The organism is Pseudomonas sp. TNT3 (assembly GCF_010095445.2).
Taxonomy (GTDB): Bacteria; Pseudomonadota; Gammaproteobacteria; order Pseudomonadales; family Pseudomonadaceae; genus Aquipseudomonas.
Genome location: NZ_WFGV02000027.1, coordinates 1 through 55,544, shown reverse-complemented (window position 1 = coordinate 55,544; position 55,544 = coordinate 1). Strand labels below are relative to the sequence as shown.

At 57.6% G+C, this 55,544-nt stretch carries 57 protein-coding genes and 2 pseudogenes (1 of these 59 running past the window's edge); 31 read left to right on the top strand and 28 right to left on the bottom strand.

From position 1 onward, the window contains the following. The 4 genes from GBC55_RS16970 to acs all read right to left on the bottom strand — a co-directional run. Positions 1-275 carry the start of an ABC transporter permease gene (locus GBC55_RS16970; RefSeq protein ID WP_162438696.1) on the bottom strand. 424 nt of this gene lie to the left of the window's left edge, so 275 of the gene's 699 nt are visible here — the first part of the coding sequence; the start codon lies at positions 273-275; its stop codon lies off the left edge, out of view. After that, positions 272-961 carry an ABC transporter permease gene (locus GBC55_RS16965; protein ID WP_007951063.1) on the bottom strand — a complete coding sequence of 230 codons (690 nt, stop codon included), beginning with the start codon at positions 959-961 and terminating at the stop codon, positions 272-274. The genes GBC55_RS16970 and GBC55_RS16965 overlap by 4 nt, the downstream gene beginning before the upstream one ends. 91 nt (positions 962-1,052) lie before the next feature. Beyond that, positions 1,053-1,826 (bottom strand): ABC transporter substrate-binding protein, encoded by a 774-nt coding sequence (locus GBC55_RS16960; RefSeq protein WP_162438695.1) that lies wholly within the window; start codon positions 1,824-1,826, stop codon positions 1,053-1,055. 697 nt (positions 1,827-2,523) lie between these two features. Next, positions 2,524-4,479, bottom strand: a complete 1,956-nt coding sequence (acs, locus tag GBC55_RS16955; protein ID WP_162438694.1) for an acetate--CoA ligase — start codon at positions 4,477-4,479, stop codon at positions 2,524-2,526. Between the two features lie 580 nt (positions 4,480-5,059). On the opposite strand from acs, the gene GBC55_RS16950 reads away from it, so the two are divergent. The 6 genes from GBC55_RS16950 (at position 5,060) to GBC55_RS16925 (ending at position 10,669) form a co-directional block, all read left to right on the top strand. Further along, positions 5,060-5,323, top strand: coding sequence for a DUF2790 domain-containing protein (locus GBC55_RS16950; protein ID WP_162438693.1), 264 nt, complete (start codon positions 5,060-5,062; stop codon positions 5,321-5,323). Between the two features lie 188 nt (positions 5,324-5,511). After that, the gene (locus tag GBC55_RS16945) at positions 5,512-5,826 is read left to right on the top strand and encodes a hypothetical protein (protein WP_162438692.1); all 315 of its coding nucleotides are present in this window, start codon (positions 5,512-5,514) and stop codon (positions 5,824-5,826) included. Between the two features lie 517 nt (positions 5,827-6,343). Next, positions 6,344-7,594: a ribonucleotide-diphosphate reductase subunit beta gene (locus GBC55_RS16940; protein ID WP_028622416.1), complete on the top strand. Its 1,251-nt coding sequence runs from the start codon at positions 6,344-6,346 to the stop codon at positions 7,592-7,594. A 411-nt stretch (positions 7,595-8,005) separates the two neighbouring features. Further along, positions 8,006-8,539 carry a Bro-N domain-containing protein gene (locus tag GBC55_RS16935; RefSeq protein WP_162438691.1) on the top strand — a complete coding sequence of 178 codons (534 nt, stop codon included), beginning with the start codon at positions 8,006-8,008 and terminating at the stop codon, positions 8,537-8,539. Between the two features lie 110 nt (positions 8,540-8,649). After that, positions 8,650-9,363 (top strand): HNH endonuclease, encoded by a 714-nt coding sequence (locus GBC55_RS16930; protein WP_162438690.1) that lies wholly within the window; start codon positions 8,650-8,652, stop codon positions 9,361-9,363. 316 nt (positions 9,364-9,679) lie between these two features. Next, positions 9,680-10,669, top strand: a complete 990-nt coding sequence (locus GBC55_RS16925; RefSeq protein WP_162438689.1) for a hypothetical protein — start codon at positions 9,680-9,682, stop codon at positions 10,667-10,669. Between the two features lie 76 nt (positions 10,670-10,745). On the opposite strand, the gene GBC55_RS16920 is transcribed toward GBC55_RS16925, so the two are convergent. Continuing rightward, a complete protein-coding gene (locus GBC55_RS16920) occupies positions 10,746-11,561 on the bottom strand; it encodes a sulfite exporter TauE/SafE family protein (RefSeq protein ID WP_162438688.1) in 816 nt (271 codons plus the stop codon). A gap of 110 nt (positions 11,562-11,671) precedes the next feature. On the opposite strand from GBC55_RS16920, the gene GBC55_RS16915 reads away from it, so the two are divergent. From GBC55_RS16915 to GBC55_RS16905, 3 genes and pseudogenes are all read left to right on the top strand, one after another. Next, entirely contained in the window at positions 11,672-12,439 is a 768-nt protein-coding gene (locus tag GBC55_RS16915; protein WP_162438687.1) for a helix-turn-helix transcriptional regulator, read from the top strand. Between the two features lie 93 nt (positions 12,440-12,532). Further along, positions 12,533-12,850 (top strand): helix-turn-helix transcriptional regulator, encoded by a 318-nt coding sequence (locus tag GBC55_RS16910; protein WP_162438686.1) that lies wholly within the window; start codon positions 12,533-12,535, stop codon positions 12,848-12,850. Positions 12,851-12,935: 85 nt separating this feature from the next. Further along, positions 12,936-13,255: pseudogene (locus GBC55_RS16905) on the top strand (helix-turn-helix transcriptional regulator). A gap of 25 nt (positions 13,256-13,280) precedes the next feature. On the opposite strand, the gene GBC55_RS16900 reads toward GBC55_RS16905, so the two are convergent. Together GBC55_RS16900 and GBC55_RS16895 are read right to left on the bottom strand one after the other, a co-directional pair. Beyond that, positions 13,281-14,801, bottom strand: a complete 1,521-nt coding sequence (locus GBC55_RS16900) for an amidase family protein (RefSeq protein ID WP_162438685.1) — start codon at positions 14,799-14,801, stop codon at positions 13,281-13,283. Positions 14,802-14,937: 136 nt separating this feature from the next. After that, entirely contained in the window at positions 14,938-15,996 is a 1,059-nt protein-coding gene (locus GBC55_RS16895; RefSeq protein ID WP_162438684.1) for an MBL fold metallo-hydrolase, read from the bottom strand. A 214-nt stretch (positions 15,997-16,210) separates the two neighbouring features. Here GBC55_RS16895 and GBC55_RS16890 point away from each other — a divergent pair, with 214 nt between their 5' ends. Beyond that, positions 16,211-16,822: a TetR/AcrR family transcriptional regulator gene (locus GBC55_RS16890; protein WP_162438683.1), complete on the top strand. Its 612-nt coding sequence runs from the start codon at positions 16,211-16,213 to the stop codon at positions 16,820-16,822. A gap of 126 nt (positions 16,823-16,948) precedes the next feature. Further along, on the top strand, positions 16,949-17,485 hold the full coding sequence (locus GBC55_RS16885) for a DUF1003 domain-containing protein (protein WP_162438682.1): 537 nt from the start codon (positions 16,949-16,951) through the stop codon (positions 17,483-17,485). A gap of 225 nt (positions 17,486-17,710) precedes the next feature. On the opposite strand, the gene GBC55_RS16880 is transcribed toward GBC55_RS16885, so the two are convergent. Next, positions 17,711-18,037 (bottom strand): DUF2025 family protein, encoded by a 327-nt coding sequence (locus tag GBC55_RS16880; protein ID WP_162438681.1) that lies wholly within the window; start codon positions 18,035-18,037, stop codon positions 17,711-17,713. A gap of 232 nt (positions 18,038-18,269) precedes the next feature. Between GBC55_RS16880 and GBC55_RS16875 the strand changes: the two genes are divergently transcribed. Both GBC55_RS16875 and GBC55_RS16870 read left to right on the top strand, forming a co-directional pair. Beyond that, positions 18,270-19,397 (top strand): glycerophosphodiester phosphodiesterase, encoded by a 1,128-nt coding sequence (locus tag GBC55_RS16875; protein WP_162438680.1) that lies wholly within the window; start codon positions 18,270-18,272, stop codon positions 19,395-19,397. Between the two features lie 194 nt (positions 19,398-19,591). Continuing rightward, positions 19,592-19,897, top strand: coding sequence for a PepSY domain-containing protein (locus GBC55_RS16870; RefSeq protein WP_162438679.1), 306 nt, complete (start codon positions 19,592-19,594; stop codon positions 19,895-19,897). 95 nt (positions 19,898-19,992) lie between these two features. Here the strand turns inward: GBC55_RS16870 and GBC55_RS16865 are convergent, their stop codons facing one another. After that, positions 19,993-21,618 (bottom strand): methyl-accepting chemotaxis protein, encoded by a 1,626-nt coding sequence (locus GBC55_RS16865; protein ID WP_162438678.1) that lies wholly within the window; start codon positions 21,616-21,618, stop codon positions 19,993-19,995. On the opposite strand from GBC55_RS16865, the gene GBC55_RS16860 reads away from it, so the two are divergent. The 3 genes from GBC55_RS16860 (at position 21,526) to GBC55_RS16850 (ending at position 24,659) form a co-directional block, all read left to right on the top strand. Further along, the gene (locus GBC55_RS16860; RefSeq protein ID WP_162438643.1) at positions 21,526-21,855 is read left to right on the top strand and encodes a hypothetical protein; all 330 of its coding nucleotides are present in this window, start codon (positions 21,526-21,528) and stop codon (positions 21,853-21,855) included. The genes GBC55_RS16865 and GBC55_RS16860 overlap by 93 nt on opposite strands. A 35-nt stretch (positions 21,856-21,890) precedes the next feature. Beyond that, entirely contained in the window at positions 21,891-22,913 is a 1,023-nt protein-coding gene (locus GBC55_RS16855) for a transporter (protein ID WP_162438677.1), read from the top strand. 129 nt (positions 22,914-23,042) lie between these two features. After that, positions 23,043-24,659, top strand: a complete 1,617-nt coding sequence (locus GBC55_RS16850; protein ID WP_162438676.1) for an inorganic phosphate transporter — start codon at positions 23,043-23,045, stop codon at positions 24,657-24,659. A 25-nt stretch (positions 24,660-24,684) separates the two neighbouring features. On the opposite strand, the pseudogene GBC55_RS16845 reads toward GBC55_RS16850, so the two are convergent. After that, positions 24,685-25,121 (bottom strand): annotated as a pseudogene (locus tag GBC55_RS16845) (multidrug/biocide efflux PACE transporter). Between the two features lie 90 nt (positions 25,122-25,211). Between GBC55_RS16845 and GBC55_RS16840 the strand changes: the two are divergent. After that, complete coding sequence (locus GBC55_RS16840; protein WP_162438675.1) at positions 25,212-26,066, top strand: LysR family transcriptional regulator; 855 nt, start codon at positions 25,212-25,214, stop codon at positions 26,064-26,066. 50 nt (positions 26,067-26,116) lie between these two features. Here the strand turns inward: GBC55_RS16840 and GBC55_RS16835 are convergent, their stop codons facing one another. Further along, the gene (locus GBC55_RS16835; protein WP_162438674.1) at positions 26,117-26,959 is read right to left on the bottom strand and encodes a LysR family transcriptional regulator; all 843 of its coding nucleotides are present in this window, start codon (positions 26,957-26,959) and stop codon (positions 26,117-26,119) included. Positions 26,960-27,069: 110 nt separating this feature from the next. Here GBC55_RS16835 and GBC55_RS16830 point away from each other — a divergent pair, with 110 nt between their 5' ends. Further along, positions 27,070-27,795: an SDR family oxidoreductase gene (locus GBC55_RS16830; RefSeq protein ID WP_162438673.1), complete on the top strand. Its 726-nt coding sequence runs from the start codon at positions 27,070-27,072 to the stop codon at positions 27,793-27,795. Positions 27,796-27,922: 127 nt separating this feature from the next. Here the strand turns inward: GBC55_RS16830 and GBC55_RS16825 are convergent, their stop codons facing one another. From GBC55_RS16825 to GBC55_RS16810, 4 genes are all read right to left on the bottom strand, one after another. Then, entirely contained in the window at positions 27,923-29,158 is a 1,236-nt protein-coding gene (locus tag GBC55_RS16825) for an RNA polymerase sigma factor (RefSeq protein WP_162438672.1), read from the bottom strand. Continuing rightward, the gene (locus tag GBC55_RS16820) at positions 29,158-29,649 is read right to left on the bottom strand and encodes an SRPBCC family protein (RefSeq protein ID WP_162438671.1); all 492 of its coding nucleotides are present in this window, start codon (positions 29,647-29,649) and stop codon (positions 29,158-29,160) included. Before GBC55_RS16820 ends, GBC55_RS16825 begins: the two co-directional genes overlap by 1 nt. A 26-nt stretch (positions 29,650-29,675) precedes the next feature. Then, positions 29,676-30,020: a YciI family protein gene (locus GBC55_RS16815; protein ID WP_162438670.1), complete on the bottom strand. Its 345-nt coding sequence runs from the start codon at positions 30,018-30,020 to the stop codon at positions 29,676-29,678. An 80-nt stretch (positions 30,021-30,100) separates the two neighbouring features. Continuing rightward, a complete protein-coding gene (locus tag GBC55_RS16810) occupies positions 30,101-30,526 on the bottom strand; it encodes a nuclear transport factor 2 family protein (protein ID WP_162438669.1) in 426 nt (141 codons plus the stop codon). A 141-nt stretch (positions 30,527-30,667) separates the two neighbouring features. Here GBC55_RS16810 and GBC55_RS16805 point away from each other — a divergent pair, with 141 nt between their 5' ends. Together GBC55_RS16805 and GBC55_RS16800 are read left to right on the top strand one after the other, a co-directional pair. Then, entirely contained in the window at positions 30,668-31,174 is a 507-nt protein-coding gene (locus tag GBC55_RS16805; protein WP_162438668.1) for a GNAT family N-acetyltransferase, read from the top strand. Continuing rightward, positions 31,164-31,769, top strand: coding sequence for a pyridoxamine 5'-phosphate oxidase family protein (locus GBC55_RS16800; RefSeq protein WP_162438667.1), 606 nt, complete (start codon positions 31,164-31,166; stop codon positions 31,767-31,769). The genes GBC55_RS16805 and GBC55_RS16800 overlap by 11 nt, the downstream gene beginning before the upstream one ends. Positions 31,770-31,845: 76 nt before the next feature. Here GBC55_RS16800 and GBC55_RS16795 read toward each other — a convergent pair whose 3' ends face one another. The 3 genes from GBC55_RS16795 to GBC55_RS16785 all read right to left on the bottom strand — a co-directional run bounded on the left by GBC55_RS16795 (position 31,846) and on the right by GBC55_RS16785 (position 33,595). Continuing rightward, entirely contained in the window at positions 31,846-32,334 is a 489-nt protein-coding gene (locus GBC55_RS16795) for an N-acetyltransferase (protein WP_162438666.1), read from the bottom strand. Positions 32,335-32,379: 45 nt separating this feature from the next. Further along, positions 32,380-32,865 carry a GyrI-like domain-containing protein gene (locus tag GBC55_RS16790; protein ID WP_162438665.1) on the bottom strand — a complete coding sequence of 162 codons (486 nt, stop codon included), beginning with the start codon at positions 32,863-32,865 and terminating at the stop codon, positions 32,380-32,382. 67 nt (positions 32,866-32,932) lie between these two features. Beyond that, a complete protein-coding gene (locus GBC55_RS16785; protein WP_162438664.1) occupies positions 32,933-33,595 on the bottom strand; it encodes a LysE family transporter in 663 nt (220 codons plus the stop codon). A gap of 139 nt (positions 33,596-33,734) precedes the next feature. Between GBC55_RS16785 and alaC the strand changes: the two genes are divergently transcribed. Further along, on the top strand, positions 33,735-34,952 hold the full coding sequence (gene alaC / locus GBC55_RS16780; RefSeq protein ID WP_162438663.1) for an alanine transaminase: 1,218 nt from the start codon (positions 33,735-33,737) through the stop codon (positions 34,950-34,952). A 97-nt stretch (positions 34,953-35,049) separates the two neighbouring features. Here the strand turns inward: alaC and GBC55_RS16775 are convergent, their stop codons facing one another. Both GBC55_RS16775 and GBC55_RS16770 read right to left on the bottom strand, forming a co-directional pair. Beyond that, positions 35,050-36,402, bottom strand: coding sequence for a GntP family permease (locus GBC55_RS16775; RefSeq protein ID WP_162438662.1), 1,353 nt, complete (start codon positions 36,400-36,402; stop codon positions 35,050-35,052). Positions 36,403-36,484: 82 nt separating this feature from the next. Then, positions 36,485-37,018: a gluconokinase gene (locus GBC55_RS16770; protein WP_162438661.1), complete on the bottom strand. Its 534-nt coding sequence runs from the start codon at positions 37,016-37,018 to the stop codon at positions 36,485-36,487. 215 nt (positions 37,019-37,233) lie between these two features. On the opposite strand from GBC55_RS16770, the gene GBC55_RS16765 reads away from it, so the two are divergent. Then, positions 37,234-38,265, top strand: coding sequence for a LacI family DNA-binding transcriptional regulator (locus tag GBC55_RS16765; RefSeq protein WP_162438660.1), 1,032 nt, complete (start codon positions 37,234-37,236; stop codon positions 38,263-38,265). 165 nt (positions 38,266-38,430) lie between these two features. Here GBC55_RS16765 and GBC55_RS16760 read toward each other — a convergent pair whose 3' ends face one another. Then, positions 38,431-39,312: a LysR family transcriptional regulator gene (locus tag GBC55_RS16760; protein ID WP_162438659.1), complete on the bottom strand. Its 882-nt coding sequence runs from the start codon at positions 39,310-39,312 to the stop codon at positions 38,431-38,433. A gap of 130 nt (positions 39,313-39,442) precedes the next feature. On the opposite strand from GBC55_RS16760, the gene GBC55_RS16755 reads away from it, so the two are divergent. The 5 genes from GBC55_RS16755 (at position 39,443) to GBC55_RS16735 (ending at position 43,562) form a co-directional block, all read left to right on the top strand. Beyond that, the gene (locus GBC55_RS16755; RefSeq protein WP_162438658.1) at positions 39,443-39,874 is read left to right on the top strand and encodes a PACE efflux transporter; all 432 of its coding nucleotides are present in this window, start codon (positions 39,443-39,445) and stop codon (positions 39,872-39,874) included. 63 nt (positions 39,875-39,937) lie between these two features. After that, complete coding sequence (locus tag GBC55_RS16750) at positions 39,938-40,570, top strand: glutathione S-transferase (protein ID WP_162438657.1); 633 nt, start codon at positions 39,938-39,940, stop codon at positions 40,568-40,570. A gap of 44 nt (positions 40,571-40,614) precedes the next feature. After that, the gene (locus tag GBC55_RS16745) at positions 40,615-41,355 is read left to right on the top strand and encodes an NAD(P)-dependent oxidoreductase (protein WP_162438656.1); all 741 of its coding nucleotides are present in this window, start codon (positions 40,615-40,617) and stop codon (positions 41,353-41,355) included. Positions 41,356-41,480: 125 nt separating this feature from the next. Beyond that, the gene (locus tag GBC55_RS16740; protein WP_162438655.1) at positions 41,481-42,908 is read left to right on the top strand and encodes an MFS transporter; all 1,428 of its coding nucleotides are present in this window, start codon (positions 41,481-41,483) and stop codon (positions 42,906-42,908) included. 153 nt (positions 42,909-43,061) lie between these two features. After that, positions 43,062-43,562: a hypothetical protein gene (locus GBC55_RS16735; RefSeq protein WP_162438654.1), complete on the top strand. Its 501-nt coding sequence runs from the start codon at positions 43,062-43,064 to the stop codon at positions 43,560-43,562. Positions 43,563-43,788: 226 nt separating this feature from the next. On the opposite strand, the gene GBC55_RS16730 is transcribed toward GBC55_RS16735, so the two are convergent. Next, on the bottom strand, positions 43,789-45,108 hold the full coding sequence (locus GBC55_RS16730; protein WP_162438653.1) for a PAS domain-containing methyl-accepting chemotaxis protein: 1,320 nt from the start codon (positions 45,106-45,108) through the stop codon (positions 43,789-43,791). A gap of 364 nt (positions 45,109-45,472) precedes the next feature. Then, the gene (locus tag GBC55_RS16725; protein WP_162438652.1) at positions 45,473-46,135 is read right to left on the bottom strand and encodes a peptidase inhibitor family I36 protein; all 663 of its coding nucleotides are present in this window, start codon (positions 46,133-46,135) and stop codon (positions 45,473-45,475) included. 569 nt (positions 46,136-46,704) lie between these two features. Here GBC55_RS16725 and GBC55_RS16720 point away from each other — a divergent pair. Next, positions 46,705-47,142 carry a GNAT family N-acetyltransferase gene (locus GBC55_RS16720; RefSeq protein WP_162438651.1) on the top strand — a complete coding sequence of 146 codons (438 nt, stop codon included), beginning with the start codon at positions 46,705-46,707 and terminating at the stop codon, positions 47,140-47,142. A 175-nt stretch (positions 47,143-47,317) separates the two neighbouring features. Here GBC55_RS16720 and def read toward each other — a convergent pair whose 3' ends face one another. From def to GBC55_RS16705, 3 genes are all read right to left on the bottom strand, one after another. Beyond that, positions 47,318-47,857, bottom strand: coding sequence for a peptide deformylase (def, locus tag GBC55_RS16715; protein WP_162438650.1), 540 nt, complete (start codon positions 47,855-47,857; stop codon positions 47,318-47,320). Beyond that, entirely contained in the window at positions 47,857-48,810 is a 954-nt protein-coding gene (locus GBC55_RS16710; RefSeq protein ID WP_162438649.1) for a YihY/virulence factor BrkB family protein, read from the bottom strand. The genes def and GBC55_RS16710 overlap by 1 nt, the downstream gene beginning before the upstream one ends. Positions 48,811-48,982: 172 nt before the next feature. After that, complete coding sequence (locus GBC55_RS16705) at positions 48,983-49,174, bottom strand: CsbD family protein (RefSeq protein ID WP_020798093.1); 192 nt, start codon at positions 49,172-49,174, stop codon at positions 48,983-48,985. A 200-nt stretch (positions 49,175-49,374) separates the two neighbouring features. Here GBC55_RS16705 and GBC55_RS16700 point away from each other — a divergent pair, with 200 nt between their 5' ends. Continuing rightward, a complete protein-coding gene (locus GBC55_RS16700) occupies positions 49,375-49,752 on the top strand; it encodes a hypothetical protein (protein WP_162438648.1) in 378 nt (125 codons plus the stop codon). Between the two features lie 165 nt (positions 49,753-49,917). On the opposite strand, the gene fadD1 is transcribed toward GBC55_RS16700, so the two are convergent. Both fadD1 and fadD2 read right to left on the bottom strand, forming a co-directional pair. Continuing rightward, positions 49,918-51,618, bottom strand: coding sequence for a long-chain-fatty-acid--CoA ligase FadD1 (gene fadD1, locus GBC55_RS16695; protein WP_162438647.1), 1,701 nt, complete (start codon positions 51,616-51,618; stop codon positions 49,918-49,920). 371 nt (positions 51,619-51,989) lie between these two features. Continuing rightward, positions 51,990-53,678, bottom strand: a complete 1,689-nt coding sequence (gene fadD2 / locus GBC55_RS16690) for a long-chain-fatty-acid--CoA ligase FadD2 (RefSeq protein ID WP_162438646.1) — start codon at positions 53,676-53,678, stop codon at positions 51,990-51,992. Positions 53,679-53,933: 255 nt separating this feature from the next. On the opposite strand from fadD2, the gene GBC55_RS16685 reads away from it, so the two are divergent. Beyond that, a complete protein-coding gene (locus tag GBC55_RS16685; RefSeq protein WP_162438645.1) occupies positions 53,934-54,878 on the top strand; it encodes an alpha/beta hydrolase in 945 nt (314 codons plus the stop codon). A 42-nt stretch (positions 54,879-54,920) separates the two neighbouring features. Beyond that, positions 54,921-55,391, top strand: coding sequence for a MaoC family dehydratase (locus GBC55_RS16680; RefSeq protein WP_162438644.1), 471 nt, complete (start codon positions 54,921-54,923; stop codon positions 55,389-55,391). Positions 55,392-55,544 lie beyond the last annotated feature (153 nt).

The following is a 55,544-nucleotide window of genomic DNA, read 5'->3' as shown; positions in this document are numbered from 1 at the left end:
CACGGCCACAGGAAGCTTTCACGCACCGCTTCGAACTGCGCCAGCCCGTAGTAGATCAGGAACAGCTGCACCAGCATCGGCGTGCCGCGGATCACGTAGGTATAGAGCCACGCCGTCATGTTGACGGCCGCGTTCTTGGAGACGCGCATCAAGCCCAGCGGCAACGCGCACAGCAGGCCGAAAAACAGCGACAGCCCGAGCAGTTTGAGGGTGGTCACCAGGCCGCCGAGGTACAGCGGCAAGGCCTCCCAAATGACGTTGTAGTCGAAGATCATAGATCAGCCGCCCTTACGCCTACCGAGTAGCGCTTCTCAAGGTGACGCAATGCCAGCAACGAGACACTGGTGATGACCAGGTACATCGCCGCCACTGCGAGGAAGAAGGTGAAAGGCTCGCGAGTGGCATCTGCCGCCTGCTTGGCCTTGAACATCATGTCTTGCAGACCCACCACCGAAATCAGCGCGGTGGCCTTGGTCAGTACCAGCCAGTTGTTGGTGAAACCCGGAATCGCCAGACGAATCATCTGCGGGACCAACACCCGGAAGAACACTTGAAAACTGCTCATGCCGTACGCCATACCGGCTTCCGCCTGACCTTTGGGGATCGCCATGAACGCGCCGCGGAAGGTTTCCGACAGGTACGCACCGAAGATGAAGCCCAGGGTGCCGATACCGGCGGCCAACGGGTTCAGGTCGATGTAGTCGTCATAGCCGAGCATCGGCGCCACGCGGTTGAGCAGGTCCTGACCACCGTAGAAAATCAGCAGGATCAGCACCAGGTCAGGAATACCGCGGATTACCGTGGAATACAGGTCGCCCAGCCAGGCCAGCCAGCGCACCGGAGACAGACGCAACGCAACGCCGATCAGACCCAGAACGATGGCCAGGGCCATGGACGACAAGGCGAGCTGAAGCGTCAGCCATGCGCCATCGAGGATGACAGCCCCGTAGCCTTTCAACATGATTCAGGTCCTCGAAAGTTGGGATGAAAAAATGGCGCAAACCTCAGAGATCCTGTTGCTTGCGCCATTTCGGACTTGCCGCCTGGACGTGTTACTTGCCGTAGATGTCGAAGGCGAAGTATTTGTCCTGGATTTGCTTGTACTTGCCGTTCTCGCGAATGGCCGTGATCGCAGTGTTGATCTTGTCTTTCAGCGCGTCACCCTTGCGTACAGCGATGCCGACGCCGTCGCCGAAGTATTTGACGTCGGTGAAGGCCGGGCCGACAAACGCGAAACCTTTGCCAGCGTCGGTTTTCAGGAAACCGTCGTCCAGCAAGGTGGCGTCAGCCACGGTGCCGTCGAGGCGACCGGCAGCCACGTCGAGGTAGATTTCGTTCTGCGAACCGTACGGCTTGATTTCAGCACCCAGCGGGGCCAGGACTTCACGGGCGAAACGTTCGTGGATCGAACCACGTTGCACGCCGATGTTCTTGCCCTTGAGCTCGGTCAGGCCTTCGCTGACCTGAGTGCCGGCCTTCATGACCAGGCGAGCCGGAGTGTTGTAGTACTTGTTGGTGAAGTCCACAGACTTCTTGCGATCTTCAGTGATCGACATGGACGACAGGATCGCGTCGATCTTGCGTACCTTCAAGGCCGGGATCAGACCGTCGAACTCTTGCTCGACCCACACACATTTGACCTGCATCTGCTCGCAAAGAGCGTTGCCGATGTCGTAGTCGAAACCAACGATGCTGCCGTCCGGTGCTTTGGAAGCAAACGGAGGGTAAGCCGCTTCGATACCAATTTTCAGAGGCTTTTCATCGGCGAAGGTTGGCAGGGACAGCACGGACAGTGCCAGGGCGCCAAGCAGCACGAGTTTCTTCATCTTGGGACTCCATCGGTAAAGGGCTAAAAGGCAGAGTGAGCGACAGCCCAATATGCGAGTGAGTAAAACCGGAAAGCGATTGCTGCGTCTTGTGTAACACACGTTATTTTCAACGCATGCAACGACCAGCGAGTGATCGGCATTCTAACGACAGGCCCGAAGCCGATATTTCTTCAATGCGACAACAAATTACAGAAGCACCGAGAAAGCCGTTTGGGCACGTTGACAGCCCTGCATTTTCATGCAGGAGCAAAAGACAGTGAACCGATCTATGCTGCAAATTGCGGGCCTATTATTGGCAAACCCTTCTAATCCGGCAAGCGTAGCGTGGTGTCTTATTTTCAGAGGGGCTGCAGACGCCCAAGGATGGGGCTTTGCGTTTCTCAATGCCCCGTATCGGCGCGAGCGGTTACACATTTAGTTACTTGAATGGGTTCGGGTAACAGTGGGAAAAGGATGACAGGGGATGCCGATAATTATTGGCTGATGTTTATTTAGCGTCTGACAGATCGCCATCGCTAGCAGGCTAGCTCCCACAGGGGAATTGCGCTGGGCTCAAATTTTGAATCCACTGAAGAACCTTGTGGGAGCTAGCCTGCTAGCGATAAGGCCCGAACAGCCCCCACAAAACCCCAGGCAAAAAAAACCCCATCCGGCGCAACACCGGATGGGGGTTTTACTGACTCAAAGACAGCGGTTAAGCCACATTCATCGTCTTATGCGTATCAATCAAATGCTGCACCACACCCGGGTCCGCCAGGGTCGAGATATCACCCAACCCATCGTACTCAGCCGTCGCAATCTTGCGCAGAATCCGGCGCATGATCTTGCCCGAACGCGTCTTCGGCAGCCCCGGTGCCCACTGGATCACATCCGGTGAAGCAATCGGCCCGATCTCTTTACGCACCCAGTTCTTCAGCTCCAGACGCAGCTGCTCGGTCGGTTCTTCACCATTTTTCAGGGTGACGTAGACATAAATGCCCTGCCCCTTGATGTCGTGCGGCACACCGACCACGGCAGCCTCGGCAACTTTCGGGTGTGCAACCATTGCGCTCTCGATCTCGGCGGTGCCCATACGGTGGCCGGAAACGTTCAGCACGTCGTCCACGCGACCCGTGATCCAGTAGTAACCATCTTCGTCACGTCGCGCACCGTCACCGGTGAAGTACATGCCGCGGAAGGTCTTGAAGTAGGTGTCGACGAAGCGGTCGTGATCGCCATACAGCGTACGCGCCTGGCCTGGCCACGAATCGAGAATGACCAGGTTGCCCTCGGCCACGCCTTCGATGATGTTGCCCAGGTTGTCGACCAACGCTGGCACGACGCCAAAGAACGGACGCGCCGCAGAACCCGGCTTGAGGGCGTGAGCGCCGGGCAGCGGGCTCATCATGTTGCCGCCGGTTTCGGTCTGCCACCAGGTATCGACGATCGGGCAACGGGATTTGCCGACGTTCTTGTAGTACCAGTCCCAGGCTTCCGGGTTGATGGGCTCACCCACCGAACCGAGCAGACGCAGGCTGCTGCCGTCAGCGCCTTCAACCGCTGCAGTGCCAGCCGCCATCATCGCGCGAATGGCGGTCGGTGCGGTGTAGAGGATGTTGACCTTGTGCTTGTCGACGATCTTCGCCACCCGGGTGATGTCCGGGTAATTCGGCACGCCTTCGAACAGCAGCGTGGTCGCGCCGTTGGCCAATGGGCCGTAGACGATATAGCTGTGGCCAGTGACCCAGCCGACGTCAGCGGTGCACCAGTAGACTTCACCGGGACGGTAGTCGAACACGCGCTCGTGGGTCATCGCCGCGTACAACAGGTAACCGGCGGTGGTGTGCTGCACGCCCTTCGGCTTGCCCGTGGAACCGGAGGTGTAGAGGATGAACAGGGCTTCTTCGGCGCCCATCTCCTTCGGCGCGCAAACACTGCCCGCCACTTTCATCAGGTCTTCGAACCAGATGTCGCGATGCTGGTTCCACTTGATGTCGCCGCCGGTGCGCTTGCACACGATGACTTTCTGAATGCTGCTGGTTTCCGGGTTGGTCAGCGCGTCGTCGACGTTGGACTTGAGCGGGATTTTCTTGCCCGCACGAATGCCTTCGTCCGCAGTGATCACCACTTTGGAGCGGCAGTCGATGATGCGACCGGCCAGGGCTTCCGGCGAGAAACCACCGAACACCACCGAGTGAATCGCGCCGATCCGGGTGCAGGCCAGCATGGCGACCACAGCTTCAGGGATCATCGGCATATAGATAGTCACCACGTCGCCGCGGTGCACATCCTGGCCGCGCAGGGCGTTGGCGAACTTGCAGACTTGTTCGTGCAGCTCGCGGTAGGTGATGTTGCGGCTTTCGGAAGGGTCATCCCCTTCCCAAATGATCGCGATTTGATCGCCGCGCTCGGCCAGATGACGATCGAGGCAGTTGTAGGAAACGTTCAGGGTGCCATCGGCAAACCATTTGATATCAACGTGGTGATCGTCAAAGGAAGTCTGCTTCACCGTGGTGAAAGGCTTGATCCAGTCGAGGCGCTTGGCTTGCTCGCGCCAGAAGCCGTCCGGGTTGACGACCGACTGCTGGTACATGGCTTTGTAGGTTGCCTCGTCGGTCAGCGTGTTGGCTGCTACCTCGGGACGGACGGGATACAGGGAAGCCGCACTCATCTTTCTTACCTCGGTGAAATAGTTGTTTTTGTATGACCCTGTTGTAGCCGGGCCAGCCGTATAGAACCATTCGACGATGGTAGTAACAAGCCCCTACAAATTATCGTGATAAGCCTCAAACGCCCGCCACGACGCCTGTAGGAGCAGGGTTTGCCCTCGAATGCGATATCACTGAAAACTTAAACCTGAAGATCAACAACGCTCACTTTGTAGCAGCTGGCGAAGCCTGCGTCCGGCTGCGAATCAGTCGTGAAATCTGATAGCGCAGTTTCGCCTGACACACCGCATGCCCCGAAATGACGACTGCTTCGCAGCCGGACGCAGGCTTCGCCAGCTGCTACAAGTCGTGTGTTAGCGCTGGGAAACACCGATTGTTACGAAATCTGTCAAAGGTGTTTATCAAAACCCCACCTATATGAATTCACCCCCCGCGCCTAAAATCCAACTCGCCAACCAGGCAAGTGATTAACCCAGTTGCAGCCCCCACGAAGGCAGTTAATCCAAGACTCTTGTTAAAGCTCCACACGCAACCCCAAAAAGGTTGCGTGACCCCATTCGACCTCTAAAAGGTAAATTTGAAATGAAAGCTTTATTAGTTCTGGCCCTCTCCAGTCTGTGCGTAACCGCCATGGCAGACGAGGTCCCGACTGATGTCGCACAGCAAAAACCGGCCATCGAGGAATACACTTACTCCACTCACCTGGACATCGCCAAAGTTGTCTCCATGAGTGAAATCCCGAATGTGTGCGAAGTGGTTCCAATGAAAATGGAATACGACGACTCCACCGGTCAACGCCACATCCTGCGTTACAGCGTCATGGGTAACGGCTGCTCCAACGGCTGATCACCCGCTCCCCCTTTATACGGTTTGACCCGTCCGCCCGTCATTCCAGGCAGATGAAGCGCCAAACCGTATAGATCGATTTATACGATTGTTTTAAGCACTTATTTGCGCTTTTTAATCGATTTATCAGGCGTAGTATGAATTCCACACCCAAGGCACAAAACGCCAACGAACCTGGAGCCACTACCATGAAAACCAAACTGATCCTCGCCCTGACCCTGTCTGTACTGGCCGCAAACACCTTTGCCGCCGACGGTTATGACCGCACCGGCTCGGCCACTTTCACCCACGAAGCAGCCGTTGCTGCAGATGGTTACGACCATACCGGTTCAGCGTCTTTCGCTGCCGATGGTTCGGATCACGTCGGTGCAGGCAAACTGGCTTCTGATGGCTTTGATCATACGGGCGCTGCCAAAGTAGCTGCCGACGGTTTCGATCACACTGGCGCCGCGAAAGTCGCAGCCGATGGCGCCGATCACGTAGGTGCCGCTCGTTACAGCTGATCCTATAGCGTGACTTTACAGCCCGACCCCGGTCGGGCTTAGTTGTGTCTAGGGCTATGGAAAAACGCCTTTAAACACAAGATGTAGTGAAAAACGTGATTTTTTGGCTATTTTTTGAACAAAAAATCAGCACGTCAAAATTTAAGAAAAAAAATCTTCAGCCGCGATATCCAGCCAAAGCCCTGTAAAGCCTCGCTCCGACCGAAAATCCCCTCGCCTCGACCGCTCCATGCGCGGATTCGCCCCACCACGGCCGCAAAAATTTCCCTATAATGCCGGCTTAAACGGGCCTGCAATATCCCCTTACAGGGGTCAAAAGCCAGTCTGAAGCCCACGCAGAACTGTTCACGCAATCTGCGCCCGTCAGCGGCTTCGGTATACCCGTACAAAATTCTGTTTGATGCCTGCGTATAGCTGCTGCAAAAAACGATATTCCTTTAGATCCAACGCGGTCAGACCCGACCGTGTGAAAAATCATCACACGGGCATCTGGCCCTCACGCAGGAGACGACACGTCATGCTGAGCTGGGACGAATTCGACAAAGAAGACAGCGCCGAAACCGTGGTCAAAGGCGCCAACGCCGGCCACGCGACTGAAGCCAACATGGACCGCCTCGACACCGCAGGTGGTGTTGCCGCTCAAGAAGCTCGCGCTGTAACCGCGTCTGACTCCGCCGCCATCGCTCGCGCCAAGGCCGCCCTGGACAACCTCGACATCGCCGAAGGCCTCGCCGAACTCGAAGGCGCCTCCGCCCGTGTGGCCGTCGACGAAAAGCGCATGATCAACTGCCGCGCCGACCTCAACCAACTCGTACCTTTCAAGTACGACTGGGCCTGGCAGAAGTACCTGGACGGTTGCGCAAACCACTGGATGCCGCAAGAAGTCAACATGACCGCCGACATCGCCCTCTGGAAAGATCCGGAAGGCCTGACCGACGACGAGCGCCGCATCGTCATGCGCAACCTCGGCTTCTTCTCCACCGCCGACTCCCTGGTTGCCAACAACCTGGTCCTGGCCGTATACCGCCTGATCACCAACCCGGAATGCCGCCAGTACATCCTGCGCCAGGCGTTCGAAGAGGCGATCCACACCCACGCCTACCAGTACTGCATCGAATCGCTGGCCATGGATGAAGGCGAGATCTTCAACATGTACCACGAGATCCCATCGGTCGCGAAAAAAGCCACCTGGGGCCTCAAGTACACCCGTTCGATCTCCGATCCGAAGTTCGAAACCGGCACCGTCGAAACCGACAAAGAACTGCTGCGCAACCTGATCGCCTACTACTGCGTTCTGGAAGGCATCTTCTTCTACTGCGGCTTCACCCAGATCCTCTCCATGGGCCGTCGCAACAAAATGACCGGCGTCGCCGAGCAGTTCCAGTACATCCTGCGCGACGAATCCATGCACCTGAACTTCGGCATCGACGTGATCAACCAGATCAAAATCGAAAACCCGCACTTGTGGGATGCTGAAATGAAGGAAGAAGCTTCGCAGATGATTCTGCAAGGCACTCAGCTGGAAATCGAATACGCACGCGACACCATGCCTCGCGGCGTGCTGGGCATGAACGCAGCGATGATGGAGGACTACCTGAAGTTCATCGCTAACCGTCGTCTGTCGCAGATTGGATTGAAGGAAGAGTATCCAGGGACGACTAACCCGTTCCCTTGGATGAGCGAGATTATGGACTTGAAGAAAGAGAAGAATTTCTTTGAGACGCGGGTTATTGAGTATCAGACTGGTGGGGCGCTTAGCTGGGATTGATGGCTGAGTTCGCCACGATTTGATGATTTGAATCTGAATCATTAAATCAAAAATCTGAAAGCCCCGATCTTATCGGGGCTTTTTTATTGCGTAGGAAAAAGCTTACCTACGCTCTCAATTGTTGCTAAACCTCCCACAGCTATTTCAGTTTCGTCCGTATTGTCGGCCGATTAATGCGTCGTTAAGCTCTGTTACAGGTGCCTAAGAAACGCCCAACGTAGAAGCTGCTCACTGATTCAAAATCGCGCATGTCTCGAAGACACGTGTGCGACATTTTGTTTGTAGTGAGTGCTTGTTGGGATTTTCTTCAATCCTCTACGTCGGGTTTTGGCTCTATCCAAAAACAAACGTAGAGGTAATGGAAGATGCCCATATCGACTCTCCTCCGCTTCTCCATCTCGGAGATCGGTCATGCTTGATCCATTCATACCAACGGTATTCACCCGCCATCACCTTCGTCTCCACGCCCTTCTTCTGGAAAACCAACCGTGGTTTTGTGCTCGTGAACTGGGTCGGTTAATGGGCTTCCATCTCAGTGATCGTGCAGTCAACAAGTTGGACGAGGATCAGCGGCATATGCTGTTGATTAACTACAACGGCAAGCCTGAGAACCAACTGATGATTAGCGAGTCCGGTGCGTATGCCTTGTTGGTGTATCACTACGTGCCAGGGAATCGGTTGTTGCGCGAGTGGTTGACCCATCAGGTGGTGCCGGCCCTGCGCGATGCAGGGAAGTCAAACAATACTGATCGGCCCATGTTGAGTTTGCTGGATTGGCCGGAGATGTCGTTGAGCTTGTTGCATTGGCAGAATGAGGGTTGGATTCGGCTGCGGGACATGCCTTATTTGTTGTTAGGCCGCACACGTCGGCGCGCGCCAGCTGTTAAGCCTTGGTGGCGAAAGGTTTTGGGCGTGTTTCAGCTTTCAAAGCATCCGGTCGGTTAGGTTTTGTAGAATCGCGCGAAGGAAACGTCGTACTTTTCTGTAGGAATTTTCGTAGACAGCCGTGATGGCCACTCAGTATCGTCCGAGGGTTTTCAGCCCTCGGCGATTTTATGAGCGACAAGAATAAAGACACTGACTGGAGCATTCCTGAGATTGAGGCTGCAGTTGACGCCTATCTGAAGATGTTTGAGTTAGAGCGAACCGGCCAAAAATTTAGCAAGGCACATGAGAATCGCGTACTGCGTGCATCAGCCCTACCCACCCGCACCAAAGGCTCAGTTGAATTCCGGATGCAGAATATCTCTGCTGTTCTAATGAGAATGCATCGGGAGTACATAAAAGGGTACAAGCCAGCCAGAAACGTAGGGGCAAACGTTGAGCCAGCAATCCGAGCCGTATTGATTGAAAAGGGGGTCACGCCAGGAGATCCAACGGCTCCTACTGCTGATGATGAAGTGCTAGAGCGGCGAGCGGCGGCACTGGAAAAGCTGCCTCTCGAGAATGAACCTGTGGGGATTTTGAAGCCCAAGCGTGCTCCTGCCCAAGGTACAGCTTATATACGCGACCCGAAGGTTAGAGCCTGGGTTCGCAAGAAAGCCAAAGGGATATGTGAAGGGTGTGGTCAACCGGCGCCATTCACTAAAGATGACTTGCCCTACCTTGAAGTTCACCACGTTAAGCACTTGGCGAATAAGGGTTCTGATCAAGCTAGCAACGCTGTGGCGCTTTGTCCGAACTGCCATCGACGCTGTCACCACTCGAATGACAGTGAGGGATTCACTGAGTCGCTTTATCAGCAAGTGAAGCGATTGAGACGTGAGTAATTGGACTGCATAGAACCTGTGGCGAGGGGATTTATCCCCGTTGGGCAGCGAAGCAGCCCCAAAACTGCCAAATGCGGTCAATCAGAAAGATCCATTTATTCGCTTTGCGACTGCTCCGCAGCCGAACGGGGATAAATCCCCTCACCACAGATTCATGCCTAGCTTACTGTGTTCATGTTAGGAATCGCGAGCAGGCTCGCTCCCACAGGTTTGGCGTGTTGCCGTTGAAATTAAAGGGTTCTGAAAACAGTCAGTGCAACCCGCCACGCCTCCCGCTATTAATACGCCACTGTTCTCCCTCAGACCCGAGCCCACCATGAAATTCGACCTCGCCTACTGCCTAAGCCTCGACGACAAGCTGTCGATCTATGACGTGCGCGATTTGAATTTCGACGAGACCATGGCGTTCGATTCCGCGAAAGAACATTTCCAATGCCCCAATGACGCCTGCAGGGCGGCGTTCGATGCCGCAAATGTGTTGACGACGTTCAACGCCAAAAACGTGAATTACGTTCGCACCCCGCATTTCAAAAATACGCCAAGCACCCGGCATGTTGAGGATTGCCCTTATGTCAGTCTCAAATCGCCGGCGCCTGGAGTGGACGCGGATGCGGCGGAAACGGATGACAGTCGCGAGGAACATTTCCCATCGGAGTTGTTGCTGACTCGACGTGAGTATGTGCGCAAGCCTTCGAACACGACGGTGGTGGCGGATGTAGTTCGTGAGGAGGCGAAACCGTATTTAGCCGCAGGAGATGTCGAAAAACCTGCCCACGATTCCGCTCCAGACAAGACCAGCATCTTCGCCCATCCAGTGGAGTGTTTCGTCTCGAACTTCGAAGACAAAGACCTGCTCAAGCGCATGCCTTTGAAGATTGGCGAGCACACGGCGCCCTACGGGTCATTCTTCAAGAAGATCGAATACCTGACGGACAACAAGGGACTGATTTACTGGGGCAAGATCAAGGAGATCAAGGATTACACACAGAGCTTTCGCATCGATTTCGAACAGAAGGTCTGGTTCAAGCAAGCGGACGAGGCGAAGAAGAAGCCGTACTCAGTCAATGTGTACCTGAGCAAGAAGCTGATCGACAACTACCGCAAGCGCAAAGCGTTTCTGGAAGAGATCAAGCACGCCATCGAGAGTGGGAAGGACTTGTATTGCTTCTTTTATGGCGTGACGCCGGAGTTGAAACAGGTGCCGAGCAAGAAGAACCCCGAGCAGACGTTCGGGGTGTTCAGTGCAAATATCGAGAACCTGGATCACTTCATTATTCGGGAAGCGCCGGGGTTGGCGCAGCAGTGATCAGCTTTGTTGGAGTTGTCGCTCAGTCTTTTTGACCTTTAATGCCTCTGAGGAAGTCGTTCGCGTACTCATCCGGCTAGCTGAAGCACATGCTCAGCATGACCAACATTAACAAACCAACATAAACCCGCGCATGCACCCGATCCGGAATCCGACCGATCCATGGCGTAGCCAATCGAATACCCAATAACGACCCCATCGTCAAAACCGCAAACGCCAGCAGATCCACATAGCCGATGAACCACGTCCCCAGATCAAACTCGGTGAACCCCGCCATCCCCATGTAAGTTAGCGTTCCTGCCACCGCCACGGGCAGGCTCAGCGGATTCGCCATGGACGTCGCCTGGGTCATGCTCAACCCGCAGCGCCGCAACAAAGGCACAGTCATGACGCTACCGCCTACGCCAAGAAACGTAGCAATAGCGCCGATTCCTACACCGCCACCAGAAACTTCCGCCCTTCCCAATTGACGTGGGATTTCGTTATCGGTTTGCGTAAGAAATCCGCGTCTGAGCAGGCAATCCAGAATGGTTACGCCCAGATAGGCGATGAAGGCATAGCGAATCACCTCGCCACTGACCCACATCGCCGCGACCGCGCCAACGACTGCACCCACTCCGATGTACCCGCCCAACGGCCACAAGTAATCTCGGATCAGATTGCCGGCGCGACGGTGTTTCGCGGTGGCAAGCAGTGCGTTGACGATCATGACGCAGGTCGAGGTAGCGACAGCAATATGCATCGCCGATTGGCCGATGGAGTCGTCTGCGCCGTTGCTGGTCATAAGCATGCGGTACAGCAATGGCACGACCACGAAGCCGCCGCCAAAGCCAAACAGCACAGCGGTAGCGCCCGTCATGCAGCCGAAAAGTGTCAGCAGTAAATAGAACATCGCGTGTCGTCCGCTGGTTGAGGGGGGACGACGATAAACCGGCCGGGGTTGGCTCGCTTCAGCAAGCCAGCCAATAATGTTCGCGTTTACGCCAATCGCCGGATGTCTCAATGCGCAATGTTTCAATTGATCTGCTGGATGACACGCCGCGACCCGTGGTAGCGACCGGTTCGGATTATTCGTACGGGCATCTGTTACCCCGTCATACGCACCGGCGCGCACAACTGTTGTATGGGGCAACCGGGGTGATGCAGGTGAGTACGCACGACGGCAACTGGGTCGTGCCACCGCAGCGTGCGGTGTGGATACCAGCGGGCATTGTTCACGAAGTGGTGATGTTAGGGGTGAGCACCCGCAGCCTTTACATCGAACCGGGGACTGTCGATCTGGGGAGTCGTTGTCAGGTGATCAATGTTTCGCCGTTGATGCGACATTTACTGATGGAGGCAGTGGAGATTCCCTTAACGTATGACGAGGCCGGGCGCGATGGAGCGCTGATCGATTTGCTGCTGCACGAATTGGCACGCAGTACTCATTTACCGCTGCACATTCCGTTGCCTGTGGACCCCCGGCTCCTCGGGTTGTGCCAAGGTTTCGTACAGCATCCCGATGCACACCAGTCGCCGCAGCAGTGGGCTGATCATTTGCATACCAGTCTGCGCACGTTCAATCGTCTTTTTCGCCAGCAGACCGGCTTGAGTTTCAGTCAGTGGCGACAGCGCGCCTGCGTGGTGTTAGCACTGGCGCGGTTGGCGGAAAGTGAACCCGTAACGCGGATTGCGCTGGACTTCGGTTACGACAGCCCCGCAGCGTTCTCAACAATGTTCCGCCGCGTCCTGGGACAGGCGCCGTCCGTCTGGTTGAACACGACCAAATAGGAGAATCGAAAAAATCAATTTGATCCGGGCGCAAAACAACTGTACAAAAACACAGTACATTTAAAACCAGCACTCTCGAGCCCGGAGAACACCATGGCCTCTCACGCGATCAAAATCACCCTGGAACGCATCGCCCTTTTTCAATTCACCCCCGCCCACTGTGCCCAAGCCCGGGCAATGCTGGGTTGGAGTATCGAAGAGTTGTCCCGGGAATCCGGGGTGTCGGTAGAGGCCATTCAGCGATTCGAGAATGAGCAAACCGTGCTGGATGTCACTCGATTGGCGTTGGCTTATCGGCTGGAATCCGAAGGCCTGGCGTTCTTCCCAGGGTTTGCGCCGGGTAGAGGGATGAACGTGCGAGGGTCTACGCCTAATCCAGTTGGGCGGGCGGATTATGCGATGGTTGAGTAAAAAATCATGGATGGAAGATTATCCCCATATAGATATATTCTCGTAAGCGTAAAAGGAGCGCAGGACCACGCAAGAGGATCATAAAATGATTGAAATCGAAGAAGGCAGTGGCAACGTCTACGAAGATCTCGGGACACCTGACGCCAGTGAAATGCGAGTCAAATCCCAGTTGGCGGCAAAGATCGGCGAGATCATTAAAGCTCGTCATTTGACTCAGGTTCAGGCGTCCGAGATTTTAGGACTGTCACAACCGAAACTCTCCGAAATGTTGCGAGGAAAGTTTCGTGGCATCAGCGAGTCCAAAATGTTGGATTGCCTTTTACTACTTGGGAGAGACGTTCAAATCGTCGTTAAGTCAGCCCCCGTTCAAGAAAAGAGGGCCGGATTGAAGTGGTTTTCACCTGAAGCGTGCTGGGTTGCTAATCACAAACTAAGGTTTGAATTGAGGCACTTGCCGCGCATGGGACGCTTGTTCATAGCCATAAGCCAATGCCAACAGCGTGGCTTCGCTCCACCGTGTTCCGAAGAAGAATACCGACGTTGGCACCCCGCTTTCTTCAATGCCGGAAGGCATCATGATGCCGGGATATCCAGCCAGGGATATGACGTTCAACCCCGGTGAACCGACGTCCATGACCACGGCATCCAGTTGATGCGTTGCCAGCAATTCATCGATGACCGCTGCGTTTTCCCGTTGAATGTTCTGCCACAACTCGTTGTAGGTAGGTTCGTCAAAAACAACGTTTTCGACCTGCTTCAAGAAGGCGTGCCCATGCCCCTCTGTGCCGGGAGCGTTTTCGGTGAAGCGCACAATTTCTTCTACGCTATCGACCGCAAGACCCGTTCGGGTCGCAAGGTATTTCGGAATGTATTTTTTGAAGCTCATCGACAGGGCCTTTTCTATCCCTGGGGAATCAGGATCTTTGAACTCGACCGGTATCAACGTGGCGCCTGCGGCCTGCATGACCTCCAACGCTTCTGAAAACTGCGGATCGTCTTTCATGGCTTGACCGCTGGCGTCGAACTTGACCGGATAGCCGATGCGCCGCGCAACCAGTGAGTCGGGTTGCAGCAGTGCCGTGTAATCCATCCCTTTGAGGGCGTGAGGTTGTTTGACCGGATCGGCGTCGTCACTGCCCGCCATGGCGTTCAACAGCAATGCGGCGTCCCTGACGGTTCGTGTCATCGGCCCTGGCGTGTCGAGTTTGGGCGCCAAAGGGACGATGCCACTGCGACTCAACAACCCTGTCGTGGGTTTGAGGCCTACCACGCCATTGAGGGAGGCTGGGCAGATGATCGAGCCAGAGGTTTCGGTTCCAACGGTTAACGGTGCAAAACCTGCGGCCACTGCCGCACCGGAGCCCGAGCTTGAGCCGCAGGGTGTGACACTCAGCACATGGGGATTTTTGGTCTGTCCACCGCGTCCGCTCCAGCCTGGAGGGATTTCGGGATCGCGGAAGTTAGCCCATTCGCTGAGATTGGTTTTGCCCAGGATGACCGCTCCCTCAGCCCTGAGACGTTGTACGACAAAAGCATCCTGCGCGGCGGGTTGCCCGACCATGGCCAAAGACCCGGCACTGGTTTGCATCTGGTCGGAGGTGTCGATGTTGTCCTTGAGCAGGACTGGAATGCCATGCAACGGACCACGAATGCGCCCCTGCTGTCGCTCCTGGTCCAGTGAAGCGGCGATGTCCAGCGCATCCGGGTTGAGCTCGATGATCGAATTGATTGCCGGGCCGTTTTTATCCAGCGCCTCGATACGCTGTTGCAGGTGCTGCACGATTTTCACAGCGGTTAGCTGGCCACGATCCATTCTTTTGCCGAGCTCATCGACACTCAAGTATTCCAGCCTCGACTCGGGTGCAGGCGTTTGCGCATGGGCGGCGCCAGCGATCGAAAGCAGGACAATGGCGGACAGCCGCGTCATGCGGCCTTGCAAATTTACATCCATGTGAACGGTATCCTTGTGATGACTGATGGCGAGTGACAAAGCTCACTCGCTTTCCAGCCTACCGACGCAGCCAGGAATGTGTGTCATCACTGATCGTCAGATCACGTATGAATGCGCCCTTTACGCTGTAGCCGCTTTATCCAAGGCTTTGCTGGTTCTGATACACCTGCTGCTCTACGTCATACCACCAGGCTGCGCCACGGGACGGGTACTTCACGTTGAATGCAGCCCCCATCTGCGGCGTAGTAATCGACACATTGCGCTCCCACGCCAACGCCAGAATACGGTCGAACGGTTCGTACCAGGCATGCATCGACAAATCGAAAGTCCCGTTGTGAATCGGCAACAACCAGCGTCCTTTCAGGTCTATGTGCGCCTGCAGGGTCTGCTCCGGTTGCATGTGCACGTGCGGCCAGTCGACGTTGTATGCACCGGTTTCCATGAGCGTCAGGTCGAACGGGCCGTACTGTTCACCGATGCGTTTGAAGCCATCGAAATAGCCGCTGTCACCGCTGAAGAAAATCCGCGTATCACCCTCGATCATCACCCACGACGCCCACAACGTCGTGTTGCCGTCGAACAGGCCCCGGCCGGAAAAGTGCTGCGAAGGTGTGGCGATGAATTGGATGCCCTCTACCTCGGTGCTCTGCCACCAGTCCAATTGGCGCACCTTGTTCGCATCGACGCCCCACTTGATCAAGGTATCGCCGACACCCAGTGGCGCGAGGAAGTAGTTGGTCTTGTCCGCGAGCCTGAGCACAGCCTGATAATCCAGGTGGTCATAGTGATCGTGGGACAGGATCACCGCCTCAATGGGTGGCAATTCCTCAAGACTGATGGGGGGCTGATGAAAGCGTTTCGGCCCGGCCCACTGGACCGGCGAGGCGCGTTCGGCGAAGACCGGATCGGTGATCCAGAATTTGTCCCGCAGTTTGAGCAGCACGGTGGAGTGGCCCAGGCGGTAAACGCTGTGATTGGGCGCAGCGATCAACGCGGCTTGCGTCAGGGTTTCCACCGGCACGGCAGCGGTCGGACGAGTGTTGCGCGGTTTGTGGAAAATCACGTTCCACATGATGCGCAAGGTTTTACGAAAGCCTTCGCGTTTGACCGGCGCATGGTTTCGAAAAAGCCCTTCGACCTGCCGGGAAGATTCAGGGGGTTGGGCGTTGTCCGCCGCGGAATTTGAAATGGCCATGAATGAATGACTCCAGAATGACCGCAATCAATACGGTGCTTCTCGGTGGAACGGTAAATGGCCAAGCATGCACGCATCAGCCGAAGTTTCTATTTTTGACCGCGCAGCATTAACAAAACATTACACTGCACAGTGTAGTTTCAAGGTTGCATCAAAGTGGATCACAAGTAAACTACCAAGTGTAATTCCTTTTTCTTCCTGCCGAAGCGTACTTATGACAGCTCCAAAGCGCCTGACCGACCGAAAACGTGAAGCCATCATCCTGGCGGCGATTGCCGAATTCCGTGCCAACGGTTTCGACATCACCAGCATGGACAAGATCGCTGCTACGGCGGGCGTTTCGAAGCGCACGGTGTACAACCATTTCCCGAGCAAGGAAGAATTGTTCGCCGAAATCCTCAATCAATTGTGGTCGCGGGTGACGGAGGAAAAGGAAACGTACTACCACGCTGATCAGCCGTTACGCGACCAAATGCGCCTGATACTGATGGCGAAGTTGCAAACCCTCGGCGATGAAAACTTTCTCGACCTGGCACGCGTTGCCATCGCCGCGACTATTCATTCCCCCGAACGCGGGCAGAACATGGTTGCGCGCATGGGCGAGCGAGAAGAGGGCCTGACAGTGTGGATTCGCGCAGCTCAGGCGGATGGTCGGTTGAAACCGGTCGACCCGGCATTTGCTGCGCAGCAAATCCAGGGAATCCTCAAGTCCTTTGCGTTCTGGCCGCAAATTTCCATGGGGCTGCCAGGCCTTGAATCCGACATGCAAAACACAGTCGTCGACGCTGCGCTGGACATGTTCCTGGCCTGTTACGAGCTGCGATAAATGACAATGTCTGCGGCAGGGGTCAAGGTTTCGCCGACGCTAAATTAAACATCACGATGTGTTTCAGAATGAAACTGGCGCGGGCGCTATAGTGATCTTCAGTCCCACCGACCCGTAGAGGGCATCATGACCACGCCGACCGAAACCCAGCCCGCCCCCCACGTCGATCACCGGCGTTTTCTCCGCCATCACGATCACTTGGCGCCGACCTTTGGCAACGACAAGTTTGCCTTGCGCGCCGAAGCCTTTGCCCGGTTCTTCGGCACGCCGACCTTCTTGGGTGCGCAGACGCTGATCGTCGTGTTGTGGGTGTGCCTCAACGTCTTTGGCGTAGCGCACTTCGATCTGTATCCGTTCATCCTCCTGAACCTCGCGTTCAGCCTGCAATCGGCCTATGCCGCGCCGCTGATCCTGCTCGCCCAGACCCGCCAGGCAGCGCGGGACAAGGCCCAGTCGGACGCCGATGCGCAGCACCGTGAAGCACTGGCCGTGGCCAATTCCGAACGTCAGGCACAAGCTGCGCAGAACTCCGCTCAACTGCTGGAACTGCTCGAGCAAAACACCCGACTGACCGAAATGACCAAATCGCTGACCGAGCGCATCGAAAACCTCACCTCGGAAATGCACCAGCACTTTGTGCTCAAGGATCAGCCCAAGGCCTGATGCGTCTCACGACACCTTCAGCGCTTGCCCGAGCTCATATGAGGGTATGCAGGGTTGAGCGGGCGTATGCGTTCAAGCTGTGAATGATGCGGTGTTCTTCAGGTCGTCATCGCGAGCAGGCTCACTCCTACAAGGGTTCGGTGCTGGACACCCAACAGGTGATCAACGCAATCCCCTGTAGGAGTGAGCCTGCTCGCGATGGGGCCAGCAAAAACACCTCAAATCTCAGCCCTGAACAAGGCTCCGAACCGCCGCAATCTCCGGCACATCCTGCCGATTCATGTACACCCGCAACGGTTCGGTAATGTTGATCCGGTCATCAATATTCTGGTCCAGCAACAACTGAATCAACTCGCGTTTAAGTGTCATGCCCTGCTCCGAATCAGCCGCCCAGACGAATTCGCTGGTGGGAATAATGCCGTCGTCCGCCACGTCCATCCCGAAGGAGTCTTCGCTGAAACGCACGATGTACTGACCGGTTTTGCGATTGAGGCCGACAAAGCCTTTGAGTTGGTCGGCGGCCTGGCAGATGAGCTGGGAAGTGATGCGCATGATAAACCTCACAAAAGGTCGAAAAGGACCGGTGATCGATGGTTTACACGCAGGGCAAGCGATCGGATTTCCCTCTGCCGGGGAAACGCCAGGGGCAAGAGTACTGCAAAGAACCGCACAAACGTGCTCAAAATATCTGCTTTAAACAGGTTTATGTCGGTCTGGCGATAGCGCTCAAAGTCCTCAGTTGTTAAAAGGGACGTCTTTGAATCTCTGCGAAAGGACCTCGACCATGCCTGTCACCTTCACCAAAAGCGCCCTGCTGCTGAGTGTACTGCTCGGCCTCGGCCAGGCTCAGGCTGCCAGCGAGCCAAGCCCCACGGCGCTGGCGACCCGTATGGGCATCCCGCACCCAGCGGTGATCGCACACCGTGGCGCCTCGTTTGATGCCCCGGAATCCACCGCGGCGGCCTACAAACTGGCCCGCGACCTGGGAGCCGATTACCTGGAAATGGACCTGCAGCGCAGCAAGGATGGCGTGCTGTTCGCCCTGCACGATGACAACCTGCAACGCACCACTGACGTCGCCACCAAATTCCCTGAGCGCAAGGACAGCCCGGCCAATGCGTTCACCCTCGCCGAACTGAAAACCCTCGACGCTGGCAGCTGGTTCAACACCGCGTACCCGGACCGCGCGCGCCCATCCTTCGTCGGCCTGAAAATCCTGACACTCGACGAAATCATCGACATCGCCCAAGGCAACCCGCTGCATAAGCCCGGGCTGTACATCGAAACCAAAGAGCCGAAACAGTTTCCCGGCCTCGAACGCGACCTCAAGGAAAAACTTCAGGACCGCGGCTGGTTGAGCCCTGCCGGTTCGAAACTGGCGAAAAGCGAATTGGCGGTCGGCCAGGGTAAAGGCAAAGTTGTGCTGCAAACCTTCGAGAAGAGCAGCCTCGAACTGCTCGAAAAGGAAATGCCGCAAGTGCCGAAGATCCTGCTGCTGTGGGTCGGCCCAGGCAGTATCGAGCCTAAATCCAGCGTGACGTTCGCGCAGTCCGGCGACAAGGACAAAGCCACTTACTACGCCAAACAGGAACCGAAGAGCAAAGCCGAATTCCAGCAATGGATCGAGTACGCCAAAGCCCAGGGCGCCATAGGCACCGGGCCTTCTGTGGCGCTGACCAAGGGCGGTGATCAGAGCTATTCCGATCTGGTGCAACCTTGGATGAATCAGTACACCCACGACCAAGGTCTGCTGGTGCATGCCTATACGGTCGACGATGCTGTGGATTATCAGAAGGTCATGGATGCCGGTGTGGACGGCATCTTCACCAACCGCGCCAGCGAACTATTGAAGTTCTATAAACGCCCGGCGGCGGCCAGTGTTGCTCAGTTGCTGCGCAACAACGGGTATTGATTGAAGACCGAGTCGACCCTATTCGCGAGCAAGCTTTGCTCCCACAGATCCTGCTACCCCCGGATTGGAGCATGACCTGAAGGAGCAAGGCTTGCCCGCGATGCTTTTTTGCCGGCTCAATAGAATTAAGCCTGAATTAAGTTGCCACAGTTAATCTGATCCCACTTAAACAGCTCATCCAAGGAAAGAACCTCATGAAAACTTTGACTGCTATGTTCACAGCTGCTGCCCTGACCCTCACCGCTGGCCTGGCCCAGGCCGATGTGCCGGTCGATCAGATTCCGCAACTGGTGAAAGACGGCAAGATCAAGCCGCTGGAAGAACTGAACAAGGTCGTACTGAAGCTGCACCCAGGTGCCACGATTACCGACAGCGACCTGGACAACCACTTCAACGGTTATGAATACGAAGTCGAACTGCGTGACGCCCAAGGCGTTGAATGGGACGTTGACTTGAACGCTGCTACTGGCGAAGTCCTGAAGAACAAAAAAGACGACTGATTAAACACCTAAAAAAAAGCCGCACGATCCTCGGATCGTGCGGCTTTTTTTGCATCCGCGATTTGATCAGGCGAACGCCCGGAACCACCCTGCTATCAAGCGCTCAGGCGCGCCGTCACTTCATTCAGCTGGCCCGACAACCCGTGCAGGTTGTGGCTAGCCGCCTCAGTGCGCTGCACGTTGTCCAGGTTGGTGCTGGCGATGCTGGTGATTTCCGTGAGGTTGCGCGAAATGTCTTCGGCCACTGACGTCTGCTCCTCGGCAGCCGTGGCGATCTGACGATTCATGTCGCGAATCGCTTCCACCGCGTGGGTGATGCGTTCGAGCATCGCCCCCGCCTGGGTCACCTGCTCGACGCTTTCTTCACTGCGCGACTGACCGCTTTCAATCGCCTGGGCCGCGTCCACTGCACCGGTTTGCACGGTCTGGATAATCTGGTTGATCTCGATGATCGACGCCGCCGTGCGCTGGGCCAGGCTACGAACTTCATCGGCCACCACGGCAAACCCGCGCCCGGCTTCACCGGCACGGGCCGCTTCGATGGCTGCGTTAAGCGCCAGCAGGTTGGTCTGTTCGGCGATACCGCGAATCACTTCCAGCACCTTGCCGATACGTCCACTGTCGGTTTCCAGCTGACGGATCACCGTGGCGGTGCTGGCGATTTCGCCGCGCATTCGGGTGATGGTATGAATGGTGCCCTGCATGACTTTTTCGCCCTGCTGCGCCGACTGGTCGGCATCATCGGCGGCGCGCGCCGCATCGGCCGCATGACGGGCGACTTTCTGCGCGGTGGCGGACATTTCGTTCATGGCCGTGGCCACCTGATCGGTGCGGTTGAACTGCTCGTTGGTGCCGCTGGCCATGAGGCTGGCGATGGACTTCAGCTCGCCGCTCGCGCTGTCCAGATCCGAGGCGCTGCGCTGCAAGCGGGTGAACGTATCAGCGAGGAAATCGCGCAGCAAGTTGGCCGCGACGGCCAGCTTGCCCAACTCATCCTGACGGGTATTGGCCACACGCTCGGCAAAGCGCCCCTGGCTGAGTTGCGCCACATACTCGATCAGTTTGCGGATCGGTTCGACCAGGTTGCGATTGACCAGCCACAGGCTCAACAGGCCAATCAACAGACCCGACGCCAACATCACCACGATCCCCAGCAACACTGTGCGATCTGCACTGGCGCTGATCACGGTCGACTGCTCGACGCCCTGCTTGCGCAACTCGCCGACCAGTTCGCTCATCTGCTCGCTGGCTGCACGATCGACACCTTTGACAGCTGCGTCGCCGGCCGCGGGATCAGCACCCGCGGCCACATAGGCATCGCGCCCCTTCTGATACGCCGCGCCCAGCAGGCGATGCTCATCACGCAGGCGTTCGATGCGTGTCTTGAGTGGTGGCTCGATACCTTTCTGCCCGGCCAGTTCACCGAGGATGTTTTGAACATCGCGCTGACGGTCTTCGAACTGCTTCCAGTACTTGTCCAGATCGGCCGGTTGTTTGCCGCGCAGCAGGACGTTTTTCCATTCCTGAACCTGCACCTTGAATTGCAGGTTGGCTTCATCGATCAACTGCGAGGTGTGCAAAGGTCCTTCGATCAGGTTTGCATAGCTCTGCACGCCACTGGACAGAAAGTGGAAGCAGGCCAGGGCGATCAGCAACATCGCCAGCAAGCTCCCGCTCAACAAGGCAAGGATTTGTGCTCTCAGGGATTTTTGCAAAAACATCGAGGGGAATCTCATGACAGGGATAAGACACGCCCGGCAGGCGTGCAAGATGTCCGGACCTCCCTGTCGGCGACGCTGGTCCACGACCACATCGCGATATTCAGCATCACCGTCATCGGCGTGCCAGAGCCTTTCTTTAATCCTTTCGGCCGTTGGCAGTCACAAACATCAGCGACATCGAACGGTCACAAAACGGTCAAACCTCCTTGCGATGATGCGGCTCCAGTGAACCTGTAAAACCCGCAACAACCGCCTTCGCGCAGCGAGACCTCATGAACCACAGCATCGACCAAAGCCACCGTGATCCGGACCTGTTCGGTCTGCTCTATGGGTTCAGTTTTCGCCCCGGTGAGCGTGGTCGGGAGATCGACTCAGCCATGGCGTTGCAGTGCCTGGAGCAACCGGAAAACAACGACGACTTTCTCTGGCTGCACCTGAACCTCGCGCACGCTGCCTGTGAGCGCTGGATGAAAAGTCACCTGGGATTACCCGACGAGTTTTTCGAAGCGCTGCATGAAGGCTCCCGTTCGACGCGCATCGAACATGTCGATTCCGCCTTGCTGGCGGTGGTCAACGATGTGGTGTTCAACCTCAGCAGCATGGTGTCTTCGGACGTGTCGACGCTGTGGGTGTGCGCACGCAGCCGCCTGATCATCAGCGCGCGCCTGCAACCCTTGCACTCGGTGGACAAGCTGCGTACGTCGGTGAAGGCCGGCGAACGTTTTCGCTCCCCGCTGGAATTGCTGGTGCACTTGCTGCGCGACCAGGGTGAAGTCCTGACGCAAATCGTGCGCAGGACCAGCCAGAGCGTCGACCAGATCGAAGACGAGTTGCTCTCCTCGCGGCTGTCCACCAACCGCGCCGAGCTGGGCGCCAACCGGCGGGTGCTGGTGCGTTTGCAACGCCTGCTGGCGCTGGAGCCAGGCTCGTTATTGCGCTTGCTCAATCGCCCGCCGCAATGGCTGCAGAAGGAAGACGTGAAGGAGCTGCGCAAGTCCACCGAGGAGTTCGCGCTGATCATCAACGACCTCACGGCCCTGGGCGAACGGATCAAGTTGTTGCAGGAAGAAATCGCCGCCAACCTTAACGAACAAAGCAACCGCACGCTGTTCACGCTGACCGTGGTGACGGTGCTGGCGCTGCCGATCAACATCATCGCCGGCTTCTTCGGCATGAACGTCGGCGGTGTGCCGCTATCGGGGGATCCGGAAGGGTTCTGGATTCTGGTGGCACTGGTGGCCACGTTCACCGTCATTGCGGGGCGCTGGGCGTTCCGCAAGCGCCAGGATTATTAAGATCAAAAGATCGTTGCTTTCAGATCAGCGGCCCCCACAAACACCGCAAACCCTGATCTGAAGCAGCCCCTCAGTAACATTTAGCAACGATCATGGGCGGCATTCCTTCCCTCCTCAGGATTGTCCGTCATGGCTACGCCTTCCTACTGTCCCGATGCGCAGGCTCTCGCCAGTAGCGTCAAGCCGCAGTTCGATAAAAAACCCGGCCTGTTCACCCTGGTGATTTTTTTCGGTGTGTTGGCCGGCGGGCTTTTGTTCACGGCCTATAGCCTGATGCATGACGTGCATGAACTCGGCACCGTGGTCACCACCTGGACGCCCTTCGTGCTGCTCGGTGTTGCCCTGCTGATCGCCCTCGGCTTTGAGTTCGTCAACGGTTTCCATGACACCGCCAACGCCGTGGCCACGGTGATCTACACCAATTCGTTACCGCCGAATTTCGCAGTGGCCTGGTCCGGCTTCTTCAACTTTCTCGGCGTGCTGCTTTCCAGCGGTGCGGTAGCGTTCGGCATCATTGCCCTGCTGCCGGTGGAATTGATTCTGCAAGTCGGTTCGTCCGCCGGCTTCGCGATGATCTTCGCCCTGCTGATCGCCGCGATCCTGTGGAACCTCGGTACCTGGTGGCTGGGTTTGCCGGCGTCGTCTTCACACACTCTGATCGGCTCGATCATCGGCGTCGGCGTGGCCAATGCCCTCATGCACGGCCGCGATGGCACCAGCGGCGTGGACTGGGCGCAAGCGACCAGGATCGGTTACGCGCTGCTGCTTTCGCCCCTGGTCGGTTTTGGTTTCGCCGCGTTGCTGCTGCTGGCGTTGCGCGCTTTCGTCAAGAATCGTTCGCTGTACAGCGCTCCGGAAGGCAACACGCCGCCACCGTGGTGGATTCGCGGCCTGCTGATTCTGACCTGCACTGGCGTGTCATTCGCCCACGGTTCCAATGACGGCCAGAAAGGCATGGGCCTGATCATGCTGATTCTGGTGGGCACGCTACCGATGGCGTATGCGCTGAACCGGACCATGCCGGCCGATCAGGCCTTGCAGTTTGCTGCTGTGGCGCAAGTGACCCAACAAGCGCTGGAGCGCAGTGCGCCTCAACCGGCGCCTGCCGATCCAAGAGCGATCCTGTCTGACTATGTGGGCAGCAAGGACGTGACGCCGCAACTGATCCCCGCCCTCGCCGCCCTGACAGGCCACATCGGTAATGAAGTGAAAGGTTATGGCTCGCTGTCGAAAGTCCCTGCCGAAGCCATGGGCAACGTGCGTAACGACATGTACCTGACCAGCGAAACCATTCGCCTGATGGAAAAGAACAAGGTCGGCAATTTCGACGCCGACACCGTCGACAAGCTGCAACTGTTCAAGCAACAAATCGACAACGCCACGCGGTTTATTCCGTTGTGGGTGAAAATCGCCGTGGCCATCGCGCTGGGGTTGGGCACCATGGTCGGCTGGAAGCGCATCGTGGTGACCGTCGGCGAGAAGATCGGCAAGACCCATTTGACCTATGCACAGGGCGCCTCGGCGGAAACCGTGGCGATGCTGACAATTGGTGCCGCCGACATGTTTGGCCTGCCCGTGTCGACCACCCATGTGCTGTCATCGGGCGTCGCCGGGACAATGGTCGCCAACGGTGGCGGCTTGCAAATGAAGACTATCCGCAACCTGCTGATGGCCTGGGTACTGACATTGCCAGCGGCGATTCTACTGTCGGGCAGTTTGTATTGGTTGTTCACGCAGTTGTTCTGATCACCGGCTCCCACAGGTTTGGGGGTTATGCCTCACAGACCCGGCGCATCACCACCCGCTCACGCACCACGTCATACACCCAGTGGTAAACATAGGTGTACGGCAGGAAAAACAGCAGCACACCGATGTCCAGCACAAACGCCTGCCACAGGCTGACGTTCAGCCACCAGGCAATCAACGGCACGCCCAGCGCCACCAGCCCGCCTTCGAACAGCAGCGCATGCACCACGCGAACCCAGGCGTTATGCACAATATTCAGGCGTGCCAGCAGCCGATCGAACAGGCCGTTGAAGATCACGTTCCAGGCTAGCGCCAGCGCTGCGATGATGACGGTGACGACGCCCATTCCAGCATCGGTTTGTCCATGATCCACGCCAGTAGCGGGGTACAGATCAGGATGGCCAATGTTTCGAAGCCGACGGCCTGCAGGAAACGTTCAGTGATGGATTTGCTAGTGCTCATGACCAGACTCCTCTGAGTGACTGTGGTTGCCATGATCCGGCACTGCCCCGATACTTCATAATCAATAACCATCGATCAAGGCGATAGTTCATGGCCTCGCACGAAGTGTTGCTGGCGTTCGTCCAGGCAGCCACCCAAGGTTCGTTTTCCGCTGCGGCACGCAAGCTGGGTCGCAGTCAGTCGACCATCAGCGCCGCCGTGGCCAGCCTGGAAATCGATCTGAATCTGATCCTGTTTGACCGCAGCAGCCGCAAGCCCACGCTGACGCCGGCGGGGCACGTCATGCTGCAACGGGCCGAGGACATCCTGGCCGCCACCAGCCGGCTGGAAATGTCCGCCAGCCAACTGTCCCAGGGCGTCGAAGCCAAGCTCACCGTGGCGATTTCCGACACGTACCAGTCCGACCGGTTCGAGGCGGCCCTGAGTGCGTTCGAGCAACGCTATCCCGACCTGGAACTCGAATGCCTGATTGCCGAATGCGACGACCTGGTGGCGTTGATACAACGAGGTCGGGCGCATGTCGCGTTTGCCGAGATGCAGGAAAGTTATCCGCCGGATCTGGTCAGCTCGACCGTCGAAGAGCGCACGGAAATTGCGCTGTTCGTCTCCCGTGCGCACCCGTTGGCGACGCTGAGCCATATTGATCAGGAGGTGTTGCAGCAACACCGCGAGCTGCGGCTGGCGACGATCGTCAATCCGTATGAAAGCCGTGCAAAAGGCCGCGTCTGGTCGGCGCCAAGTTACCTGATGCTGCTGGAAATGGCTCAGGGCGGATTTGGCTGGGCGCCTTTGCCCCGCTGGCTGGTGGGTCGTTTTGACGCCGGGGCGTTAGTGGAGCTGAAGGTGCGCGGCTGGCCGAAACCGGTGTTTGTAGATGCGCTGTGGTCACGCCTGCATCCGCCAGGGCCGGCGGGGAGTTGGTTGCTGGGCAAGATGCTGGAGTAAACACAGACCTATCTGTAGCAGCCTTCGGCAGCTGCTACAGGGATGACGTTTCACGCAGCGTCGATATCTATCGGCCGATTGCTCTGAAAATACTCATGCAACCCGCGCATCATCGGCAACTCCAACGCCTGCGCCGCGTAACACAAACCCACTCGCCGGGTCGGTGCCGGCAGGTGCAATGCGCGGGTCACCACCCGGTCATTCCCGCTCACCAATGACTGCGGCAACATCGCCACACCAACCCCCGCCGCGACCATGTGCAGTGCCTGTTTCAACGAACCGGCATGCCCGGCCACCGCTTCCGGCGAACGCCCGTACAACGCCATCAAACGCTGATGGGAAGGATGCTGCGCACAGGTGATCCAGTCATCGATCGGCGTCCAGTGCTGGCCCGCCTCCCCCTTGGCCATCGGATGCCCGACCGGCAATGCCATCACGTAGGACTCCTCCCACAACGGCAGGAACAATTCGTCCTCGCAACACATCTCCTCCACCGCCAAGCGACCGTCGCCATGGCAACCCTCTTCCAGCGTGAGCAGCAAATGGGGTAACGCCTGATGGGCCATGCGCACGAAGGCTTCGATCTGGCTGTCGGCAATATCCCCTTCAATCCCCAGCACCAGTGGTGACCGGTTTTCTCGACCACGAAAAAGCCGGCTCAATGCCTCGGCCTCCGCCACCATTCGCCGGGCTTGCGGGTACAGCACCCGTGCCTCATCGCTGACCTCCACACCTCGGGGCTGACGGAGGAACAACGTCGCGCCCATGTCTTCTTCGAGCTGTTTGATGGTGACTGACAGCGTTGGTTGGCTGAGGAACAATCGTTGCGCCGCCGAGGTGATATTGCGTTCCTCGAATACGGCGATAAAGGCTTTAAGGTGACGGATATCCATAGGAAATTCCGATAGCAGAAAGAGGAATAAGGCATTTTTCAGCCAGCAAGGCGATAAATATACTGCGCCTTACGTTTAGTTATTTGTTTTTCCAATTCCTGGAGTCAAGCATGAGCAAGCCATTGATTATCATCACCGGGGCCAGTTCCGGCATTGGCGAAGCGGCTGCACGCCTGTTGAGCGCTGCCGGTCATCCCCTGTTGCTGCTGGCCCGTCGGGTTGAGCGTCTGGAGGCGCTAGAACTGCCGAACACCCTCAGCCGCCGGGTCGACATCACCGACCGCGTAACCCTGCTCGCGGCAGTGGCCGAGGCTGAAGCGCAGTTCGGCCCCGCGGATCTGTTGATCAACAACGCCGGTGTCATGCTGCTGGGCGAGATGGCTCAACAGGATCCGGCGCAGTGGGATCAGATGCTCGACGTCAACGTGAAGGGTTTGCTCAATGGTGTGCATGCGGTGGTCGCGGGCATGGTTGAGCGTAAACACGGCACGATCATCAACATCAGTTCCGTGGCCGGTCGCAAGACGTTCCCGAACCACGTTGCCTACGTCGGGACCAAATTCGCGGTGCACGGTCTGTCCGAGAACCTGCGTGAAGAGCTGTCGCCGCACAATGTGCGAGTGATCACTATTGCGCCGGGGGCGGTGGAAACCGAGTTGCTCAGTCACACCACCGATGACGCGATCAAGACCGGTTACCAGGCCTGGAAACAGGACATGGGTGGCACGGTGTTGAGCGCAGAGGATGTGGCGGCGGCGATCAGCTATGCCTATCAGCAGCCGCAGAATGTGTGCATTCGGGAGATTGTGTTGGCGGCAACACGTCAGCAGGCCTGAGATTTTTGGCCAGGCTTAAGGACCCCATCGCGGGCAAGCCCGGCTCCCACAGTTGACCAAGTTGTCCTGGCCGACACGGTCAACTGTGGGAGCCGGGCTTGCCCGCGATGGCGGCCCCGAGGTCGCCTCACTTTAATGCCCGCAATCGCCCTTCAAGAAACCGCCGTTCCGGCAGTTGCTGCGTCAACTCCAGCGCACGCCGATACGCCCCCCGCGCCTCCTCCGCCCTGCCCAGCTGCCGGTAAAACTCCGCCCGCGCTGAATGCGCCAGGTAATAGTCCAGCAGCTCACCGCGCTGCAGAATCCCGTCAACCAACGCCAACGCCGCCAACGGCCCATCCCGTTTGGAAATCGCTGCCGCCCGGTTTAGCTCGATCACCGGTGAAGGCACAGCGGCCAGCAACACGTCATACAAACCCACAATCTGCAGCCAGTCCGTTTCCTGAGCGCTCAGCGCCTCTGCATGCACTGCCGCAATCGCTGCTTGCAAGCAATACGGCCCGAACCGCCCCGTCGACAGCGCCCGCTCGATCAGTGCGCAACCTTCTTCGATCAACTCGCAATTCCACAGCGAGCGGTCCTGTTCATCCAGCACAATCAGCTCGCCGTCTGCCGATGTCCTGGCCGGGCGCCGGGACTCGTGCAACAGCATCAACGCCAACAGCCCCATCACTTCCGGCTCAGGCAGCAGTTCCATCAACAAACGACCCAGGCGAATGGCTTCGCGGGTCAGTTCTTCACGGGTCAATTCGGCGCCGATGGACGCCGAATAACCCTCGTTGAACACCAGGTAGATCACCCGCAACACGCTGTCCAGACGTTCGGGCAATTCCGCCAGGGTCGGCACTTGATAGGGGATTTTTGCGTCTCGAATCTTGGCTTTGGCCCGAACGATGCGTTGCGCAATGGTGGTCGGCGTGGCGAGAAACGCTCGGGCGATTTCTTCCGTGGTCAGGTCGCACACTTCCCGCAGCGTCAATGGCACCTGCGAATCCGCCGAGAGTGCCGGGTGACAACAGGTGAAGATCAGGCGCAAGCGATCGTCTTCCACGTCCTCGTCACTCCAGTCCGCCTGCTCCAACGCCTCCAGTTGCGCGATCAGCAGGGGTCGCGACGCATTGAATCGCGCACGCCGGCGCAACACGTCAATGGCCTTGAAGCGCCCGGTGGACACCAGCCACGTGCGTGGATTATCGGGCACGCCGTCTCGTTGCCAGCGTTCGACCGCGACGAAAAAAGCCTCGTGCAGCGCCTCCTCCGCGAGATCGAAATCACCCAACAAGCGAATCAGTGTCGCCAGAATTCGCCGCGACTCGTCGCGATAAACCTGCTCGACCCGAGCGCTGACCGACACGCCCGACATCAGTCCGGCATGCCTTCAGTGACCAACGTCACCAACCTGTCCAGGCTCTGCCCCCAACCGTCCTCGAACCCCATGGCTTCGTGGGCCTGACGGTCCTCTTCGGACCAATGCATGGCGCGCGCGGAGTAAAGCGTCTTGCCGTCGCGCTCTTCAAGCGTCACCTCTGCCGACATGAATGGTTTGCCCGAGGGGATCCAGCCAGGAATGAAGGCATCGGTGAACACCAGACGCTCGGGGGCGACGATTTCCAGAAACACGCCCAGGGTCGGATACTCCGAACCGTCCGGTGCGCGCATCAGGGTGCGGAATTGGCCACCGACCCACAGGTCCATTTCGCACTCGGGCGTGGTCATGCCGTGCGGGCCCCACCACTGGGCGAGCAAGGCAGGCTCGGTCCAGGCGCGGAAGACTTTGCGCCGTGGCGCGTCGATCAGGCGACTGATGGATAACTCGAACGGTGCAGGCTGTCGTTGAAGGAGTGTCGGACTCATGCAGGATCTCCTGTTGTCTTTGTTATTCAGGGATTCAACTGGCGAACGGGGCGCACCTCGACACAGCCCACCCGTGCCGCCGGAATATTTCCGGCGACCTGGAGGGCTTCATTAAGGTCCTTGGCATCGATCAGGTAGAAGCCAGCCAACTGCTCCTTGGTTTCGGCAAAGGGGCCGTCGGTAATCGACAGTTTGCCGTTGCGCATGCGCACGGTGGTCGCGGTCTGCACTGATTCCAGCGCCTCGGCGGCGATCATTCGCCCGCTGCCCTGGATGGACTCGGCATAGGCCATGCATTCGGCATCTTTAGGGCTCTCGGGCAGCGAATGCAGTTCGCGCTCACTGCTGTAGACCAGGCACAAATACTTCATGGGATTCTCCCGGATCGAACGGATCAACTATGGCTGCAGTTTGGCGTTCGGGTGTTTTTTCCCGACGACCAGCCTGACGATCAAGGTTGCAAGTCGAACAACGTGGCACCGCTTTCCATGTCGAAGGGGGCAGAAAAGTGTTCGTGGACGATGCGCCATTGGCCCGCGTCGCGACGATAGCCGGCTGTACCGCGCATCCAGCAGGCCTGGGTTTCACCCTTGTCATTGGTACCACCGCAATGGGCCAGCCAATGGGCGAAAGCGATCTGTTCGCCGGTCACAATGTTGATTTGGTGAAACTCGAAAATGTGCGGGCCGGGGCACATTTCCATGCACGCCTGCCAATGCGCGCGGTAAGCGGCCTTGCCCTTGAATTGCAGGGCTTTGACCGCATCGAACGAAACGATGTCATCGGCATACAGTGCCATGACTTTATCAATATCCTTGGCGATGACGGCCTGTTGATAGGTATCGATCAGGCTCTGGATTTCGGCGTGTGCGCTCATGAGGGTTCTCCGTGTGTATTGTTGTGAAGACACCCTTAGTCGTCTGAACCGACGCCCATTCGACAGCCCAAATAAAAATAATCCACGGACACAAACTCGCTAGAATCCGAGGCTCGATTCTGTTGGAAAAAGGACACTCCAGTGACAGCCCAGCTTGTGCCTTACGAAAGCCTGAATACGCTCCAGCGCCAACAGGTCGAGGCCATCGAAGTGCATCCGAAACAAATCAGGTTTTGCGGCGATATCTTCGGAGCGCTGCATTCCCTGCTGTCCAAACCCGGCCCCGGCGTCAAAGGATTTGCCTTGCTGGTCGAGGACGTTCCCGTCGCGTTCCTGCTGCTCAAACGCCCGCCGGTATTGCCTGCCTGGGCGAACGAACACAGCGCCACGCTGCATGCACTGCAAGTCGATCAACGGGCTCAGGGCAAAGGCTACGGCAAGGCTTGCCTGCAAGCGCTGCCGGAAGTGGCGCGCCTGGCCTGGCCGGAGATCAAGGGACTGGAACTGTCGGTGGACGCGGATAACGAAGCGGCGATCGCGCTTTACGCAAAATTCGGCTGGGTCGATACCGGCGAAGCGTACAAGGGCCGTGTCGGTTTTGAACGGCGCATGGGTCTGTTTTTTCAAGGAGATAATTATGCTCAATAGCATCGAAGCACTGGAGGCCATTTACGGCCAACCCCACGATCGCGCCGTACGCAAGCAAATCCCTTTCTTGAACGAGGATTATCAGGCGATGGTCCGTGCTTCCCCGCTCGTGATCATCAGCTCGGTCGGCCCGGATGGCATGGACGGTTCGCCAAGGGGTGACATGCCGGGTTTCGTGCGGATTATCGACTCGCGAACGCTGGCCATTCCGGACCGTCCGGGCAACAACCGCATCGACACCCTGCGCAATGTCGTGCTGGATTCAAGGGTGTCATTGCTGTTCATCATTCCGGGGATTGGCGAGACCTTGCGGGTTAACGGCAGCGCGCAGATCAGTGCCGAGCCGGAGCTGTTGAACAGCTTCGCGGTGAACGGCAAACCCGCACGCACGGTGATGCTGGTGACAGTGGAGGCGGCGTATTTTCATTGCTCGAAGGCGATGGTGCGTTCCGATGTGTGGAACCCTCAGACCTACCTCGACCGCTCTGCGCTGCCGACGGCGGGCGCGTTTCACAAGCGTTTGAATGATGGGGCGTTCGATGCCGAGACCTATGACCGGGAAGCCCCGGCGAGGGTGCGCGACAGTCTTTACTGACACATCTCTGCTCGCGATGGCGTCTTTGAGATCGCTATCGCGAGCAAGCTTTTCGCCCACAGTTGATCTTCACTGACTATAACGTCAGCACCATCTCATGCCACGCCATCCCGCCGTGATCCGACGTCGATGGCTTGACGTAGGCAAACCCGAATCCGGCGTAAAACGGCACATGCCGCTCCTTGCACATCAGGTTGATGCTGACCTTGCCCATGGCGCGCATGCGCTCGATGAACTCTTCCATCAAACGCTTCGCCACACCCTGCCCCTGATAATCCGGATGAACCACCACTGACATGATCACCACATGCGGGCCTGCCGGGTCGTGGCCGATCAGCTCCTTGAACGCCTCGTCCGACATTTCCACTTCAAACGCCGCGCCGGAATTGATGAAGCCGGCGACAACGCCCTCCACCTCGGCGACGATGAAACCTTCGGGCCAGGTGGCAATGCGGGTCGCGATCTTTTCGCGAGTGGCGGCTTCGTCGCCTTCGTAGGCGACGGTTTCGATGCTGTAGCAGCGGTCCAGGTCAGCAGGCGTGACGTGGCGAATAACAAGGGTCATGGCAACTCGAAGTCAGCGATGAAGAAGGTTGGCGATCATAAATTATTACGCCTTGAGCGGCAGCCAGATTTCCAGCACGCCAGTGTTGAGTTTCGGATTGTAGTCTTCGCTGTAACGCTCGAATTCCGGAGCGTCCGCCGCCTCGTGTCCGGATTGCGGCAGCCAGGTATGCCAGATGTACTGAAAGACCTCCGGCAGTTTATCCAGCGAGCCCTTGTGCTCGAATACCGCGTACTTCTGAGGTTGAACCTCGACCCAGCGATATTTCTCGGGCAGGTCATCGAGCTTGCTGATTTCGACACCGGCGATGTATTCGAAACCACCCTGGCCATCCGGATTGCAGCAGATGCCGTAGGTGACTTCGCTTTTTTGGCCAGGAATCTTGCCGATCTCGGGGATGAATTTTTCCCACAGATCAGGAATGTCACCGGCGGTTTCCTGGGTGAATCGTCCACCAAGCCCCGCGATCAGCAGGAAGTGTCCATGCTCGAAGCGAGGTTCAGCCAGTTCCACACGTGCTTGCTCGTCCATGACTCGACTCCTGGAATGAAAAAGTGGGTTCGGCTGGGAGTATAGAAGCCAAACCCGATTCGCCAAATTACAGGGTGTGCAACTGCTCGACGGCACCGCCACCAACAAACTCGTTGTAGCCCGATAGGATCACGTACACCGCGAAATAGCAGAAGATCGCCGCTGATGCCATGTAGGAATAACGCAGCAGTTTGTCGCCCAGCAACTTGCCGCCATGACTCGCCGCGAAGCACAGACCCGCACTCCAGAGCAGCCCGGCAAAGAAGAATCCACTCAGGAACAACGCCGAACTGACCGGGCCAGCAGCGCCGGAGCGAGCGATCAAGGTGCCACCCACCGCCGCGAACCAGAGAATGGCGCTGGGGGACGACATGGCGAGGAAGATCCCGCGGAAAAACTCCTTGCGATGCGAGTTCTGCCCCACCTCCGCCGTTTGCGCCAGCACCGCTTCGTGATGAATCGCCGAATAAATCATCTTCGCCGCGAAATACACCAACAACGCCGAACCGCCAATCCACAACACCCAGCGTACGGTTTCGTACTGCAGCAACACCGTCATGCCCGCCAGCGCCAGCACCGCGTAAATCAGGTCGCCGACACAGGTCCCCAAGCCCAGCGCAAAGCCTTGAAAATAGCCGCGCTGCATGGCCAGGGTGATCATCGCGATATTGGCCACACCAATATCCAGGCACAGCGAAAGGCTCAGCAAAAAGCCACTGGTGAATTCCATCGACCGGTTTCCTTCGGAAAAATTTGTTTACAAACCCGCTGGACAGTTTGCCACAGCTGCCCTTACATTCCGCCACAGGCCACCGCAGTGGCCTGCGTCGCTCGGACGGTTCCGGGCGCTTACGTTATCCGAGGCAACAATGGCCGAACAAGGTTCGCCGCGCCGCTTTGCGCGCATAGATCGACTCCCCCCTTACGTTTTCAACATCACTGCCGAGCTGAAGATGGCCGCCCGTCGTCGTGGCGAAGACATCATCGACTTCAGCATGGGCAATCCTGACGGCCCGACGCCGCCGCATATCGTCGAAAAACTCGTCACCGTCGCCCAGCGCGAAGACACCCACGGCTACTCCACGTCCAAGGGCATTCCGCGTCTGCGTCGGGCGATTTCCAACTGGTACAAGGATCGCTACGAAGTCGATATCGACCCGGAAACCGAGGCCATCGTCACGATCGGTTCCAAGGAAGGCCTGGCGCATCTGATGCTGGCGACCCTTGATCAGGGCGACACCGTACTGGTGCCGAACCCGAGCTACCCGATTCACATCTACGGTGCCGTGATTGCCGGCGCCCAGGTGCGGTCGGTGCCGCTGATTCCGGGTGTGGATTTCTTCGCCGAACTCGAACGCGCCATTCGAGGGTCGATCCCGAAGCCGAAAATGATGATCCTCGGCTTCCCGTCCAACCCGACAGCCCAGTGCGTGGAGCTCGATTTCTTCGAGCGAGTGATCGCCCTCGCCAAGCAGTACGACGTGTTAGTCGTGCACGATCTGGCCTACGCCGACATCGTCTACGACGGCTGGAAAGCCCCGTCGATCATGCAGGTGCCGGGCGCCAAGGACATTGCGGTGGAGTTTTTCACCCTGTCCAAGAGCTACAACATGGCGGGCTGGCGTATCGGTTTCATGGTCGGCAACGCGGAACTGGTCAACGCCCTGGCGCGGATCAAGAGTTACCACGACTACGGCACATTTACCCCGCTGCAGGTCGCGGCCATTGCGGCGCTGGAAGGCGATCAGCAGTGTGTCAAAGACATCGCCGAACAGTATCGCCAGCGCCGCAATGTGCTGGTCAAAGGCCTGCATGAACTGGGCTGGATGGTCGAAAACCCGAAAGCCTCGATGTACGTGTGGGCCAAGATTCCTGACGCGTATGCGCACATGGGTTCGCTGGAGTTCGCCAAGAAACTGCTGGCCGAGGCCAAGGTCTGCGTCTCGCCGGGTGTGGGGTTCGGGGAGTACGGGGATGATCACGTGCGCTTCGCGCTGATCGAAAACCAGGACCGGATTCGCCAGGCGGTACGCGGGATTCGCGGGATGTTCAGGGCGGATGGATTGATCAGCAAGACCAACATCTGAGTGATCAAGCAGCTACAAAAAAACCGCAGCGATGCGGTTTTTTTGTGGCTGATCGTTCCCAAGCACTGCATGGGAACGATCAGTGCGGTGGTGCTTCTTAAACGAACATCGACAACAACAGAATAAAGCCCAGCGCCACCACGGACAGGATGGTTTCCATCGCGGTCCAGGTCTTGAAGGTTTCTGCCACGGTCATGTTGAAGTACTGCTTCACCAGCCAGAAACCGGCGTCGTTGACGTGGGACAGCACCAGCGAACCGGCACCGGTCGCCAACACCAGCAGTTCGCGGTTCACACCTGGAATCATCCCCACCACCGGCACCACGATGCCCGCGCCAGTGATGGTCGCCACAGTGGCAGAACCGGTCGCGACACGAATCACTGCCGCTACCAGCCACGCCAACAGGATCGGCGAGATCTGTGCGTTGACCGCCATGTGGCCGATCACATCGCCCACGCCGCTGGTGACCAGCATCTGCTTGAAGCCACCGCCCGCGCCGATGATCAAAATGATCGCCGCCGTCGGTGCCAGACTCGCGTCGAGCAATTTGAGAATGCGTTTGGAATCGATGCCCTGACGGTGACCGAAGGTATACAGCGACAGCAGCAACGCCAGCAGCAACGCCGAGATCGGGTGACCGATCATGTCCATCCACGTGCGGAAGAAGTGGCCATCCGGCAACGCGACGTCGGCAAATGTTTTCAGCAGCATCAGGAACACCGGGAGCAACACGGTGATCAGGGTGATGCTGAAGCTTGGCAGGTTGGTCGCTTCCGGCTCGCGAGCCAGTTGATCCACCAGTTCCTGGTTGGCATGGCCCGGAATGTACTTGGCGATGAACGTACCGAAAATCGGCCCGGCAATGATGGCGGTTGGCAGCGCCACGATCAGCCCGTACAAAATGGTTTTACCGATGTCGGCACCGAACACGCCAATGGCCAGCAACGGGCCCGGGTGTGGCGGAACCAGACCGTGCACCGCCGACAGGCCGGCGAGCAGCGGGATACCGATCTTGATGATCGACACGCCGGTACGCCGCGCGACGATGAACACCAGCGGAATCAACAGCACGAAACCGATTTCGAAGAACAGCGGGATGCCGACCAGGAAGGCGGCGAACATCATTGCCCACTGCACCTTGTCCTTGCCGAACGCACGAATCAGGGTCTGGGCAATCTGATCCGCCCCGCCCGACTCCGCCATCATTTTGCCGAGCATCGTGCCCAGGGCCAGGATGATCCCGACGAAACCGAGCACCCCACCGAAGCCGTCCTGGAACGCCTTGATGATGGTGCCGATCGGCATGCCGGACGTCAGGCCGAGGAATGCTGCGGCGATGATCAGGGCAATGAACGGGTGGAACTTGAACTTGGTAATCAGGACGATTAGCCCGATCACCGTCACCACTGCATCGAGCAGCAGAAACGTCTCGTGGGACATGCCAAACATTAGGGGTGTCTCCTGGTTGTTGTTGTTATTAAAGCGGGTAATTCGCAAGCCATCAGGACAGCGCTGTCTTTTTGAGCAAAACTCATACGGCGAGTTTCAGGCCGTGTTCGAGCCACCAGCGGTGCGCTTGAACGGCCAACTCATCGACGCTGTGAATGGAAGCGTCCAGTGCCAGGGTCAGAGGCTCGCCCTTGGGCGACTCGAGCGTGGCGAACTGGCTGTCGATCAGGGTCGAGGGCATGAAGTGGCCGGGCCGATGAGACACACGCTCGGCGGCAACTTCAGGCGTTAACTCGAGGAACACGAAACCCAGGCCCGGCAAGGCACTGCGCAACACTTCGCGATAACTGTGTTTGAGGGCCGAGCAGGTCAACACCGGGCGTTCGCCCTTGGCATCGACGCGGCGCAATTCGACGCACAGGCTGTCGAGCCAGCCGGCACGGTCTTGATCGTTAAGGGGGATACCCGCGCTCATCTTTTCGATGTTGGCGGCAGGGTGGAAAGTATCGCCTTCAATGGCAGTCGCGCCGCTGAGCTGGCACAACGCTTCACTGACGCAAGTTTTGCCGCAACCGGCAACACCCATGATGACCAGGGCGGTGATGGGATGATTCATGTAACACCTCAGCGCGCAGACAGCGCTACCTTTGTCAGTTAGGACACTCGACTAAAAGTAGAAGTTGCCGACGCCTTCTTGTCATTTTTGTGGGTTGCAGCATTTTCGTTCCCAACGCCGAAAAGCGAGGTTCAGGCAAAACTCGCTTACGCATTTGCAGCTGCTTCGGGACAGCGCTACCTTAGTGCCTCGAATTTTGTTTGGCAAGCCGTCCGATGATCTCCCCTAAAAACGATAAAAATACGCGCACCACTGGCCGCCCTACCCTGAACGAAGTCGCCCGACTGGCCGGCGTCAGCCCGATCACGGCCTCCCGCGCCTTGCGAGGAGTCAGCACCGTGGCGACCGAACTGGTGGAAAAAGTCCAGAAAGCCGCCCTCGAGCTCAACTACGTGGTCAACCCTGCCGCCCGTGCGCTGGCGTCTGCCCAGGGTCATTCGGTGGTTGTGCTGGTGCCGTCGCTGTCCAACCTGTTGTTTATCGATACGCTGGAAGCCATTCATCAGGTTTTGCGCCCCAAGGGCTTCGAAGTGCTGATCGGCAACTTCCACTACTCCCGCGACGAAGAAGAAAACCTGCTGCGCAACTACATGGCATATCAGCCTCGCGGCTTGTTGCTGACCGGTTTCGACCGCACCGAAAGCTCGCGACGGATGATCGAAGCCAGCAACATACCTTGCGTGTACATGATGGAACTCGACAGTGCGGCCGGCTTGAACTGCGTGGGATTTTCGCAACTCGCGGCGGGCGAAACCGCGGCGCAACATTTACTGTCCCGTGGCCGCAAGCGCCTGGCTTACATCGGCGCGCAGCTGGATCAACGCACCTTGCTGCGCGGTGAAGGCTTCCGCAAAGCGCTGCAAAAGGCTGGCCTGTACGATCCGGATCTGGAGATCCTGACCCCGCGTGCGTCGTCTGTCGGGTTGGGCGGGGAGTTGTTTCTGCAGCTGATGGCCAGTCACCCGGATGTCGATGCGATTTTCTTCGGCAACGACGACCTGGCTCAGGGTGCGCTGCTGGAGGCGATGCGCTGCGGGATCAAGATCCCCGAACAAGTGGCGATCCTGGGCTTCAACGACCTGCCGGCTTCGGCCCACATGGTCCCGCGCTTGAGCAGCATCAGCACGCCACGCGAGGCCATTGGCCGTCGTTCGGCAGAGTTGATGCTGACCTTGCTGGCCGGCAACACGGTGGCCAAACCGGTGCAGGACATGGGGTTTGAATTGAAGGTGCGCGAGAGTACGTAGCTTCCTTGCGGGAGCTGTGTGGCCGCTGTGTAGGAGCTGTGTAGGAGCTGTCGAGTGAAACGAGGCTGCGATCTTTTGATCCTGATCTTCATTTGGAAAGAACAAGATCAAAAGATCGCAGCCTCGTTTCACTCGGCAGCTCCTACAGTCGGGGCGGATCAGGTATCAGGAATTTGTGTTGGCCAGAAGTTCTACAACCGCCAACGCCCCCTTCTGCAAAGGCTGACTCTTGAGCCATATCGCATGCACCGGCAACACCAACCCGTTCTCGATATTACGAAAACTCAGGCGTTTGAGTCGGCCTGCGTCGAGTAAGGGCTGCACCACTGACAATGGAAAATTCCCCCACCCCAAACCGGCTTCGACCATGTCCAGCGCCATCGCCAGCGTGTCGGTGCGCCAATACGACTCAGCCACCAATGGCCGTGTATCGCTGATCGGCAAGTCGCGGCTGGCGACGATGATTTGCCGCACGTTCACCAAATCCTCCAGATACAGATCCTGCCCCTGAAACAGCGGATTGTCCGCCGAGAGCGTGGCGATCATCCGTTCTGTGCCGACAAACTGGAAACGCTCAAGCACGTTCATGCTCAACCCGGCGAAGGCCAGGCAGACGCTGACCCTGCCGCTGTGCAGCAAGGCCAACACATCATCCTGCGGTGCGCTGAGCACCTCGATGTCCAGCAGCGGATGTCGCTCGGTGATGACCTTGATCGCCGCCATCAGTCGACGCTTGTCGATGTCTGCCACCACGCCAATCGACAACTTGCTTTCCAGGCCCAGCGACAGCTCGATGGCATGCACCTGCAACTGCTTGAGCTGCTCGGCGATCAGTCGCGCGTGGGGCATCAGCGCGTGGGCCATGGCAGTCGGCACCGGTTCCCGGTGGCTGCGATCGAACAGCGAGTAACCCAATTCTGCTTCGAGGTTGCCAATGCCCATGCTCACCGCCGACGGCACTTTGCCCAGTGCTCGAGCGGCGGCAGAAAACGAGCCGCGCTCTATCACCGCGAGAAACAGTTCGATGCTGTCACTGTTGAAATTCATCACTCTTCCTATCAATAAAACTGAAAGCTTCTGACTTTTTCTGTCAATACCATTGAAGCTATCTTGCGCCGCCTCTGCCAGTCAGTCTTCAGAAAACTGGCATCACGTTGTCCGAAAGAGGCCGTTCCCCATGCAAGGTGTTAAACGCAAACTGGTTTATGTGTCGCTGTACGAAATCATCGGCATGACCTTCTCGGCGCTGGGCCTGGCCTTGTTGTCCGGCACCTCTCCCGGTAGCACCGGCCCGCTGGCCGTGGTCATTACCACCATCGCCGTGAGCTGGAATTTCATCTACACCTCGTTGTTCGAACGCTGGGAAAGCCGCCAGCCTTCGCGCACCCGCACGGTTAAACGACGCATCGCCCATGCAGTGGGATTTCAACTAACCTTGATAGTGTTTCTGATCCCGCTGATTGCCTGGTGGATGAACATCAGCCTGGTACAAGCTTTCTTGCTGGATCTGGCACTGATCATCTTCATTCCCTGCTACACCTTCGCGTTCAACTGGCTGTTTGACCGCACGTTTGGTTTGCCAGCCTCGGCGTTACCGGACCCGGCCTGAGTCGCATCCTGGCCGACACGCTGTTAGATTCCTGAAGCGTCGAATCGCTAAAGGAGTAGCTCAATGGAACACGCACTGAAGATTCTCGGTAAAGCATCCTCGATCAACGTCAGAAAAGTCCTGTGGACCTGCGACGAATTGAGTGTTTCCTACGAACGCGAGGACTGGGGCAGCGGTTTTGCATCGACCCACAGCCCCGAGTTCATCAAGCTCAATCCCAACGCACAGGTGCCGGTGATCATCGACGACGCCGGCGTGTTATGGGAGTCCAACACCATCTGCCGCTACCTGGTCGGCAAACACCACCACACCGATCTGCTGCCCACGGAGCCTGCAGCCCGCGCCCGGGTCGAGCAGTGGATGGATTGGCAGGCCACCGAGCTCAACCCCTCCTGGAGTTATGCGTTCACGGCGCTGGTGCGCAAGGATCCGGAATATCAGGACCCGCACCGTCTCGCCGTCGGCGTGCGCGCCTGGAACCAGAAGATGGCCATCCTCGAACAGCAGCTCAAGGCAACCGGTGCTTATGTCGCCGGCCCTCACTTCACCCTGGCCGACATCGTCGTCGGACTTTCAGTCAACCGCTGGCTGATGACACCGATCGATCGCCCCGACTACCCCGCCGTCGACGAGTACTTTCAACGGCTGGCCCAACGCCCAGGATTTCTCAAACATGGCTGCAACGGGTTGCCCTAGCGCACCCGACATACCCTTCTGTACCCCCTTGAAAAGAGAGACACATGAACGGACTCAACGTACTGCTGACCGGTGCCTGCGGCAGAATCGGCAAAACCTTTTTCGAAGCGTCGAAGGACCGCTACACCTTTGTGCTGACGGATCGCATCGAACCCGACTTCGCGGTCGACGTCCCGCACCGTTTCCTGCGCCTGGACCTGGCCGACGCTTCAGCCGTGGGCAATGCCCTGGAAGGCATCGACGTGATCGTGCACCTGGCTGGCATCCCGCACGCCACCGCCTTGTTCGATGAGTTGCTGCCCAACAACATTCTTGCCACCACCTACCTGTTCGAAGCCGCCGTCGCTGCCGGATGCAAGCGACTGGTGTTCGCCAGCAGCGCGCAAACCATTGAAGGTTATCCGGTGGATCGGCAAATCACGCCGGGCATGCAGGTGATGCCGGCCAACCTTTACGGCGTCAGCAAGTGCTATGGCGAGGCGTTGTGTGGGTACTACGCCGCCAAACGCGGGCTTTCTACCATCGCCTTGCGTATCGGCGCGTTCGAATTCCCGGACCGTCATGAACTGACCAATGCCCGTGATCTGAGTGCCTGGCTCAGCCCACGAGATGCGGTGCAGTTGCTGCAACGCTCGGTGGAAGTGGAAGGCGTGCAACACCTGATTGCCCATGGCATCTCCAACAACCGCTTCAAGCGGCTGGACCTCAGCGAAACGACGCGAGTGCTTGGCTATGAGCCGATGGATGACGCGTTTCAACAGTTCGACATCCCCATTGCGCCATAAACCACCAAGATGAATACCGTTACTGCAATAAACCAGCGAAATGCGGTGAAAATGCGCCGGGATTCGCACACACCTGATTCCGATAGCAGGCTAAGCTTCTCCATCAATAAAAATTGGATCAGCATATGTCTGCGCGCACCCTCGCCTCCTTCAGCCAAGCGGACGGTATCGATCCCGTCCGCGCCGCTCAAATCTCCGCTCGCATCGACCGATTACCTGCCGTTTCAACGATCTGGAAACTGGTGGCGCTGCTTTCTATCGGTGGTTTTTTCGAGCTGTACGATCTTTTCCAGACGGCCTACATCAGCCCTGGCCTGATTCGCGATGGCATCTTCGCAACAGGCAGTCAGGGCGTGTTCGGTTTTTCCGATCAGGCAGCGTTTGCCTCGGCGACCTTCCTCGGGTTGTTTCTTGGCGCAAGCCTGCTGAGTCCACTGGCGGACCGCTTCGGTCGCCGCGCGATCTTCACCTTTGCCCTGATCTGGTACACCGTCGCGACCGTCGCGATGGGGGTTCAGAGTTCGGCCCTGGGGATTATCTGCATGCGCTTCCTGGTGGGCATTGGCCTGGGCATCGAACTGGTGACCATCGACGCGTATCTCTCGGAACTGGTCCCCAAACGCATGCGCAGTTCCGCCTTTGCCTTCGCGTTTTTCGTACAGTTCCTGTCGGTGCCAGCAGTGGCATTGATGTCGTGGTGGCTGGTGCCGCAAGCGCCCTTTGGTGTCTCGGGCTGGCGTTGGGTGGTGTTGGCGAGCGCGGTGTTTGCCTTGTTCATCTGGTGGCTGCGTTCGCGCTTGCCGGAGTCTCCGCGCTGGCTGGCTCAGCACGGCCGATTCGACGAGGCCGGCAAGATTCTCGATGACATCGAAGCGCGCTGCGTGAAGGATCAAGGCAAGGCGCTGGACGAGCCGGAACCGGCTGAGGTGGACGTTCAAGGCAAAGGTCGTTTCGCCGATATCTGGCAGCCACCGTTTCGTCGCCGGGCCCTGATGCTGATCGTGTTCCATGTGTTTCAGGCCATCGGCTTCTTCGGCTTTGGCAACTGGCTGCCGGCGTTGCTGTCCGGGCAAGGTGTGAGTGTCACCCACAGTCTGATGTATGCCTTCATCATTACCCTTGCCTACCCGCTCGGGCCTTTGCTGTTCGTGAAGTTCGCCAACCGTTTTGAAAACAAATGGCAGATCGTCGGTTCAGCGCTGGGCGCGATGACGTTCGGTACGTTGTTCGCGTGGCAAACCAGTGCGTTCGGCCTGATTTTCTGTGGGGTGATGATCACCTTCTGCAACGCCTGGTTGAGCTTCAGTTATCACTCTTATCAAAGCGAACTGTTCCCCACCAATATCCGCGCCCGGGCGGTCGGGTTCTGTTATTCGTTCAGTCGATTGTCGACGGTGTTCAGCAGCCTGCTGATCGGGATATTTCTCGAGCATTTCGGCACGCCGGGTGTGTTGGCGTTCATCGTCAGCAGCATGCTGATCGTGATGATCACCATCGGCTGGTTCGGCCCACGGACCCGCAACCTGGCCCTGGAGAACATTGCCCATCGTTGACCGCAACGCGGACGAGGGATGCCGCCAAGCGGCAACCTGTCTCCGCCTTCGTTGCACGGCATGGCGCTGGCCCCTTGAAAACAGGGGGCTCAGCTGACGGCATGCAAATTGCTCCTACCGTTGGATCAGCCATTACCTGCAGGTTTATCCATCATGTTGGTCAGTGCAAAACAGACACACGTCGTTCAACCCCCGCAACGCACGGACATGGACCCCACGACGGCCGCCGCCAGCGCGCTGTACAGCGGGTTGATCCAGAACGTCCAGAACAACGCCGTTACGCCCACCGCGCAGGCCAGCGACACCAGCAAGATCAGCGACAACGTCAATGAAGCGTTCGCGAAAACCCGCATCAACCTGCAAGCGACTGACGCATCGACCGTACCGGCGTCGAGCGACAGCACGGCCATGAGCGACTTCAAGGACTACATGAGCAAGACGCCGGAACAGCGTCTGCGCGACAGCCTTTTGAAAGAGATGGGGCTGACGGAAGAGGAGGTCAAAGCCATGCCACCGGAGCAGCAAAAGGCGATCGGCGAAGAGCTTGCACAGCGCATGGAAGACAAGCTGAAACTGGCGAAAACCGAGAACGCTGATAGCAGTGCCGACAAGGACAATGGCCAAGTGGTAGACAAATTCCTGGCCGCGCTTTAGTCCCTGAATACACACAAATCCCTGTAGCAGCTGGCGCAGCCTGCGTTCGGCTGCGTCCGGCTGCTCTGTGGCGAGGGGATTCATCCCCGTTGGGTCGCGCAGCGGCCCCATATCTTTACGACTGCCGAGCAGCCGAACGGGGATGAATCCCCTCGCCACAACAGAGCCGAACGCAGGCTGCGCCAGCTGCTACAAGGATTGGGTATGCCATTTAGACATGCGTGCGCTAATTCAACTGCAACGTCGAGTTGAATTGGCTGATCGCATCCACCACATGCCGTGAGCCTTGCTGGATCTCCAGGATCACCTCGCCCGCCTCGTTCGCCAGTTCAACGCCAAGCCCGGTCCGGCTCAAGCTCGATTGCATGCTGGTGACCGCACTCAGCGACAGGTCGTGGTTCCTGCGCACCACGTCGACAATCTCCAGCGTCGCCTGACTGGTTCGCGCCGCGAGGCTGCGGACTTCGTCGGCCACCACCGCGAACCCGCGCCCGTGTTCGCCCGCCCGAGCCGCCTCGATGGCTGCGTTGAGTGCCAACAGGTTGGTTTGATCGGCGATTCCGCGAATGGTCTGGACGATGGTGCCGATGATGTCGGATTGCTTGCTGACCGCATCAATACTCAGGGCAGCTTCGTTCAGATCGCGGGAGATGTCCTGGATGATCTGCACGGTTTGCTGCACCACCTGAGACCCCTTCTGCGCGCAGGCATCGTTTTGAACTGACGTGCTGTGAGCGGACTCCGCGGCGGTTTGCAAGGTCGTGACCTGTTGGGTGATGTCACTGGCAAACTTCACCACTTTGTACAACCGGCCCTTGGCGTCGAACAACGGGTTGTAGGAAGCTTCCAGAAACACCGTATGACCGTACTTGTCTTTGCGCTCGAAACGGTGCGAGTGATATTCGCCACGGTTGAGTGAGGCCCAAAACGCCTTATACGCTTGTGAATCACTTTCGCTGCGATGGCAAAACAGGCTGTGGTGCTGCCCCACTACTTCGTTGAGCGAGTAGTGCATGGTTTTCAGAAAGTTCTCGTTGGCGGTAATGACCTTGCCATCGGGAGTGAATTCGATGACCGCCATGGAGCGGCCGATGGCGGCGAGCAAGCTGTCGTTCTCGTGTTCCTTGTTGATTCGATCGGTGATGTCCGAGGCCACTTTCATCACGCTTTTAACCTGGCGATCGGCACCCAATACCGGCATGTAACTGGCTTCAAGCCAGACCTCTTGGCCCCGTTTATTCAAGCGTGAAAAAGTCCCGGTCACCGGTTCGCCACGTGCCAGGTCGCGCCACAATTTCGCGTATTCCTCGCTCCGATAAAACGCCTCCTCGCAGAACATTCTGTGGTGCTTGCCGCGCACTTCTTCAACGCTGTAACCCATGACGCTGCAGAAGTTGTCGTTGGCGTCTATTACCACACCTTCAGGGGTGAACTCGATGATCGCCATTGAACGACTGATAGCCGCCAACTTGCCGTTGGCTTCAGTCAGTGCGCAGCTGAAGCGTTCGATTTCCAGCAGATCAGACTTGTGATGTAGGTTAAACATGGTTGTATCACCCTAAGCGCGGTCGTTTGAATGAAGAAAGTTCAACGTTCTTTCAACGTATCCACCAAAACGTTCCATGGAACAGGCACACGCATCCCCCAATAAGGAAGGAAGTGTCAGGTGATAAATGATGTTCAATCGGAGAGTCCTGACTGCAACGCTCTTATCAAGACATCCTTCTCTTGATAGCCCCGGACAGGGCCAACCCTGATGTATTCATAGGTAATTCCTTTTATGCAAAGACTCCTTGCTGGCTAGCGTCAGCATAGACAGCCATTATCGTGAAGCAAGGCCACTAGTCGGCCAGCATCCGGGACTAAATCGTTTCAGCGTCGAAAGGTGTCACGCGGGATGAGAATGGCTACTACTGGGCAAACAAAATAAACATCGGAGAAAACGCGACACTGACCATTCTGTCGCTTTGCTCGATCAATTCATTCTGGGAATAGAGCTCGGTGACCTGGGCAGGGACGACGGCTTTTTCGGGAAAACTGAAGGGGCAGCAACCCCTGCCTAATCCCACTTCCTTGATGTTGCTCATCATCATGTTACCAATAGCATCGGGGCCATCTACGCCAAAGATCTTCACTGTGTGAACTCTATTATTGTGCTGCCAGGACGATACCTGTTTGCTCATGTTGTAGTCAGACAGGTTGATGGGACGATTGGCGGCTTTGCTCAACACCGACAATTTTTTCCCGGTGTAATCCCGATTTTCCCAAACGCAGAAATAGCCGTAGTCGCAGATGCCGTCGCTCCCCTGGACGTCGCCAGGAACCGGAAAGGCTATTATCACCGCGCCATTTTCGTAGACCAGCTGAGTCGAGCTGATTTGCTCGCCACCCCCTTTGCGAATGAGCTGTTCATCGATCCGCTGCTGGACCGCCACCGTTTGCGCAGCATTCATTGGGGGATTGATGACGGCGAAACGACTTTTTTCACCTACGGCGTCTTTTGCATAAAAGAAGAACAGTACGAAGACGCCAACACACAGCGCAAAGATGACGAGGATCAATCTGATAACCATGTAAAAACTCCGCGCCTGAATACACGCTGATCATTGGTGATGTTCAGGTGCAGAGTCTGTTTCTGATGACATCTTGTCTACTGTCACAAATGACAGTTTTGATCCTTTTTTCTCGCTACAAACCGGCGCCAACCCTCGTGGCGATGTAACCCGGCAAGCAACCCTTGTCTTCAGGATCGCGGAACACCTCCCTGGAGCGCGCCCGGAGGGTATTGTCGAAGTGGTGGGCATGGCGTTGCTCAGATCGAGGATCAATCCCCTTCTGTGCATGAACGCCGGGTTTTCTTGCAGATTATTTGGTTATGAGGTTAGACAGACAGCAGGAGCCCGAGGGCCGGGCTCCCTTGTCGCGGGATCAATGACCGAACACATCCACCTTCTTGGCCTTCTTGTCCGCGCGCTTTTCATCGGCGGTTTTTGCCGGTTTTTTCTTCGCTGCTTTCTTTGAATCCATGCCTTTGGCCATGATACGTACTCCACTCATACGGGATGTGGAATCAGGTATACACCTATCGCCGCACGCGTGTTCTTTTATAATCGCCCGTTTTACGTATCGACAGACCAACCCTATGCCCGACACCCAGTACACCTTGCTCGACGAGCCTTTGTGGCCACTGATGAACAAGTTTTATCGCGCTCATCAATCGCCGATGAAAGCCGTGCGCGACGCACAACTCTGGGTCGCCAGACGCGAGGGGATCATCGGCGCGCTGTGCTTGCGACCGGTCGCGGACGGGCATTGGTTGACCGGGTTGTTCGTTGATCCTGCCTGCCGCGAACAGGGCATCGCCGCGACGCTGATCGCCCACGCGATCAAGGACGCCGAAGGTCCGGTGTGGTTGTTTTGTCATCCAGACTTGCGGGAGTTTTATGAGCGGCGTGGTTTTGCTTTTGATCCGCCACTGCCCTACTCGATGGCCGAACGCCTGAGCCGATACGCACGCAGCAAGCCGATGATTGCCATGGGTTTAGAACCGTTGGTGAGGTCGCCCATCGATAACGTGTGATCGGTCGATGAAGGGCAGTTCTTCAAGCGGGGTGCGAATCCGTTAATTAACGGATGACATTGCGGCTTATTAAGCCCGGAAAAATGAAGCAATCCAAACACTTGTAAAGAACCAAATGTGGGAGCCGGGCTTGCCCGGCTCCCACAGGTTTATCAGGGGATTCAAAAATCTTGTGTTAATCGTCAGCGTTCGGATCAAGCTCCGGGAACATCACCTCGGTAAATCCGAATTGGGTGAAATCCGTGATGCGCGACGGGTACAGCCGCCCGATCAGGTGATCGCACTCATGCTGCACGACCCGTGCGTGAAAGCCTGAAGCAATGCGCAGGATCGGTTGCCCCTTGGGGTCGACACCTTCGTAGCGAATATCCCGATAACGATCCACCGCACCGCGCAGACCCGGTACCGACAGGCAGCCTTCGAAACCCTCTTCCAGTGTCGGGCTCAGCGGCGTTATCAGTGGATTGATCAAAATCGTCTGTGGCACGGCTTCAGCGTCCGGATAGCGTTCGCTGTGCTCGAAACCGAAGATCACCAATTGCAGGTCGACGCCGATCTGCGGCGCAGCCAGGCCAACCCCACCGACGCTTTCCATGGTCTGGAACATGTCGTCGATCAGTTGCCACAGCTCGGGGCTGTCGAACATTTCAGCCGGAACCGGCGGGGCAATGCGCAGCAAGCGCTCATCACCCATTTTTAGAATTTCACGGATCATTAGATGGCTTCGTCAGTGGGCGACTTGATCGAGTGGTCTCGACCCAGTCCGGAAACGTGGTGTTTAGGCTCGTGGTCGAGCTCCCCAGGGACCTTCTCACCTGGGTCCTTGCCTTCGGTGGACATGTGCTCGATCACTGCATTCATTTCTGCGCCGAGCAATAGTACCGCCGCAGAAATATAGAAATAGAGCAGCAACACGATGATCGCACCGATACTGCCGTACATGGCGTTGTAGTTGGCGAATTCCTTGACGTACAGGCCGAAGCCCACGGAGGCCAGAATCCACACCACCACCGCCAGCACGGACCCCGGCGTGATGAAGCGAAACTCCTGCTTGACGTCGGGCATGACGTAATAAATCAGCGCCACCGCCACCATCAGCAGGATCACCACCACCGGCCAGCGGACGATTGTCCACAAGGTGACGATGAAGTCCTCGAGGCCGACCTGCGCGGCGATCCAACCCATGAGTTGCGGCCCCAACACCATCAAGGCAGCGGCCACCAACAGCATGCCGGCGATGCCAATGGTGTAGATGATCGACAGGGGAAAGCGCTTCCAGGCCGGGCGACCTTCCACCACATCGTAGGCCGCGTTCATCGCGCTCATCATCAAGCGCACGCCGGCCGAGGCGGTCCATAGCGCAATCACGATACCGACCGACAGCAACCCGCCTTTGGACTGCTGAAGCTGGTCGATCACCGGGTTCACCTGCTCCAGAGCCTGGGGCGGCAACACCAGTTCCGACTGCAGGCGCAGCCACGAAAAAAAGTCCGGCAGGTGCAGGAAACCGATCAGTGCAATCAGGAACAGGATGAAGGGGAATAACGAGAACAACATCTGATAGGCCAGTGCCGAGGCGTAGGTCGACATCTCGTCGTCAACGAACTCTGTGACTGTGCGCACCATCACGCGATGGATGGGCAGACCTTTCATGTCCGGGAAAATCATTAGCGTCTCCTTTCGCCGCAAAATTGGGTTGAAGTCGAGGCGACTCAGGGGCCGTTTTCTACATCAAAGTAGCCTACTTGGCGACTTTGAAACAATTTCCGTGCTCAAGTTCAAGCTGACACAAAAACGGCCATCCGTGGATGGCCGTTCGTAAAGCACGTCACGGCCTGGATCAGGCCTTGTCGACACCTTTCTTTACCGCGTCTTTGGCTTTGCCAACCGCTTGTTGAGCTTCGCCTTTCTTTTCCTGAACGACGCCTTCAGCGCGCATTTTATCGTTGCCGGTGGCCTTGCCGACGCCCTGCTTGACGTTACCAGCGGCTTCGTTGGCCATGCCTTTTACTTTATCGCCAGTGCTGCTCATGGTGTTTCTCCTGTGAACAATTGAACGAGAAAAGTCGTTACACAAAGATTGACCGGAGGCGTTTGCAGGGAGTTTCATTTATTTTCAGCAGGACATTTCATCGATCGACGCAGGTTGGGCTTTATGTTTGCCGACCAACCCCCGAGAATGCGCAACGTATTCAGGCTCAGGCGCTGAAGATCCAATCCCGTAGGAATGTTATGAAACTCGATAAAAAGCAGGCCATTGCCCGCAGAAACCAGGAACTCGGCGGTGCTGTGCTTGGCGTCAACAACTGCCATTTCACCGAATTGAACCGTAACCGCAATATCTGGTGGTTCGATATTCCGGTCGCGCGCCTGGCCATTGGTCAGTACGAATGGGTGCACCTGTTGATGCACACGCCGGACACCGACGAACTGGTGCACCTGAAAGTGCCGACGGTGTTCCTGCGCGAAAAGCTTGAAGGGCTGGTGGTGCGCAATGAGGGCAAGCGCAAGGCGGCATTGAGCCTGGAACTGAGTGCAGACAAGGATTCGTACTTGCAGGACATGCGTCCGGCGGGCACCAACGTGAACTTCGCGCCGTTCCGCCTGTAACCCCACATATGCCCCTGTGGCGAGGGAGCTTGCTCCCGCTGGGCTGCGAAGCGGCCCCTTCTGTTCAGGTAAAAGAACGGGGCCGCTTCGCGCCCCAGCGGGAGTAAACTCCCTCGCCACAAGAGCAGCAACAAAAAGCCCCGCATCTGCGGGGCTTTTTTTTGACTAGGCGGTGGCTTTCTTCGTGTTTATTTTCTTCAGCTCTTCATCCCGCAGTTCACGCCGCAAGATCTTGCCGACGTTAGTCGTCGGCAGTGCGTCGCGGAACTCGACGGAGCGTGGGACCTTGTAGCCCGTCACGTTCGCACGCATGTGCTCCATGACTTGCTCTTTCGTCAACGTTACGCCCGGTTTGGCAACGATGAAGATCTTGATCGCCTCGCCAGACTTCTCGTCCGGGATGCCAATGGCTGCGCACTGCAGCACGCCTGGCAAGGTCGCGAGCACGTCTTCCAGCTCGTTCGGGTACACGTTGAAACCGGAGACCAGAATCATGTCTTTCTTGCGATCGACGATACGCATGTAGCCATCGGGCTGGATCAGCGCGATGTCACCGGTTTTCAACCAGCCTTCGCTGTCGAGCATTTCGTCGGTGGCGTCCTGGCGCTGCCAATAGCCCTTCATGACCTGCGGACCCTTGACGCACAGCTCACCGATTGCGCCCAGCGGCTGTTCGACGCCAGCATCATCGATGATCTTGCACAGCGTCGACGGAACCGGAATGCCGATGGTGCCGATCTGGATGTGCTGGATCGGGTTGACCGTCGCCACCGGGCTGGTCTCGGTCATGCCGTAACCTTCGCAGATGGAGCAACCGGTGACCGCTTTCCAGCGTTCAGCGGCGGCCAATTGCAGGGCCATGCCGCCCGACAGGGTGACTTTCAGCGCGGAGAAATCCAGCTTGCGGAAGCCTTCGTTGTTGCACAGGGCAACGAACAAGGTGTTCAGGCCCACAAAGCCGCTGAACTTCCACTTCGACAGTTCCTTGACCATCGCCGGCAAGTCGCGCGGGTTGCTGATCAGGATGTTGTGGTTGCCGATCAGCATCATCGCCATGCAATGAAAGGTGAAGGCATAGATGTGGTACAGCGGCAGAGGCGTGATCAGGATCTCGCAACCTTCATTCAGGTTGGAACCCATCAGCGCCTTGCATTGCAGCATGTTCGCCACGAGGTTGCGGTGAGTCAGCATCGCGCCCTTCGCCACCCCGGTGGTGCCGCCGGTGTACTGCAGGACCGCCACATCGCCGCTGGCCGGGTTGGCTTCAACCACTGGCTGGCCGTGGCCCTTGCTCAGCACGTCATTGAACTTGATGGCTTTGGGCAAGTGGTACGCTGGCACCATCTTCTTCACGTACTTGATGACGCTGTTGATCAGCAGGCGCTTGAGCGGCGGCAACAGATCGGCCACTTCGGTGACGATCACGTGCTTGACGCCGGTTTTCGGCACCACGGTCTGCGCCAGGTGCGCCATGTTTGCCAGGCAAATCAGGGCCTTGGCACCGGAGTCGTTGAATTGGTGTTCCATTTCCCGCGCGGTGTACAGCGGGTTGGTGTTGACCACGATCAGCCCGGCACGAATCGCCCCGAAGACGGCGACCGGGTACTGCAAAACGTTGGGCAGCTGCACAGCGATTCGATCGCCCGGCTGCAAGTCGGTATGCTGTTGCAGGTAAGCGGCAAAGGCACCGGACAATTCGTACAGTTCACCGTAGGTGATTGTCTTGCCCAGGTTGCTGAATGCCGGTTTATCGGCGAAGCGTTGGCAGGACTGCTTGAGCACTGCCTGAATATTCGGATACTCGTCCGGATTGATGTCGGCAGCAATCCCGGCAGGGTATTTATCCTTCCAGAAGTCTTCGATCATGGAAGCCCACTCCTCAGCAACGCGAATTCATCACCGCATTTGATGCGATTATTATTGGTGTTTGTTTGTTGGTGAGTCTGGCTTTTTTCAAGGCCGAGAGGTCACAAAGCGCGCCGAGAGTAGCAGCTTTGCCAAGGGTCGACTAGAGCCAAAAGCGGCCTCTACGGTCACATTCGTGACCCATGAATGTGCAATAGTCAGTTTTAGAGCAAAAATTCTATACCGCTGTAAAAGGCCCCGTGAAATAGGGCTTTGGCCCCGTTAAAAGCATCGCGGGCAAGCCTTGCTCTCACCGGTTCACATCAATATCGATGCAGACTTGTGGGAGCAAGGCTTGCCCGCGATCCGCGCAAAGCGCGGCCATTCACCGATCAGGCGATATCCCGCAACTCCCGCCGCAAAATCTTGCCGACCGGTGTCATCGGCAACGAATCACGCAACACAATATGCTTGGGCACTTTGTACGCCGTGAAATTTTCCTTGCAGTAAGCCTTCAGCTCTTCAAGGCTGACACCGGATTCGCGGGCCACCACGAACAGCTTCACCGCCTCCCCCGATCGCTCGTCAGGCACGCCGATCACCGCGCAGTTGGCCACTTTGGGGTGGGCCATCACCACGTCTTCGATCTCGTTCGGGTACACGTTGAAGCCCGAGACGATGATCATGTCTTTCTTGCGGTCGACAATGCGCACGAATCCATCCGGATCGATCACCGCGATGTCACCCGACTTGAACCATCCCTCGGCATCCAGCACTTCAGCCGTCGCCTCGGGTTTCTGCCAGTAACCCTTCATGATCTGCGGGCCCTTGATGCACAACTCGCCACGCTCGCCCAAAGGCTGCTCGACGCCGTCATCGTTGATGACTTTGAGCGTAGTGCCCGGCACCGGCAGGCCCACCGTGCCGATGCGCGACTTGTCGCCGTACGGGTTGGTGCAGGCGACTGGCGACGTTTCGGTCAGGCCATAGCCTTCGGTGATGCGGCAACCGGTCAGTTTTTCCCAGCGTTCGGCGGTGGCCTTGACCAGCGCGGTGCCGCCGGAGTTGGTCAGCTTGAGGCTGGAGAAGTCCAGGGTCTTGAAGTCCGGGTGATCCATCAGCGCGACAAACAGCGTGTTGAGCCCCAGCAGCGCCGAGAAGCGCCAGTTCTGCAGCTCCTTGATGAAGCCCTTGATGTCCCGGGGATTGGTGATCAGCACGTTGTGGTTGCCGGTCACCATCATGCACATGCAATTCGCCGTGAATGCATAGATGTGGTACAGCGGCAGCGGCGCAATCATCACCTCCTGCCCTTCGCGCAACAGCGGCTGACCGTCAGTGCCAAACTGCCCCAGACAGGCCCGCGCCTGCTGCATGTTCGCCACCAGATTGCCGTGGGTGAGCATGGCGCCCTTGGCCAGGCCAGTCGTGCCGCCGGTGTATTGCAGCACGGCGATGTCGTCGAGGCCGGCGTTCAGCGGCTTGATGCCCTGGCCTTTGCCCATGCGCAGCGCGCTCTTGAAGGAAATGGCTTGCGGCAATGAATAGGCCGGGACCATTTTCTTGACCTTGCTGACCACGGTGTTGATCAACCAGCCCTTGGCGGCGGGCAACATGTCGCCCATCTTCGCTTCGATCAGGTACTGGATGTCGGTGTCCGGCAGCACTTCCTGGACCTTCTGTCCGAACATGTTCAGGTAGACCAGCGCCCGGGCACCGGAATCCTTGAACTGATGACGCATCTCCCGTGCGGTGTACAGCGGGTTTGTATTGACCACGATGAGGCCGGCGCGCAAGGCGCCGAACACGGCAATCGGGTATTGCAGAACGTTGGGCATCTGTACCGCTATGCGATCGCCCGGTGCCAGGTCGGTATGGGCTTGCAGGTAGCCGGCGAACGCGGCGCTGTAGCGTTCCAGTTCGGCGTAGGTCAGGGTTACGCCCATGTTGCTGAATGCCGGGCGGTCAGCAAATTTCTTGCAGGAACGCTCGAACACCTCGATCACCGACTTGTAGGCACCCAGATCAATGTCGAGGGGCACGCCGGCCGGGCGTTTGTCATTCCAGAAATCAGGTTGCATTGTTCTTGTCCTCTTTACCTGAACCTATCCGGGCCGCTGTTCTGTCATTTGTAAAACAAAAGGCAGAAGGCGGAGCTTCACGGACACTAGCAGTTATGGCCTATCAGGCAAATACGCCAGTGACTCTCATTGACCGTGTGAATCTTGATTCCGTGGTCCGGCCTGATCAGCCTGATCAGACGGCAAGCGCGCGATGCGCTATACAATGCATCGGAGCTGTTTTCCACTTGGCAGCCCCATAGCAAAGGAATCGCCATGATCCACGACACTTTCTGGCTGACCGCGAGTGACCGCAGCCGCCTTTACGTCAATCAGTGGCTGCCCGCTGCCCCTTTGAAAGCAGTCATCCTGCTGGCACACGGCATGGCGGAACACAGCGGTCGCTACGCCCGTCTGGCGCAAAAACTCTGCGATCAGGGCTACGGCGTCTACGCCCCGGACTTGCGTGGACATGGCAAAACTGCCGAAAACGGGACGCTGGGTTTTTTCGCCGACGACGATGGCTGGTGCAAGGTGGTCGGTGATCTCGCCAGCCTCAACCAGCACATCGGCCAACAGCATCCGGGCGTACCGATTGTGTTGCTCGGCCATAGCATGGGCAGCTACATCGCCCAGGCTTATCTTCTGCATCACAGCGCCAGCCTGCATGGCGCAATCCTGAGCGGTTCAAATTTCCAGCCCTTGGCGCTTTATCGTGCCGCGCGGCAGATAGCTCGTCTCGAACGCCTGCGGCAGGGGCCGAAGGGGCGCAGTGCGCTGATTGAATGGCTGACATTCGGTTCGTTCAACAAGTCATTCAAACCCGTGCGCACATCATTCGACTGGCTCAGTCGTGATCCGGCTGAAGTCGATCTGTATGCCGCCGACCCGCTTTGCGGCTTTCGTTGCACCAACCAACTGTGGATCGATTTGCTCGGCGGCTTGCAGCAAATCAGCAAAGCGTCCAATCTCGCGCAAATTGATCCGGGCCTGCCGCTGTTAGTGATTGGCGGTGAATGTGATCCGGTGAGCGAAGGTAAACGTCTGAAAGATCTGGCTAACGCACTGCGCGAGGCCGGCAGCCAGAACCTGCAGCTGACGATCTACCCCCAGGCTCGGCATGAATTGTTTAACGAGAGCAACCGCGATGAAGTGATCAACGACGTGTTGAACTGGATCGCGCAGGCATTGGCGCACCGACGGCCACTCAGGTCGGAATAGTTTTTTTGTACATTTATTTATTCGTGACAGGAATTGAAACAGATGACCCAGGTTACCAACACCCCGTACGAAGCACTCGAAGTCGGCCAGACTGCCAGCTACAGCAAATTGGTCGAAGAGCGCGATATCCAGCTGTTCGCCGCCATGTCTGGCGACCATAACCCTGTGCATCTGGACGCCGAATTCGCCGCTGGCACGATGTTCAAGGAGCGCATCGCCCATGGCATGTTCAGCGGTGCGCTGATCAGTGCCGCCGTGGCCTGCGAGTTGCCTGGGCCAGGCACTATCTATATCGGCCAGCAAATGAGCTTTCAGAAGCCGGTGAAGATTGGTGACACGCTGACCGTGCGCCTGGAAATTCTGGAGAAACTGCCAAAGTTTCGCGTGCGCATTGCGACCCGCGTTTTCAACCAGCGTGATGAGTTGGTCGTGGATGGCGAAGCGGAGATCCTGGCTCCGCGTAAACAGCAAACCGTGACGCTGCCTACCCTGCCGGCCATCAGCATCGGGTGACTCAACAAAAAGATCGCAGCCTGCGGTGTAGTGGTTCAGTTTTTTTAAACCATCCCGTAGGAGGATTAAGCCGCCTGTTGCTCGAACAGCGCAGGCGGCAAGTGGTTCGAGGCGGAGTGGCAACGGCGATAGTTGTAATGCGAGATGAATTCC

Coding starts and splice junctions, on each gene's coding strand:
- GBC55_RS16965 (WP_007951063.1), bottom strand. CDS start 961: ATGTTGAAAGGCTACGGGGCTGTCATCCTCGATGGCGCATGGCTGACG.
- GBC55_RS16960 (WP_162438695.1), bottom strand. CDS start 1,826: ATGAAGAAACTCGTGCTGCTTGGCGCCCTGGCACTGTCCGTGCTGTCC.
- acs (WP_162438694.1), bottom strand. CDS start 4,479: ATGAGTGCGGCTTCCCTGTATCCCGTCCGTCCCGAGGTAGCAGCCAAC.
- GBC55_RS16950 (WP_162438693.1), top strand. CDS start 5,060: ATGAAAGCTTTATTAGTTCTGGCCCTCTCCAGTCTGTGCGTAACCGCC.
- GBC55_RS16945 (WP_162438692.1), top strand. CDS start 5,512: ATGAAAACCAAACTGATCCTCGCCCTGACCCTGTCTGTACTGGCCGCA.
- GBC55_RS16940 (WP_028622416.1), top strand. CDS start 6,344: ATGCTGAGCTGGGACGAATTCGACAAAGAAGACAGCGCCGAAACCGTG.
- GBC55_RS16935 (WP_162438691.1), top strand. CDS start 8,006: ATGCTTGATCCATTCATACCAACGGTATTCACCCGCCATCACCTTCGT.
- GBC55_RS16930 (WP_162438690.1), top strand. CDS start 8,650: ATGAGCGACAAGAATAAAGACACTGACTGGAGCATTCCTGAGATTGAG.
- GBC55_RS16925 (WP_162438689.1), top strand. CDS start 9,680: ATGAAATTCGACCTCGCCTACTGCCTAAGCCTCGACGACAAGCTGTCG.
- GBC55_RS16920 (WP_162438688.1), bottom strand. CDS start 11,561: ATGTTCTATTTACTGCTGACACTTTTCGGCTGCATGACGGGCGCTACC.
- GBC55_RS16915 (WP_162438687.1), top strand. CDS start 11,672: ATGCGCAATGTTTCAATTGATCTGCTGGATGACACGCCGCGACCCGTG.
- GBC55_RS16910 (WP_162438686.1), top strand. CDS start 12,533: ATGGCCTCTCACGCGATCAAAATCACCCTGGAACGCATCGCCCTTTTT.
- GBC55_RS16900 (WP_162438685.1), bottom strand. CDS start 14,801: ATGGATGTAAATTTGCAAGGCCGCATGACGCGGCTGTCCGCCATTGTC.
- GBC55_RS16895 (WP_162438684.1), bottom strand. CDS start 15,996: ATGGCCATTTCAAATTCCGCGGCGGACAACGCCCAACCCCCTGAATCT.
- GBC55_RS16890 (WP_162438683.1), top strand. CDS start 16,211: ATGACAGCTCCAAAGCGCCTGACCGACCGAAAACGTGAAGCCATCATC.
- GBC55_RS16885 (WP_162438682.1), top strand. CDS start 16,949: ATGACCACGCCGACCGAAACCCAGCCCGCCCCCCACGTCGATCACCGG.
- GBC55_RS16880 (WP_162438681.1), bottom strand. CDS start 18,037: ATGCGCATCACTTCCCAGCTCATCTGCCAGGCCGCCGACCAACTCAAA.
- GBC55_RS16875 (WP_162438680.1), top strand. CDS start 18,270: ATGCCTGTCACCTTCACCAAAAGCGCCCTGCTGCTGAGTGTACTGCTC.
- GBC55_RS16870 (WP_162438679.1), top strand. CDS start 19,592: ATGAAAACTTTGACTGCTATGTTCACAGCTGCTGCCCTGACCCTCACC.
- GBC55_RS16865 (WP_162438678.1), bottom strand. CDS start 21,618: ATGTTTTTGCAAAAATCCCTGAGAGCACAAATCCTTGCCTTGTTGAGC.
- GBC55_RS16855 (WP_162438677.1), top strand. CDS start 21,891: ATGAACCACAGCATCGACCAAAGCCACCGTGATCCGGACCTGTTCGGT.
- GBC55_RS16850 (WP_162438676.1), top strand. CDS start 23,043: ATGGCTACGCCTTCCTACTGTCCCGATGCGCAGGCTCTCGCCAGTAGC.
- GBC55_RS16840 (WP_162438675.1), top strand. CDS start 25,212: ATGGCCTCGCACGAAGTGTTGCTGGCGTTCGTCCAGGCAGCCACCCAA.
- GBC55_RS16835 (WP_162438674.1), bottom strand. CDS start 26,959: ATGGATATCCGTCACCTTAAAGCCTTTATCGCCGTATTCGAGGAACGC.
- GBC55_RS16830 (WP_162438673.1), top strand. CDS start 27,070: ATGAGCAAGCCATTGATTATCATCACCGGGGCCAGTTCCGGCATTGGC.
- GBC55_RS16825 (WP_162438672.1), bottom strand. CDS start 29,158: ATGTCGGGCGTGTCGGTCAGCGCTCGGGTCGAGCAGGTTTATCGCGAC.
- GBC55_RS16820 (WP_162438671.1), bottom strand. CDS start 29,649: ATGAGTCCGACACTCCTTCAACGACAGCCTGCACCGTTCGAGTTATCC.
- GBC55_RS16815 (WP_162438670.1), bottom strand. CDS start 30,020: ATGAAGTATTTGTGCCTGGTCTACAGCAGTGAGCGCGAACTGCATTCG.
- GBC55_RS16810 (WP_162438669.1), bottom strand. CDS start 30,526: ATGAGCGCACACGCCGAAATCCAGAGCCTGATCGATACCTATCAACAG.
- GBC55_RS16800 (WP_162438667.1), top strand. CDS start 31,164: ATGCTCAATAGCATCGAAGCACTGGAGGCCATTTACGGCCAACCCCAC.
- GBC55_RS16795 (WP_162438666.1), bottom strand. CDS start 32,334: ATGACCCTTGTTATTCGCCACGTCACGCCTGCTGACCTGGACCGCTGC.
- GBC55_RS16790 (WP_162438665.1), bottom strand. CDS start 32,865: ATGGACGAGCAAGCACGTGTGGAACTGGCTGAACCTCGCTTCGAGCAT.
- GBC55_RS16785 (WP_162438664.1), bottom strand. CDS start 33,595: ATGGAATTCACCAGTGGCTTTTTGCTGAGCCTTTCGCTGTGCCTGGAT.
- alaC (WP_162438663.1), top strand. CDS start 33,735: ATGGCCGAACAAGGTTCGCCGCGCCGCTTTGCGCGCATAGATCGACTC.
- GBC55_RS16775 (WP_162438662.1), bottom strand. CDS start 36,402: ATGTTTGGCATGTCCCACGAGACGTTTCTGCTGCTCGATGCAGTGGTG.
- GBC55_RS16770 (WP_162438661.1), bottom strand. CDS start 37,018: ATGAATCATCCCATCACCGCCCTGGTCATCATGGGTGTTGCCGGTTGC.
- GBC55_RS16765 (WP_162438660.1), top strand. CDS start 37,234: ATGATCTCCCCTAAAAACGATAAAAATACGCGCACCACTGGCCGCCCT.
- GBC55_RS16760 (WP_162438659.1), bottom strand. CDS start 39,312: ATGAATTTCAACAGTGACAGCATCGAACTGTTTCTCGCGGTGATAGAG.
- GBC55_RS16755 (WP_162438658.1), top strand. CDS start 39,443: ATGCAAGGTGTTAAACGCAAACTGGTTTATGTGTCGCTGTACGAAATC.
- GBC55_RS16750 (WP_162438657.1), top strand. CDS start 39,938: ATGGAACACGCACTGAAGATTCTCGGTAAAGCATCCTCGATCAACGTC.
- GBC55_RS16745 (WP_162438656.1), top strand. CDS start 40,615: ATGAACGGACTCAACGTACTGCTGACCGGTGCCTGCGGCAGAATCGGC.
- GBC55_RS16740 (WP_162438655.1), top strand. CDS start 41,481: ATGTCTGCGCGCACCCTCGCCTCCTTCAGCCAAGCGGACGGTATCGAT.
- GBC55_RS16735 (WP_162438654.1), top strand. CDS start 43,062: ATGTTGGTCAGTGCAAAACAGACACACGTCGTTCAACCCCCGCAACGC.
- GBC55_RS16730 (WP_162438653.1), bottom strand. CDS start 45,108: ATGTTTAACCTACATCACAAGTCTGATCTGCTGGAAATCGAACGCTTC.
- GBC55_RS16725 (WP_162438652.1), bottom strand. CDS start 46,135: ATGGTTATCAGATTGATCCTCGTCATCTTTGCGCTGTGTGTTGGCGTC.
- GBC55_RS16720 (WP_162438651.1), top strand. CDS start 46,705: ATGCCCGACACCCAGTACACCTTGCTCGACGAGCCTTTGTGGCCACTG.
- def (WP_162438650.1), bottom strand. CDS start 47,857: ATGATCCGTGAAATTCTAAAAATGGGTGATGAGCGCTTGCTGCGCATT.
- GBC55_RS16710 (WP_162438649.1), bottom strand. CDS start 48,810: ATGATTTTCCCGGACATGAAAGGTCTGCCCATCCATCGCGTGATGGTG.
- GBC55_RS16705 (WP_020798093.1), bottom strand. CDS start 49,174: ATGAGCAGCACTGGCGATAAAGTAAAAGGCATGGCCAACGAAGCCGCT.
- GBC55_RS16700 (WP_162438648.1), top strand. CDS start 49,375: ATGAAACTCGATAAAAAGCAGGCCATTGCCCGCAGAAACCAGGAACTC.
- fadD1 (WP_162438647.1), bottom strand. CDS start 51,618: ATGATCGAAGACTTCTGGAAGGATAAATACCCTGCCGGGATTGCTGCC.
- fadD2 (WP_162438646.1), bottom strand. CDS start 53,678: ATGCAACCTGATTTCTGGAATGACAAACGCCCGGCCGGCGTGCCCCTC.
- GBC55_RS16685 (WP_162438645.1), top strand. CDS start 53,934: ATGATCCACGACACTTTCTGGCTGACCGCGAGTGACCGCAGCCGCCTT.
- GBC55_RS16680 (WP_162438644.1), top strand. CDS start 54,921: ATGACCCAGGTTACCAACACCCCGTACGAAGCACTCGAAGTCGGCCAG.